The 45967-nt window shown below is 69.9% G+C and carries 38 protein-coding genes and 1 pseudogene; 28 read left to right on the top strand and 11 right to left on the bottom strand.

All coding sequences use genetic code 11. From position 1 onward, the window contains the following. Positions 1 to 156 precede the first annotated feature (156 nt). The 6 genes from ABD732_RS18085 (at position 157) to ABD732_RS18060 (ending at position 6130) form a co-directional block, all read left to right on the top strand. Entirely contained in the window at positions 157 to 780 is a 624-nt protein-coding gene (locus ABD732_RS18085) for a TetR/AcrR family transcriptional regulator (RefSeq protein WP_344786109.1), read from the top strand. A 13-nt stretch (positions 781 to 793) separates the two neighbouring features. Beyond that, positions 794 to 1729, top strand: a complete 936-nt coding sequence (locus ABD732_RS18080) for an oxygenase MpaB family protein (RefSeq protein WP_344786107.1) — start codon at positions 794 to 796, stop codon at positions 1727 to 1729. 138 nt (positions 1730 to 1867) lie between these two features. After that, positions 1868 to 3019: a calcium:cation antiporter gene (locus ABD732_RS18075; RefSeq protein WP_344786105.1), complete on the top strand. Its 1152-nt coding sequence runs from the start codon at positions 1868 to 1870 to the stop codon at positions 3017 to 3019. A 45-nt stretch (positions 3020 to 3064) separates the two neighbouring features. Next, positions 3065 to 4372 carry an ion channel protein gene (locus ABD732_RS18070; RefSeq protein WP_344786103.1) on the top strand — a complete coding sequence of 436 codons (1308 nt, stop codon included), beginning with the start codon at positions 3065 to 3067 and terminating at the stop codon, positions 4370 to 4372. Between the two features lie 128 nt (positions 4373 to 4500). Further along, positions 4501 to 4848 (top strand): YciI family protein, encoded by a 348-nt coding sequence (locus ABD732_RS18065; protein WP_344786101.1) that lies wholly within the window; start codon positions 4501 to 4503, stop codon positions 4846 to 4848. 13 nt (positions 4849 to 4861) lie between these two features. Then, the gene (locus tag ABD732_RS18060) at positions 4862 to 6130 is read left to right on the top strand and encodes an RNA polymerase sigma factor (protein WP_344786099.1); all 1269 of its coding nucleotides are present in this window, start codon (positions 4862 to 4864) and stop codon (positions 6128 to 6130) included. Here ABD732_RS18060 and ABD732_RS18055 read toward each other — a convergent pair. Together ABD732_RS18055 and ABD732_RS18050 are read right to left on the bottom strand one after the other, a co-directional pair. Then, a complete protein-coding gene (locus ABD732_RS18055; protein ID WP_344786097.1) occupies positions 6105 to 6428 on the bottom strand; it encodes a 4a-hydroxytetrahydrobiopterin dehydratase in 324 nt (107 codons plus the stop codon). The genes ABD732_RS18060 and ABD732_RS18055 overlap by 26 nt on opposite strands. Beyond that, positions 6425 to 7102, bottom strand: a complete 678-nt coding sequence (locus ABD732_RS18050; protein WP_344786095.1) for a lysoplasmalogenase family protein — start codon at positions 7100 to 7102, stop codon at positions 6425 to 6427. Before ABD732_RS18050 ends, ABD732_RS18055 begins: the two co-directional genes overlap by 4 nt. An 80-nt stretch (positions 7103 to 7182) precedes the next feature. On the opposite strand from ABD732_RS18050, the gene ABD732_RS18045 reads away from it, so the two are divergent. Continuing rightward, positions 7183 to 9297: a sigma factor-like helix-turn-helix DNA-binding protein gene (locus tag ABD732_RS18045; RefSeq protein ID WP_344786093.1), complete on the top strand. Its 2115-nt coding sequence runs from the start codon at positions 7183 to 7185 to the stop codon at positions 9295 to 9297. Positions 9298 to 9393: 96 nt separating this feature from the next. Further along, positions 9394 to 10149 (top strand): DUF6319 family protein, encoded by a 756-nt coding sequence (locus ABD732_RS18040; protein ID WP_344786091.1) that lies wholly within the window; start codon positions 9394 to 9396, stop codon positions 10147 to 10149. Here the strand turns inward: ABD732_RS18040 and ABD732_RS18035 are convergent. Then, positions 10103 to 10612, bottom strand: coding sequence for a GNAT family N-acetyltransferase (locus ABD732_RS18035; protein WP_344786089.1), 510 nt, complete (start codon positions 10610 to 10612; stop codon positions 10103 to 10105). The two genes, ABD732_RS18040 and ABD732_RS18035, sit on opposite strands and share 47 nt — an antisense overlap. A gap of 122 nt (positions 10613 to 10734) precedes the next feature. Between ABD732_RS18035 and ABD732_RS18030 the strand changes: the two genes are divergently transcribed. The 16 genes and pseudogenes from ABD732_RS18030 (at position 10735) to ABD732_RS17955 (ending at position 29594) form a co-directional block, all read left to right on the top strand. Next, entirely contained in the window at positions 10735 to 11193 is a 459-nt protein-coding gene (locus ABD732_RS18030; protein ID WP_344786087.1) for a hypothetical protein, read from the top strand. Positions 11194 to 11309: 116 nt separating this feature from the next. After that, complete coding sequence (locus tag ABD732_RS18025) at positions 11310 to 11672, top strand: NADH-quinone oxidoreductase subunit A (RefSeq protein WP_344786085.1); 363 nt, start codon at positions 11310 to 11312, stop codon at positions 11670 to 11672. A 65-nt stretch (positions 11673 to 11737) separates the two neighbouring features. Further along, a complete protein-coding gene (locus ABD732_RS18020; protein ID WP_344786083.1) occupies positions 11738 to 12292 on the top strand; it encodes a NuoB/complex I 20 kDa subunit family protein in 555 nt (184 codons plus the stop codon). After that, positions 12289 to 12987, top strand: coding sequence for an NADH-quinone oxidoreductase subunit C (locus ABD732_RS18015; RefSeq protein ID WP_344786081.1), 699 nt, complete (start codon positions 12289 to 12291; stop codon positions 12985 to 12987). The genes ABD732_RS18020 and ABD732_RS18015 overlap by 4 nt, the downstream gene beginning before the upstream one ends. After that, positions 12984 to 14279: an NADH dehydrogenase (quinone) subunit D gene (nuoD, locus tag ABD732_RS18010; protein ID WP_344786079.1), complete on the top strand. Its 1296-nt coding sequence runs from the start codon at positions 12984 to 12986 to the stop codon at positions 14277 to 14279. Before ABD732_RS18015 ends, nuoD begins: the two co-directional genes overlap by 4 nt. After that, positions 14276 to 16323, top strand: a pseudogene (gene nuoF / locus ABD732_RS18005) (NADH-quinone oxidoreductase subunit NuoF). The gene nuoD and the pseudogene nuoF overlap by 4 nt, the downstream one beginning before the upstream one ends. Next, positions 16320 to 18749 (top strand): NADH-quinone oxidoreductase subunit G, encoded by a 2430-nt coding sequence (locus tag ABD732_RS18000; RefSeq protein WP_344786077.1) that lies wholly within the window; start codon positions 16320 to 16322, stop codon positions 18747 to 18749. The pseudogene nuoF and the gene ABD732_RS18000 overlap by 4 nt, the downstream one beginning before the upstream one ends. Next, a complete protein-coding gene (gene nuoH / locus ABD732_RS17995; RefSeq protein ID WP_344786075.1) occupies positions 18746 to 20029 on the top strand; it encodes an NADH-quinone oxidoreductase subunit NuoH in 1284 nt (427 codons plus the stop codon). The genes ABD732_RS18000 and nuoH overlap by 4 nt, the downstream gene beginning before the upstream one ends. Continuing rightward, the gene (nuoI, locus tag ABD732_RS17990) at positions 20022 to 20588 is read left to right on the top strand and encodes an NADH-quinone oxidoreductase subunit NuoI (RefSeq protein WP_344786073.1); all 567 of its coding nucleotides are present in this window, start codon (positions 20022 to 20024) and stop codon (positions 20586 to 20588) included. The genes nuoH and nuoI overlap by 8 nt, the downstream gene beginning before the upstream one ends. After that, on the top strand, positions 20585 to 21361 hold the full coding sequence (locus ABD732_RS17985) for an NADH-quinone oxidoreductase subunit J (protein WP_344786071.1): 777 nt from the start codon (positions 20585 to 20587) through the stop codon (positions 21359 to 21361). The genes nuoI and ABD732_RS17985 overlap by 4 nt, the downstream gene beginning before the upstream one ends. Beyond that, on the top strand, positions 21358 to 21657 hold the full coding sequence (gene nuoK / locus ABD732_RS17980) for an NADH-quinone oxidoreductase subunit NuoK (RefSeq protein ID WP_344786069.1): 300 nt from the start codon (positions 21358 to 21360) through the stop codon (positions 21655 to 21657). The genes ABD732_RS17985 and nuoK overlap by 4 nt, the downstream gene beginning before the upstream one ends. 4 nt (positions 21658 to 21661) lie before the next feature. Next, positions 21662 to 23566, top strand: coding sequence for an NADH-quinone oxidoreductase subunit L (gene nuoL, locus ABD732_RS17975; RefSeq protein WP_344786067.1), 1905 nt, complete (start codon positions 21662 to 21664; stop codon positions 23564 to 23566). Continuing rightward, positions 23563 to 25128, top strand: coding sequence for an NADH-quinone oxidoreductase subunit M (locus tag ABD732_RS17970; RefSeq protein ID WP_344786065.1), 1566 nt, complete (start codon positions 23563 to 23565; stop codon positions 25126 to 25128). Before nuoL ends, ABD732_RS17970 begins: the two co-directional genes overlap by 4 nt. Continuing rightward, positions 25125 to 26813, top strand: a complete 1689-nt coding sequence (nuoN, locus tag ABD732_RS17965) for an NADH-quinone oxidoreductase subunit NuoN (protein WP_344786063.1) — start codon at positions 25125 to 25127, stop codon at positions 26811 to 26813. Before ABD732_RS17970 ends, nuoN begins: the two co-directional genes overlap by 4 nt. A gap of 99 nt (positions 26814 to 26912) precedes the next feature. Beyond that, entirely contained in the window at positions 26913 to 27920 is a 1008-nt protein-coding gene (locus tag ABD732_RS17960) for an isopenicillin N synthase family dioxygenase (RefSeq protein ID WP_344786061.1), read from the top strand. 165 nt (positions 27921 to 28085) lie between these two features. Next, positions 28086 to 29594, top strand: coding sequence for an alanine/glycine:cation symporter family protein (locus ABD732_RS17955; RefSeq protein WP_344786059.1), 1509 nt, complete (start codon positions 28086 to 28088; stop codon positions 29592 to 29594). 10 nt (positions 29595 to 29604) lie between these two features. Here ABD732_RS17955 and ABD732_RS17950 read toward each other — a convergent pair whose 3' ends face one another. Next, the gene (locus ABD732_RS17950) at positions 29605 to 30624 is read right to left on the bottom strand and encodes an LLM class flavin-dependent oxidoreductase (protein ID WP_344786056.1); all 1020 of its coding nucleotides are present in this window, start codon (positions 30622 to 30624) and stop codon (positions 29605 to 29607) included. Positions 30625 to 30670: 46 nt separating this feature from the next. Further along, a complete protein-coding gene (locus ABD732_RS17945) occupies positions 30671 to 31159 on the bottom strand; it encodes a nuclear transport factor 2 family protein (protein WP_344786111.1) in 489 nt (162 codons plus the stop codon). A gap of 95 nt (positions 31160 to 31254) precedes the next feature. Between ABD732_RS17945 and ABD732_RS17940 the strand changes: the two genes are divergently transcribed. The 3 genes from ABD732_RS17940 to ABD732_RS17930 are packed head-to-tail and all read left to right on the top strand — an operon-like array spanning position 31255 to position 35959. Then, on the top strand, positions 31255 to 33156 hold the full coding sequence (locus ABD732_RS17940; RefSeq protein WP_344786054.1) for a sphingolipid ceramide N-deacylase: 1902 nt from the start codon (positions 31255 to 31257) through the stop codon (positions 33154 to 33156). Further along, entirely contained in the window at positions 33153 to 34481 is a 1329-nt protein-coding gene (locus ABD732_RS17935) for an MFS transporter (protein WP_344786052.1), read from the top strand. The genes ABD732_RS17940 and ABD732_RS17935 overlap by 4 nt, the downstream gene beginning before the upstream one ends. Then, a complete protein-coding gene (locus ABD732_RS17930) occupies positions 34478 to 35959 on the top strand; it encodes a pyridoxal phosphate-dependent decarboxylase family protein (RefSeq protein ID WP_344786050.1) in 1482 nt (493 codons plus the stop codon). Before ABD732_RS17935 ends, ABD732_RS17930 begins: the two co-directional genes overlap by 4 nt. A 31-nt stretch (positions 35960 to 35990) precedes the next feature. Here the strand turns inward: ABD732_RS17930 and ABD732_RS17925 are convergent, their stop codons facing one another. The 5 genes from ABD732_RS17925 to ABD732_RS17905 form a co-directional block, all read right to left on the bottom strand. Continuing rightward, on the bottom strand, positions 35991 to 37436 hold the full coding sequence (locus tag ABD732_RS17925) for a wax ester/triacylglycerol synthase domain-containing protein (RefSeq protein WP_344786048.1): 1446 nt from the start codon (positions 37434 to 37436) through the stop codon (positions 35991 to 35993). Then, a complete protein-coding gene (locus ABD732_RS17920) occupies positions 37426 to 38934 on the bottom strand; it encodes an HAD-IB family hydrolase (RefSeq protein ID WP_344786046.1) in 1509 nt (502 codons plus the stop codon). Before ABD732_RS17920 ends, ABD732_RS17925 begins: the two co-directional genes overlap by 11 nt. Continuing rightward, positions 38931 to 41201 carry a glycerol-3-phosphate 1-O-acyltransferase gene (locus tag ABD732_RS17915; protein ID WP_344786044.1) on the bottom strand — a complete coding sequence of 757 codons (2271 nt, stop codon included), beginning with the start codon at positions 41199 to 41201 and terminating at the stop codon, positions 38931 to 38933. The genes ABD732_RS17920 and ABD732_RS17915 overlap by 4 nt, the downstream gene beginning before the upstream one ends. Positions 41202 to 41386: 185 nt before the next feature. Further along, complete coding sequence (locus tag ABD732_RS17910; protein WP_344786042.1) at positions 41387 to 42526, bottom strand: acyl-CoA dehydrogenase family protein; 1140 nt, start codon at positions 42524 to 42526, stop codon at positions 41387 to 41389. 116 nt (positions 42527 to 42642) lie between these two features. Beyond that, entirely contained in the window at positions 42643 to 43866 is a 1224-nt protein-coding gene (locus tag ABD732_RS17905) for a L,D-transpeptidase (RefSeq protein ID WP_344786040.1), read from the bottom strand. Between the two features lie 455 nt (positions 43867 to 44321). On the opposite strand from ABD732_RS17905, the gene ABD732_RS17900 reads away from it, so the two are divergent. After that, positions 44322 to 45494 carry an alcohol dehydrogenase catalytic domain-containing protein gene (locus tag ABD732_RS17900; protein WP_344786038.1) on the top strand — a complete coding sequence of 391 codons (1173 nt, stop codon included), beginning with the start codon at positions 44322 to 44324 and terminating at the stop codon, positions 45492 to 45494. A gap of 42 nt (positions 45495 to 45536) precedes the next feature. Here the strand turns inward: ABD732_RS17900 and ABD732_RS17895 are convergent. Then, a partial coding sequence (locus ABD732_RS17895) for a CinA family protein (protein WP_344786036.1) occupies positions 45537 to 45967 on the bottom strand: 431 nt, incomplete at its 5' end.

The following is a 45967-nucleotide window of genomic DNA, read 5'->3' as shown; positions in this document are numbered from 1 at the left end:
ACGGGTGCCGCGCCGTCAAGAACGGGACCTCAAAACGAAACAGCCCGGATTCTCCGGCCGTCCCTCCCCAGGAGCCGATGTTCGTCGACCAACCCTTTCCTACGCGTCTGAAGAATAATCCTTCACATCTGTAGAAACTGCGTCTATGGTCGAGTGGTGACCACCTCGACCAAACGGGAACGGGCCGCACACCTGGGACCCGAACGCCGCCGCCCGGCCGTACTGGACGCCGCCCAGGCCATCGCGGTCCGCGACGGCCTCGGCGCAGTGACCATCGCCGCCGTCGCCGGCAGCATGGCCGTCACCCGCCCGGTGATCTACTCCTGCTATCCCGATCGGGTGACCCTGCTCGACGCGCTCCTGGAGCGCGAGTCGCAGTCGCTGCTCGCCGCCACCCTCGACGCCCTGCACTCGGCCAGCGGCGACGACCCGGAGCAGACCTTCGTCGACGGCTACCGCGCCCTGCTGCACGCGGTCGCCGCGCGGCCCGAGGCGTGGCGCCTGGTCTTCGACGCCCGGCCCGACCCCGAAGTGGCACGACTGGTCGCCGACGCTCGGCGCCGCATCGTCGACGCCTCCACACGCTGGATCGCCCCGGCGCTGGAGCGCTGGTGGCAGACCGAAGACCTGGAGCGGAAGCTGCCCGCCCTCATCGAACTGTTCGTGTCCTCGTGCGAGGCCGCGATCCGCATCGTCATCAACCCCGCCACCGACTGGTCCGCCGACGACCTCGCTGCCCTCTACGGGCAGATGATGGCCGCCGCGTACCGGACGGCCTGAAGGAGAACCGCGAATGTTCAGCTACGATACCGCCACCTACCGCACCACCGACTACGGCTTCTTCGGGCCGGACTCGATCTCCTGGAAGCTGTGGACCGCACCGACAGCGCTGATCGCCTTCCAGCGATCAGTGGTGCTCGAGCACTTCGACGCTCCCCTCGCAGCCGCCGTCGCCGACATGGGCGGCATCTACAACGACCCGGCCCGGCGGCTCGACGCCACCCTCGCCTACTTCGTCACCGTGGCCACCGCCGACTCGAAGACGGCGATCGAGGCCTCCGAACATCTGATGACCGTGCACGCCAAGGCCACCGGCATCGAGCCGATCAGCGGCCGGCGTTATGCCGCGAACAATCCTGCCTCCCAACTGTGGATCCACGTCACCGGCTGGCATTCGGTGCTCAAGTGCTACGAGGAGTACGGCCCCGGACCGCTCACCGCGGACGAGGAACGCCGGTACTGGGCCGAGTCCGCGATCGCCGCACAACTGCAGACCTGCGACCCCGACCAGGTGCCCACCTCCCGCGGCGAAGTGCACGACTACTTCGACCGGGTCCGCCCCGGACTGTGCACCAGTGAGCGGGCACAGCGCGGCATGCACTACCTGCTGCGCACCGAGGGCGCCGCCGGCAACCGCCGATTCTGGCTCGGCAGCCGGCTGATCGCCCCGGCGACGGTGGCGACCCTGCCCAAGTGGATGCGCGAGATCGGCGGCTTCGACCAGCCTGCCCTGGTGGACCTGGCCGCGCGGCCGCTCACCCGCGCGGCGGTGGCAGCGGCGGCCAATCCCGCTGTGGCACAACGACTGATCCGGCCGCTCGCGCCGATGACGGCCGCGGTGCTGGCCGCCCACCGTGCGAGCGCACCCCCGGCGGACCCGGTGACCGTGACGCCCGCGCAGGCACGCGAACGCTACGGCACCCGCCAGCGCGCCACCGCCGCCCGCTGACGGCGTAGCCCACGTCATAGCCCGGCCGCACGACGATCGTCTACGATCGAGGTCGCGGGCCGGAAGTCGCTCGCCGGCCGGGACGACCCGGGCCGCACCCTTTTCCCGCGGGGACGACCCCGCCCGGAGAAGCCCACCATGAGTTCACCTGCAGGGACCTCACCTGCGCCGCGCTTCGTCGCGCGCTCAGACATCGCCCGTCTCGTTCTCGGCTGGGGTGCCGTCGTCGCCCTCCTGCTGGCCGGGGATCTACTGGCACCGCCCGTCCCCAGCCCCACGCTGGCAATCGTCCTGGCCGCCATCGTCGCGGTGGTCGTGATCGCCTCGTTCGGGGTGGTCAGACAGGCCGAGGCGCTGGCCCACCGGCTCGGCGACCCCTACGGCACGCTGGTGCTGACCCTGTCGATCGTGCTCATCGAGGTGATCCTGATCGCCGCGGTGATGCTCGGCCCGGGCGTGCACAGCACCATCGCCCGCGACTCGGTGATGGCCGTCTCGATGATCATCCTCAACCTGGTGATCGGCCTCTGCCTGCTGGCCGGCGGTCTGCGGCACGGCGGACTCCGGTACAACCGCACCGGCGCCTCGTCGTACCTGGCGGTGCTGGTGGTGCTGATCGCGCTGGCCTTCGCGCTGCCCGCGGCGATCGGCGACGACGGCTCGTACACCACCGTGCAGGCGATCGGAGTGACGGTGCTGACCGTCGCGCTGTACGCCTTCTTCCTCTACCGGCAGACCGGCGCCCAGGCCGGCGACTTCCGCGAGGTGGACGCCCCCGGCAGCGCCGCGCAGCCGGCCGAGGCCGGGGCATCGATCGGCGAGATCGTCCGCGAGCACCGCCGCGAGCTGATCACCCGGCTGATCGTGCTGGTGCTCACCGTCATCCCGATCGTGCTGATCTCGCACGACCTGGCCACCCTCCTCGACGACGGGCTCGGCCGCCTGGGCGCGCCCACCGCCCTGGCCGGGGTGTTGATCGCGGCGATCGTGTTCCTTCCGGAATCGCTGACCGCGGTCCGCGCCGCGCTGGCCGGCGAGATGCAGCGGGTGAGCAACCTGTGCCACGGCGCCCTGGTCTCCACCGTCGGGCTGACCATCCCCGCAGTGCTGCTGATCGGGCTGGCCACCGGCCAGACGGTGCTCCTGGCGGAGACCCCGGCCAACCTGCTGCTGCTCGCCGTCACACTCGTGCTGTCGGTGGCGACGTTCACCAGTCGCCGCGTGACCGCCCTTCATGGCGCAGTTCACCTCGCCACGTTCGCGGTATACGGCATCATCGTGTTCAGTTAGCGCCTGCCCCGCCGGGTCCGCGCGCCGAGACGGAGGACGCCGCCGATGACCCTTGCCGCTCCCGAACCCGGCACGGATGCCCCGTCTCCCCGCGAGATGCTGCTGCTGGCCGTCCCCAGCATCGTGCTCGGCGCCTTCGCGGCGGGCATGCTGTGGGCCCTCGAGGCCCTCGCCGACCTGCTGCAGGAGGTGCTGTGGGACGACGTCCCCGGCGCCCTCGGCGTGAACCCCGACGGCTGGTGGATCGTCCTGGTCCTCACCGTGATCGGTCTGGCCGTGGGCCTGTGTCTGCGATTCCTGCCCGGTCACGGCGGCCCGGACAGCGCCACCACCGAGCTGATCGAGTCGCCGCTGGCGCTGTCGGCGCTGCCCGCACTGGCGGTGGTGACAGTGCTCTCGCTGGCCGGCGGCGTCAGCCTGGGCCCGGAGAATCCGATCATCGCCATCAACGTCGGCCTGATCGCCTATTTCTTCGCGCGGGTGCTGCCGAAGGTGCCCGGCGACGTGGCGGTGCTGATCGCGGGGGCGGCGACCACCGGCGCCCTGTTCGGCACTCCGGTGGCCGCGGCGCTGATCTTCACCGAGATCCTGGCCGCCGTCCAGGGCCGGGGATCGCTGTGGGACAAGCTGTTCCTCCCGCTGGTGGCGGCCGGTTCCGGGGCGATCACCATGCGCCTCATCGGCGGTCAGCATTTCGGCTTCAAGCTGCCGCCGTACGGGGATCCGGTGGCGATCGACGTGCTGACCGGTGTGGCCGTGGCCTGCGGGGCCGTCGTGTGCGGCCTGGTGGCGCTGTGGCTGTTCCCGCACGCCTGGCGGGGACTGCACGCGCTGCGGACGCCGGTGCTGATTCCGGTGGTGGGCGGCTTCCTGCTGGGCATCCTCGGCCTGATCGGCGGGCCGATCACGATGTTCAAGGGGCTGCACGAGATGGGCGAGCTGCTCGCGGACCCGGGCGCCTACGACGCCGGCGACCTCGCGGTGATCGCCGCCGTCAAGACCCTCGCGCTGGTCATCGCCGCCAGCGCCCTGTTCCGCGGCGGCCGCGTCTTCCCCGCAACCTTCATCGGCGTCGCCCTCGGCATGCTCGGCCACGTCCTGATCCCGAGCCTGCCGCTGGGGCTGGCGGTGGCGTGCGGTGTGCTCGGCATCCTGCTGGTGGTGACCCGCGACGGCTGGTTGTCGTTGTTCCTGGCGGTGGCGATCCCCGGCGACATCACGCTGCTGCCGATCCTCTGCGTGATCGTGCTCCCGGCGTGGCTGATGGTCAGCCGCATGCCGGAATTCCGGATCGTGCCGCCGGCGACGGCGGCCGGCCCCACCGCCGACCCGAGTCCCACCCGGGGCGTCTGAATCGTTTCCCGGTCGGCTGTCGATATCCGGGCGTCCCGTCCGTCACCATGGTGTCGGGCCGTCCGGGTTCGACGCCATCACCGGGCTGCGCGTCCAGGCACGACAGCGCGACGACGACAGGAGAGACGATGAAATACGCACTACTGCTCATGGGCCACGTGAACGACCCGGCCTGCGGTGAGGACGGCGGCGCCGCCCCGGAGGAGTTCTTCGCCTTCGATCAGGAGATCACCGCGGCGGGGGTGGTGGTGAACTCGTTCGCGCTCGAGGACCCCGAGCACGCCGTGATCGTGCACAGCGACGACGCCGGGCAGCGCGTGGTGTCCACCGGACCGTACGCCGAAGTCCGCGAGTTCGTCGGCGGCACCTACGTGATCGAAGTCGCCGACATCGACGAGGCGATCGCCTGGGCCCGCAAGAGCCCGGCCTCGGCGCCCGGCGGCCACATCGAGATCCGCCCGCTCGCCCCCTACTGAGTGGCGAGCCGAGATGGCGATGGACCGAGATGCCCGGGCGGCGGTCGCGGCGATCGACCGCGACACCCGCACCCGTCTGCTGGCGGTGCTCGCCAGCCGGTTCGGCGATCTGGACCTGGCCGAGGACACCCTGCAGGAAGCGCTGATCCAGGCACTGAAGACCTGGCCGGAGACCGGGGTTCCCCGGTCTCCGGAGGCGTGGCTGACGACCACCGCCAAACGCAAAGCCCTCGACGCGGTTCGCCGCGAAGGGGTCCTGGCTCGCAAGCTCGCCGAACTGCAGATCGAGTCCGACCGCACCGCACCCCGGGCATTCGGCGCCGGCCCGGCCGACGGCGAACCCGCCGGTCTCGGTGACGAACGCCTGGCGATGTTCTTCGCCTGCGCGCACCCGGTGCTCAAGCCGGACGACCGACTGGCGCTCACCCTCCGCTTCGTCGCCGGTCTGACGACGGCCGAGGTGGCGCACGCCCTGCTGCTGCCGACGGCGACGGTCCAGCAGCGGATCGTCCGGGCCAAGAAGCGGATCCGGGCCCTCGGTGTGCGCTTCACCGAGCCGGCGCCCGCGGAGCTGCCCGAACGGCTCGATTGCGTGCTGCGCGTGCTCTACCTGTTGTTCTCCGAGGGCTTCGCCCGGTCGGCCGGCGCCGACCACGTCCGCGACGACCTCACCGCCGAGGCGATCGACCTCGCGCGGCTGATCCAGCGGCTGTCGTCGGGCGCGGAGACCACCGGGTTGCTGGCACTGCTCCTGCTCACCGAGGCCCGGCGCCCCGCCCGCACCGATCGCGAGGGCCTACCGGTCCCGCTCGCCGACCAGGACCGCAGCCTGTGGACGCCCGCCCTCCTCACCGAGGGCATCGCCCTGGCCGAGGAAGCCGCGGCGGGCGAGGGGGCGGCGTCGTACGCGATCCAGGCCGCGATCGCGGCCGTGCACGCCGAAGCACCGACTGCCGAGTACACCGACTGGACGCAGATCTGCGTTCTGTACCGGCTGCTCGCCACCCACGAGCCCGGACCGGTGGTGCGTCTCGGCGCGGCCGTGGCCCACGGCCGCGCGTACGGGCCGGCCGCCGGGATCGCCGGCCTCGACGCCCTGGCCGACGACCCTGCACTCGCCCGCTATCGGCCCTTCCACATCGCGCGGGCGCTCACCCTGGCCGAACTCGGTGACGACGCCGCCGCGACGCAGGCCTACCGGCGTGCACTGGACCTGCCCGGCAACGACGCCGAGGACCACTTCCTCGCCGACGCGCTCAGGAGTTCGGCTGCTCGGCCGTGAGCTCCAGGCCGTCGGCCAGCTCACCGATCGCCCGGGCCAGCCGTACGTCTGCATCGGTGAGGCCGCCGGTGGCGTGCGTGGTCAGCGTCAGCGCGACCGTGGCGTACCGGAAGTCGATGTCCGGGTGGTGCTCGTCGGCCTCGGCCGCCGCCACGATCCGGTCGACGAACGCGAGCCCGCGCACCATCGATCCGGTGCGGTAGGTCGCCACCAGCGTGTCCCCGTCCACGCGCCACCCGGGCGGCGTCTGCTCGGCGGCCTGTGCGGCGGTCAGTCTCTGATAGCGCTCGTCGGTCATGATTCGAGGCTAGACCGATTCGTGCCCGCCGTCGCGGCCCGCAGCACCCCGAACACGATCAGCCCCTGCCCCAACGTGTAGGTCGCCATCACCGCCGGGGAGAACCAGCCCGGCGCGGCGTCCGGCAGAAAGATGCGGAAGGCCAGCAGCGAATCGCTGGCCAGGAAGAACGCGGCACCGGCGGCGATCACCGTCCCGCACCGCGCCCCCGTCGCCGCGGTCCCCGCCAGCACCACGCCGTAGACCGCGACCGCCACCAGCAGCCCGCCGGCGTGCGGGCCGATCACCGCGACCATCGCGACCCACCAGCACCCGTACAGCACCGCCCAGCGCAACCAGGGCCCGGTGCCGAGGAAGCGCACGAACGCCACGATGTACGCGAGGTGGGCGAGTCCGAAGAAACCGAGCATCAGCGGCAGCTCCGGGCCGCCGGGGAACAGCGCCCCCGCACCGTCGCCGAGCCACGAGAACACCAGCGCCACCAGCACCAGCGCGGTGACCGCCGGTGGCCGCAGGCGTGGCCCCGCCACCACGACCGGCACGGCCAGCAGCGGCATCAGCGTCAGCTTGGTGGGTCCGGCCAGCGCACTGTCGGCGATCAGCGCGGCCACGTGCACCACGGCGGCGACCACGAACGGCGCCCACGCGGCGGCCGGCCACGCCCGCGATCTCATGGGAGTCATCGTAGGTGCGCGACACACAGATTCCGCACCGATCCGTCCCCTGACCGGATCGGTGCGCAACACTAGCGGGTATGAGCACGGACCCGCCCCACTCCACGGAGCACCCCGCGGCACCCGGCGCGCGGCTCGTGGAGACCTGGTGCGACGTCGCCCCCTGGCTCGAGGACCTGCGCACCGATCCCGAGTTCTTCTGGATCGACGACGATCCCGCCGACGCCGACCCGGAGGTGGTGCACGCCCACTGCGACCTGATCGCGGTGTTGATGGTGGAGACCCAGTCCACCGTGCCACTCGGTGAGCTGCTCCCCCTGCTGCCCGGCGGCGTCGACCTGATCCCCGATCCGGAACTGCCCACCCGCGCGGCCAACTGGCTTCTGCAGTCGTCCACCTTCACCACCGACCGGATCGGCGACGTCACCACCGCCGGCATCCTCGGCCACCGCGGCATGGGCATGGGATCGGTGCTGCCGCTGCTGAGCCGGCTGGCGGCGCTGTCGGTCGAGGCCGACGCGTATACCGGGGACGGGTCCGGCGGGCGCCAGCGCGCCGTCGCCGACCTGGTGCGCGACCTGGAGACCATCGCCCGCTGGCGCGCCGCCGCCGGCGACGACGACACCCCGCTGATGGACCCGGTGCCCGAGTTCGCGCCGCAGGCGGTGCGCGAGGCGCACCATCGGCTGTCGTCGATCACCGCGCAGAGTCCGGCCGTGGCCGCGGCCACCCAGATGGGGGTGGCCGAACAGCTCAGCGCCCGAATGGACGCCCTGGCCGAGCGGGACTTGGAGGTGTTCTTCGAACGGCGGCTCACCGACACCCGCACCCGACTCGAAGCGATCGGCGAACGGTTCGGCGTCTCCCGCGAACGGGTGCGCCAGTACGAGGCTCGCGCCCTGGACGAGCTGTACGAGTGGGTGCAAGGCAGCGGCGAAGCCCAGTTCGTCGTCGCCTCGGCGGTCCGGGTGATCTCCACGGTGCGGCCCCTCGCCGACGTCCTGTCCGCGCTGCCGGTGTTCGGCGACGAGGTCGAAGCGGTCCGCCGTCCCCTCTGGCGGGTACTGGTGGGGATCGGTGTGCCCTTCGAGGTCGACGGCGACTGGGCCGCGGCTCCCACTTTGGACTCCGCCCGCGAAGCCACCGAGAAACACCTCCGCGACCGCGCTGACGAGTTCGGGGTGCTGTCCCCGGAACGGGTCGCCGAGATCAACACCGCGCGCCTGCCCGGCGAGAGCCCGGACTGGGGCGCCCGCTGGGCCGCATCGCTGGGGTACGTCACCTACCGCGGGCAGATCCTGATCGCGACCACCACCATCGAGGACTACGCCGCCGCGGTGCTGTCCATCCACGGCACCCCGATGACGCCGGAAGAGCTGGTCGGCAGCTTCCACGTCGAGCGGTCCGCCCGCTCCATGGTGAATCAGATGACCGGCGACGACCGCTTCCAGCGGGTCAGCCGCACCCACTGGGGCCTGCGCGCCTGGGGCGGCCGCGAGTACGCCACCATCCGCGCCGCCATCGGCGACCTGCTCGACGAGTCCGGCGGCAGCGCACCGCTGGACCGGCTGGTGGACGAACTGTCGTCGGCCTTCGACGTGAAACCGGCCAGTGTGATCGCGTATGCCGCGGCACCGCCCTACCGCACCGACGACGGCGTCGTCACCCGCACCGGAAACGCCCCGCAGTCGCGCAAGTCACCGGCCCAGACGCGGCACCTGTACCGGATCGGCGATGCCTGGAAGCTCCGGTTCACCGTCAACGCCGAACACCTGCGCGGCAGCGGATCACCGCTGCCGGTCGCCCTCGCGACGGCGCTGGACCTGGACTACGGCGACGTCCGCCACCTCGACTCGCCCGCCGGGGAGCAGCTCGTGTCGTGGTCGGCGCTGCAGCCGAGCCTGGGCAGCACCCGCCGCTTCTTCACCGACCACGCGCTCGACGAACCGGCCGAAGCCTTCTTCGTGTTCACCGACGGCGGCGGCTTCGACGTCGAACCGGTCCGGTCCGGCTCGACGGGGCCGGCGCAGGCACTGCTGGCCGCGGTCGGGGCGCCGGAGTCCCCGGACGACGGGGTCCTGACCGTACTGGCCGCGGCGGTCGGCCTGCCCGACGACAGCTCCGCCGATCGGGTCCGCGAGGCACTGCTGGCGCGCGGCGAAGACGATCTGGCCGCCCTGGTCGGCGAACTCTGACCCGCCGGACACGTTTCGCACACCAGTTCGGGTCGATGTCGGCACGATGTGGGAAACTGGAGGCAGCGAACGCCGCCTACCCCGAAAGGGCCGCCCATGCCTCCGCGCCGCCGCTCGGCCACCGACGCCACCCTGACCCCCGACGACCTCGCGAAGCTCACGGCCGCCGTCGCCGACGGCAAGCGCGCCACCGTCTATCTGCGGGAGGGCACCTCGAGCCTGGGTCTGGCGCCGGGCAGCTCGGCACGGGTGGTGTCGGTGGACGGCACCACCGTGGTGGTGCGGCCCCGCGGCGTCGACGACGAACTTCCCTACGAGGCCGACGAGCTCCGGATGACCAAGAACCCGCAGCCCGCACCAGCCCCCGCGAAGGCAGCCGCACCGCGCAAGACGGCCGCGAAGACCGCGGTGAGAACTTCTGCGAAGGCGTCCCCGCCGCCGGCCAAGACGCCCGTCCGGACTCCCCCTGCCGCCCAGACACCCGACCCCCAGACACCGGCCGCCAAGACTCCCGCTGCCAAGACGCCCGCCAGGGCGCGGCGCGGTGCGGCCACGTCGCTGACGGTGACCCTCTACGGGTCGCCCGACAATCAGTGGTCGGTGGCGCTCACCCGGGGCGCCCGCAAACCGCAGCGGTCCCGGCCGGTGACCCCGGAGGCCGTCGACGCGGCCGTGCGGGAACTCGGCGACGAGGCCACCGTCGACGCGGTGTCCGCGGTGCTGTCGGCCGCCCGCGATGCCGCGCAGCGCCGGGTGGAGGAACTGAGCCGGGAACTGGAGGAGGCGCGCCGGGCGCTGGAGGCCCTCAAGGAGTCGACAGATAGTCCCGCTGGAAGATCGCCATCCGCGTGACGTCCTGGTAGGTGCCGTCGGCGAAGTACTCCTCGCGCAACACGCCCTCGTTGACGAAGCCCGCCTTCTGATACACGTGGATCGCGGCGGCATTGGTGTTGTCCACCAGGAGATGCACTTTGTGCAGATTCAGGACGGCGAAGGCGTACCGCAGGGCGTCGCGCGTCGCCGCCCCGGCGTAGCCGTTGCCCTGACAGTCGGGCGCGACGATGATCTGGAACTCGCAGTTGCGGTGCCTCAGATCGATGTCGACCAGTTCGACGATCCCGCAGCGTCGCCCGGCGTCGTCGATGACGAACCGCCGTTCGCTGGTGTCGTGCAGGCGGCGGCCGAACTGGTCTTCCATGGCCGCCAGCGAGTGCGTCGGCTCCACGAACCAGTACCGGGTCACCTCGGGGTCGTTGAACAGCCGGTGCACGAAGGGCAGATCCGCCCGCTCCAGAGTGCGCAGCACCGCCGTCATCGGTTTCCTCCTCACCGGGCAGCCCGGCGCCGACCGTGCCACCAGGGTAGGCCACCCGCGCCGGGCCACGGCCGTCGGAGAAAGCGCCCGGCGCCCGGTACCGGGACGTAGTGTCGATAGACATGAACCAGCCCAACGGTTCTCCCGGTGCCGGCGACGATCGCGTCGTCGCACGCATACTGGTCTACTCCGACGATTCGGGCACCCGCGCCCAGGTGCTCCAGGCGCTCGGTGCGGTCCCCGGGGAACGCACCGCCGCCCGTCTGCACCCGGACCTGCCCGACCTGGAATGCGTCGAGGTGGCCACCGCGGCCGTGGTGCTCCGCGAGTTCGACACCGGAACGGTGGACCTGGCGATACTGGACGGCGAGGCCGCTCCGGTCGGCGGAATGGGCCTGGCCAAGCAGATCCGGGACGAGTACGAGCCGTGTCCGCCGCTGCTGGTGCTGATCGCACGCAGCGCCGATCGCTGGCTGGCCGACTGGTCGCGCGCCGACGCGAGCGCACCGCTGCCGGTGGACCCCCTCGGCCTCCCCCGCGAGGTCACGGCGCTCCTGCGCCGACGCGCCCGGCGGCAATAGCGGTATTCCCCCACCCGTCCGCCGTCCGTGACTAGGGTGAGGTGTAGGTCACACACCTCGACCTGATCGCACCCACCAGCCAATTCAGTTGCGGCGCAAGGAGGACGGAGGCGAGCATGAACGCTTACGCACCGATCCTGGTCCTTGGTGCCGTCGCTCTCGCCTTCGCCGTGGTCTCGGTGGTGATCGCGTCGGCGGTCGGGCCGCGGCGGCACAACCGGGCCAAGCTCGAGGCCTACGAATGCGGGATCGAGCCGCTGCCGCCCACGGCCGGGCTGGTCCAGCGTTTTCCGGTGAAGTACTACCTCACCGCCATGCTCTTCATCATCTTCGACATCGAGATCGTCTTCCTCTACCCGTGGGCGGTCGCCTCGGACAGTCTCGGCTGGTTCGGTCTGATCGCCGTCGCCCTGTTCATCGTCAACGTCTCGGTGGCCTACGCCTACGAGTGGCGCCGCGGAGGGCTGAGCTGGGACTGAGTGCCGCGTGACTCTGACCGATCAGAACAGCCCACCGATCGAGTGAGGAGAAGGAGGTCGCCGACATGGGGATCGAAGAACAGTTGCCCGCAGGATTCCTGCTGAGCACCGTCGAGAAACTCGCCGGATACATGCGCAAGGGATCGCTGTGGCCGGCCACCTTCGGTCTGGCGTGCTGCGCCATCGAGATGATGGCGACCACTTCCGGCCGCTACGACCTCGCCCGGTTCGGGATGGAGGCCTTCCGCGCCTCGCCGCGGCAGGCCGACCTGATGATCGTCGCCGGCCGGGTGAGCCAGAAGATGGCTCCGGTACTGCGGCAGATCTACGACCAGATGGCCGAACCCAAGTGGGTGCTCGCCATGGGGGTCTGCGCCTCCTCGGGCGGCATGTTCAACAACTACGCGATCGTGCAGGGCGTCGACCACGTGGTCCCGGTGGACATCTACCTGCCCGGCTGCCCGCCCCGCCCCGAGATGCTGCTGAACGCGATCCTCGCGCTTCACGAGCAGATCGCCGCCGAGCCGCTCGGTGTTCACCGCGAAGAGGCGGTGCGCGCCGCCGAACGGGCCGCCCTGTCGGCGCCGACCACCCTCGAACTCAAGGGTCTGCTGCGATGACGGGTGAGCTGTTTCCCGCCGGCAGCGGCGACGACCGCGAGGTGATCGGCGTGGCCCGCGGACTGTTCGGCCCGTCCGGGTCCGGCGACACCTCCGGTTTCGGCGGCCTGGTGGCACCGATCACGCTTCCCGGCGCCGCCGAGCGCCCGTACGGCGGCTGGTTCGACGAGGTGGCCGACGCACTCGCCGCCGGTCTGCGGGCGCGCGGCGTCGACCCGGATGCGGCCGTGGAGAAGGTTGTGATCGATCGCGGCGAGCTGACCCTGTCGATCGCCCGGACCCACCTGGTGCCGGTGGCCGCCACCCTGCGCGACGAGCCGGCCCTGCGCTTCGAACTCTGCCTCGGCGTCAACGGCGTGCACTACCCCGACGAGCACGGCCGGGAACTGCACGCCGTGTACCCGCTGCGGTCGATCACCCACAACCGCCTGCTGCGCCTGGAGACCACCGCCCCGGACGCCGATCCGCGGATACCGAGCCTGACCGGCGTGTACCCCACCAACGACTGGCACGAGCGCGAGACCTTCGACTTCTTCGGCATCGTCTTCGAGGGCCACCCGTCGCTCACCCGGATCGAGATGCCCGACGACTGGGAGGGCCACCCGCAGCGCAAGGACTATCCCCTCGGCGGAATCCCGGTGGAGTACAAGGGCGCCACGGTGCCGCCGCCGGATCAGCGGAGGTCGTACCGATGACCGAGCAGACCTTCACCGTCAGCGGCAACGACTGGGACGAGCTGACCTCGGCACTGGCCGGGCGCGGTTCGGCCGACGAACGCATCATCGTCAACATGGGGCCTCAGCACCCGTCCACCCACGGGGTGCTGCGCTTGATCCTGGAGATCGAAGGCGAGACCGTCACCGAGACCCGTTGCGGGATCGGCTATCTGCACACCGGAATCGAGAAGAATCTGGAATTCCGCACCTGGACCCAGGCCGTCTCCTTCGTGACCCGGATGGACTATCTGTCGCCGTTCTTCAACGAGACCGCCTACTGCCTGGCGGTGGAGAAGCTGCTCGGCATCACCGACGACATCCCCCCGCGCGCCAGCGTGATCCGGGTCCTGCTGATGGAGCTCAATCGGATCAGCTCGCACCTGGTCGCGCTGGCCACCGGCGGCATGGAACTGGGCGCGGTGACACCGATGTTCCTCGGCTTCGGCGCCCGCGAGACGATCCTCGATCTGTTCGAGGACATCACCGGCCTGCGGATGAACCACGCCTTCATCCGGCCGGGCGGGATCGCCGCCGATCTGCCCGACGGCACCGTGGGCAAGATCGCGGCGGTGCTCGACGCCCTGCCCGCGCAGATCGACGAGGTGGAGGCGCTCCTCACCCACAATCCCATCTGGAAGGCCCGCACCGAAGGCATCGGCTACCTGGATCTGACCGGCTGCATGGCGCTGGGCATCACCGGTCCGGTGCTGCGGTCGACGGGGCTGCCGCAGGACCTGCGCAAGTCCGCCCCCTACTGCGGCTACGAGAACTACGACTTCGACGTGGTGACCGACAGCGCCTGCGACTCTTACGGGCGGTACCTGATCCGTGTGCGCGAGATGCACGAGTCCATCAAGATCGCGCGGCAGTGCCTGTACGCGCTGGAGCCGGGCCCGGTGACGGTGTCCGACCGCAAACTCGCGTGGCCGGCCGATCTGGTGGTGGGACCCGACGGACTCGGCAACTCCCCCGAGCACATCGCCGAGATCATGGGCGTGTCCATGGAGTCGCTGATCCACCACTTCAAGCTGGTCACCGAGGGGCTGCGGGTGCCCGCCGGACAGTGCTACGTGGCGGTGGAGTCCCCGCGCGGCGAACTCGGGGTCCACGTGGTCTCCGACGGCGGCACCCGGCCGTATCGGGTGCACTTCCGCGATCCGTCGTTCACCAATCTGCAGGCGGTGGCCGCCATGTGCGAGGGCGGTCTGGTGGCCGACGTGATCACCGCCGTCGCGAGCATCGATCCGGTCATGGGAGGTGTCGACCGATGAACGAACCGGTCTTCCTGGAACTGACGGTGGACGGCGGTGCCCCGCCGGCGCCGTTCTCCACCGGGCAGGCGCACCCGCCGGTCGAGTTCGGCGGGCCCGCCGACTATCCGTCCGACGACTACGACGCTCTGGCCGCCGACGCCGCCCCGATCATCGCGCGCTACCCGCAGGCCGGTTCGGCCCTGCTGCCGCTGCTGCATCTGGTGCAGGCCCGCGACGGCTATCTGACGCGCGCCGGCATCGGCTTCTGCGCACGGCAACTGGAGCTGACGGCGGCGCAGGTCGCCTCGGTCGCCACCTTCTACTCCATGTACCGGCGCGAACCGACCGGCGAGCACCTGGTCGGCGTCTGCACCACCACACTGTGTGCGGTGATGGGCGGCGACGCGATCCTGGCCGAGCTGACCGACCGGCTCGGGATCGCTCCAGGTCAGACCACCGACGACGGCGCGGTCACACTCACCGCCGTGGAATGCAACGCCGCCTGCGACTTCGCGCCGGTGGTGATGGTCAACTGGGAGTTCTTCGACGACCAGACCCCCGAGTCGGCGCGGCGACTGGTGGACGACCTGCGTGCGGGCACACCGGTACGGCCGAGCCGCGGCGCGGCGACGCTGTGCAGCTTCCGGCAGGTGTCGCGGCTGCTGGCCGGGGCGCCCGAATCCGAGGACGGAGACCGGCCGTGATCACCGTCGATCTGCCCGCCGGGCCACCGGAACCGGCCGAGCCGCCGGTGCTGAGCCGGTGGTGGTCCGAGCCGCAGTCGTGGACGCTGGCGAGCTACTTGAGCCATCGGGGCTATCAGGGCCTCAAGGCCGCCCTGCGCCTGCCGCCGGCCGAGGTGATCGAACTGGTGAAGACTTCGGGACTGCGCGGCCGCGGCGGCGCGGGTTTCCCGGTGGGAACCAAGTGGTCGTTCATTCCGCAGGGCCCCGGCACCACTCCCCACTACCTGGTGGTCAACGCCGACGAATCCGAGCCGGGCACGTGCAAGGACATCCCCCTGATGCTCGCGACGCCGCACCTGCTGATCGAGGGCGTGATCATCGCCGCCCATGCGATCGGCGCCGAGCACGCCTTCGTCTATGTGCGCGGCGAGGTGGCCTCGGTGGTCCGCCGCCTGCGCGACGCGGTCGCCGAGGCCTACGACGCCGGGCTGCTGGGCCGCAACATCCTGGGGTCGGGCCTGAACCTGGAACTGGTGATCCACGCCGGCGCGGGCGCCTACATCTGCGGGGAGGAGACGGCCCTGCTCGATTCGCTGGAGGGACGCCGCGGACAGCCCCGGCTGCGGCCGCCGTTCCCCGCGGTGGCCGGCCTGTACGCGCGCCCGACGGTGGTGAACAACGTCGAATCCATCGCCAGCGTGCCGTCGATCCTGCGCAACGGCACCGACTGGTTCCGGTCGATGGGCACCGAACGCTCCCCCGGTTTCACCCTGTACTCGCTGTCCGGGCACGTCGCCCGGCCCGGGCAGTACGAGGCGCCGCTGGGCATCACCCTGCGCGAGCTCCTCGACCGCGCCGGCGGCGTCCGCGCCGGGCACACCCTCAAGTTCTGGACGCCGGGCGGCTCGTCCACCCCGATCCTGACCGCCGAGCACCTGGACGTGCCGCTGGACTACGAGGGCGTGGCCGAGGCCGGTTCCATGCTGGGCACCAAGGCGCTGCAGATCTTCGACGAGACCACCTGCGTGGTGCGCGCCGTGGCCCGCTGGACCGAGTTCTACGCCCATGAGTCGTGCGGAAAGTGCACCCCGTGCCGTGAGGGCACCTACTGGCTGCGGCAGTTGATGCGGCGAATGGAGTCCGGCGACGCCACCGAAGACGATCTGCAGACGCTCACCGACATCACCGAGAGCGTCGTCGGCAAGTCGTTCTGCGCCCTCGGCGACGCGGCAGGCAGTCCCATCATGAGTTCGCTCGAGTACTTCCGCGACGAGTACCTGGCGCACTTCCCCGGTGACGGCCATCCGGGCGGCTGCCCGTTCGATCCGTCTCGCGCCACCGTCTTCGCCGAGCGAGAGCACGGAGGTGACCGATGACCGCCGCCGACCCGGAGGTGCCGGACACGGTGCTCCCCGACGATCTGGTCACCCTGACCATCGACGACGTCGAGGTCCGCGTGCCCGAGGGCACGCTGGTGATCCGCGCCGCCGAACTGATCGGCGTCGACATCCCCCGCTTCTGCGACCATCCGCTGCTGTCCCCGGCCGGCGCCTGCCGGCAGTGCCTGGTGGAGATCTCCGGGCAGCGCAAACCGATGGCCTCGTGCACGATCCCGGTCGCCGAGGGCATGGTGGTGCGCACTCAGCACACCTCGGCCGAGGCGGCTCGCGCGCAGAGCGGCGTGCTGGAATTGCTGCTGATCAACCACCCGCTGGACTGCCCCACCTGCGACAAGGGCGGCGAATGCCCGTTGCAGAATCAGGCGATGTCCGGCGGCCGGCCGCAGTCGCGGTTCTCCGGGACCAAGCGGACCTTCACCAAACCGGTGCCGCTGTCGTCGGAGGTACTGCTCGACCGCGAACGCTGCGTGCTGTGCGCGCGCTGCACCCGCTTCTCCACCGAGATCGCCGGGGACCCGCTGATCGAGCTGACCGAACGCGGTGCCCTGCAGCAGGTCAGCGCCTACGCGGACGAGCCCTTCGAGTCGTACTTCTCCGGGAACACCGTCCAGATCTGCCCGGTCGGCGCGCTCACCGGCGCCGCCTACCGCTTCCGCGCCCGGCCGTTCGACCTGATCTCGTCGCCGAGCGTCTGCGAGCACTGCTCGGCCGGCTGCGCCCAGCGCACCGACCACCGCAACGGCACCGTGTTGCGGCGGCTGGCCGGCGACGACCCCGAGGTCAACGAGGAGTGGAACTGCGACAAGGGCCGCTGGGCGTTCACCTACGCGCAGGCCGCCGACCGGCTCACCACGCCGCTGGTGCGCGCGCCCGCCGGCGAGTTGCGGCCGGCCTCGTGGCCGGAGGCGCTGGCGGTGGCCGCCCGGGGCCTGCGCGCCGCCGGATCGCGCGCCGCGGTGCTGGCGGGAGGTCGCGCGACCGTCGAGGACGCCTACGCCTACGGCAAGTTCGCCCGCGCCGTGTTGGGCACCAACGACGTCGACGCCCGGATTCGCGAAGAGACGGCCGAAGAGACGGCCTTCCTGGCCGCGCACGTCGCCGGGACCGGAATCGGGCTCACCTATGCGGCGCTCGAGCAGGCGCCGGTGGTGGTGTTGGCCGGTCTGGAACCGGAGGAGGAGTGCCCCATCCTGTTCCTGCGGCTGCGGAAAGCCGTGCGGCGCCGGGGAATGCGGGTGGCAGTGATCGCCCCGTGGCTGAGCCCGGGTTCGGCCAAGACGTCCGCGACCCTGTTGGAGTGCGTGCCGGGCGGCGAGGCCGCCGTGCTCGACGGCGCCGCCGGCGAGGAGCTGCTGCGCGAGCCGGGCGCGGTGCTGCTGACCGGCGAGCGGCTGGCCGGTGCCCCGGGTGCGCTGTCGGCGGCAGCCCGCGCGGCCGCGGCGACCGGCGCCCGCCTGGCGTGGGTGCCGCGCCGGGCCGGGGAACGCGGCGCCCTCGACGTCGGCGCGGCCCCGGGCCTGCTGCCGGCCGGGCGCCCGGTGGACTCGGCGCGGGCCCGCCGCGAGATCGCCGCCGTGTGGGGAGTACTGCCTCCCGAGACACCCGGCCGCGACACCGCCGCCATCCTCGCGGCCCTCGGCGACGGCACCCTGGAGGCGGCCGTCACCGGCGCCGTCGACGTGGATGATCTGCCCGATCCGGCCGCCGCGGCCCGCGCCCTGGAGAGCGCCTTCGTGGTGAGTCTGGAACAGCGGCCCGGCGCGGTCGCCGGATTCGCCGACGTGGTGTTACCGGTGGCCGCCGTCGCCGAGAAGGCCGGCACCTTCGTGGATTGGGAGGGTCGGCCCCGGCAGTTCGGCGCCGCGCTCGGCGACCCGACCCGGCGCACGCTCCCGCTGACCGACCACCGCGTCCTGCATGCTCTGGCCGCCGAACTGGACGTCGACCTGAACTGCGACAGCGGCGCGGCCATCCACCGCGAGTTCACCGCGATCGGCCCCTGGGACGGTCCGCGCACCGCCTTCGACGCCGAGGCCGTGCCTCCGTCCCCACCGCCCGACCCGATCCCCCTCGAGGCCGGGGACACCGGGACCCCGCTGGTGCTCTCCTCGTGGCGGATGCTGCTGGATGCGGGACGCCTGCAGGACGGCGAACCGTATCTGGCCGGAACGGCGCGCGCGCCCGTCGCCCGGCTCTCCCGGGCCACCGCCGATGCCCTGGGTGCCGCCGACGGCGACCCCGTCACCGTCGCGTCGCCGCGCGGTGAGCTGACGCTGCCGCTGGCCATCACCCCGATGCCCGCGGGCGTGGTGTGGGTGCCGATGAACGCTCCGGGCGCCGGGCTGCACCGCAGGCTCGCCGCTCGTCCCGGCGACGTCGTGACCGTGCGGAGCGGCCGATGACCACCGCCCAGGGACAGTTCCCCACCCTCGCCGACTTCGGCCGCGATCCGTGGTGGCTGATGCTGGCCAAGGCGATCGCGATCTTCGCCTTCCTGGTGGTGACGGTGCTGGTGGCGATTCTGGCCGAACGCAAGATCATGGCGCGTATGCAGCGCCGCATCGGCCCCAACCGGGTCGGCTGGCACGGTGCCCTGCAGAGCCTGGCCGACGGGGTGAAGCTGGCGCTGAAGGAGGGTTTGACCCCGATCGGCGTGGACAAGGTGCTCTACGTGCTCGCCCCCATCATCGCGGTGGTGCCGGCGATCATGGCGTTCGCGGTGATCCCGATGGGGCCGGAGGTCTCGGTCTTCGGCCATCACACGCCGCTGCAGCTGACCGACCTGCCGGTCGCGGTGCTCTACATCCTGGCCGTCACCTCGATCGGCGTCTACGGCATCGTCATCGCCGGCTGGTCCTCGGGCTCCACCTATCCCCTTCTCGGCGGTCTGCGGTCGACGGCCCAGGTGATCTCGTACGAGATCGCGATGGGGCTGACCTTCGCCGCCGTCTTCCTGCTCTCGGCCACCATGTCCACCTCGGGCATCGTCGCCGGGCAGCAGGGGCACTGGTACCTGCTGGTGCTGCTGCCGTCGTTCGTGATCTACGCGATCTCGATGGTCGGCGAGACCAACCGCGCCCCCTTCGATCTGCCCGAGGCCGAGGGCGAACTGGTCGGCGGATTCCACACCGAGTACTCGTCGCTCAAGTTCGCCATGTTCATGCTGGCCGAGTACATCAACATGGCGACCGTCGCCGCGCTGGCCACCACCCTGTTCCTCGGTGGCTGGCAGGCTCCGTGGCCGATCAGCCAGATCAGCGGAGCCAACTCCGGCTGGTGGCCACTGCTGTGGTTCGTCATCAAGATGTGGTGCTTCCTGTTCGTCTTCATCTGGCTGCGGACCACGCTTCCGCGGCTGCGCTACGACCAGTTCATGAAGCTCGGCTGGAAGGTGCTGATCCCGTTCGCCCTGGCCTGGGTGATGGTGGTGGCCGTGATCGTCGAAGCCACCCGCGGCCTGACGTCGTGGGCCGCGGCCCTGATCCTGGCCGCCGCCGGACTGGTGGTCACCGCGGTGCTGCTCTGGGCGATCGGCCGAGTGGTCGGCGCCCGCCCGGCGCCGACGCCGCTGCCACCCGACCCGGCCGCCCCGTTCGATCCGATGGCCGGCGGCTTCCCGGTGCCCCCGCTGCCCGGACAGGTGCTGCCCGACCGATCCCTCAAGGAGAGCGCCGATGCCTGATCTGCCCGACCCCACCGCCGGTTTCGCGCTGACCTTCTCGTCGATGTTCCGCCGGCCGGTCACCGAGGAGTATCCCGAACAGAAGGAGCCCACCGCCGCGCGCTATCACGGCCGGCACCAGCTCAACCGGTACGACGACGGGCTGGAGAAGTGCATCGGCTGTGAACTGTGCGCCTGGGCCTGCCCCGCCGACGCGATCCTGGTGGAGGGCGCCGACAACACCGAGGAGGAGCGGTTCTCGCCGGGAGAGCGGTACGGCCGCGTCTACCAGATCAACTATCTGCGCTGCATCGGCTGCGGCCTGTGCATCGAGGCCTGCCCCACCCGTGCGCTGACCATGACCGACGACTACGAGATGACCGGCCCCACCCGCGCCGGACTGATCTACGAGAAGGACCAGCTCCTGGCCCCGCTCGACGACGAGATGACCGCGCCGCCGCACCCGATGGCCCCCGGATCGCGGCCGGAGAACTATTACCGCGGCGACATCGGCCCCGACGGGATGCGTCCAGAGAAGCCGCGCACCGACGCCACGCGGCCCGATGAGGACGCCGAATGACCACGCTGCTGGCCGAGGAGTTCACCCGCACCGGCACCGGTGAAGCCGTCACCTTCTGGGTGCTCGCGGTGATCGTGGTGATCGGTGCGCTCGGCGTGGTGCTGAGCCCGAAAGCCGTCTATTCGGCGGTCTTCCTGGCGATGACGATGATCATCCTGGCCGTCTTCTACATCCTGCAGGGAGCGCTGTTCCTGGGGGTGGTGCAGGTGGTGGTCTACACCGGCGCGGTGATGATGCTGTTCCTGTTCGTGCTGATGCTGATCGGCGTGGACTCGTCGGAGTCGCTGGTGGAGACCATCCGCGGGCAGCGCTATCTGGGTGCCGGGCTGGGACTCGGCTTCGCAGTGCTGCTGGTGGCCGCGATCGGCACCGCCACCCTCGCTCCCTTCCGGGGCGCACCGGACTTCTCCGGCGGCACCGCCCCCGGCGGCGGCAACGCGAACATCCGGGCACTGGCCGAACTGATCTTCGTCGACTACCTGTGGGCCTTCGAGCTGACCGGCGCCCTGCTCATCACCGCGACCCTCGGGGCGATGGTGCTGGCACACCGCCAGCGGTTCGGTCCCAAACGGGGGCAGCGCGAGCTGTCGGTGGAACGTTTCGCCCGTGGCGGGCACGTCACCCCACTGCCGCCCCCGGGCGTGTTCGCCCGGCACAACGCCGCCGACGTACCGGCCCTCGAACCCGACGGGCGGCCGTCGCGGGCGTCGGTCAACGCGATGCTCAACCCGCGGGAGCTGCCCGGCACCGACGAGCTGGAAGGCGGTCGATGAACCCGGCGAACTACCTCTACCTGTCGGCGGTCCTGTTCGCCATCGGCGCCTCCGGGGTGCTGTTGCGGCGCAACGCGCTGGTGGTGTTCATGTGTGTGGAACTGATGCTCAACGCCGCGAACCTGGCCTTCGTCACCTTCGCGCGCATGCATTCTTCCCTGGACGGGCAGGTGATCGCCTTCTTCACCATGGTGGTGGCCGCCGCCGAGGTGGTGGTGGGGCTGGCGATCATCATGACCATCTTCCGTGTCCGCCGGTCGGCCTCGGTCGACGACGCCGATCTGCTGAGGCGGTGAGCCGATGACGACCGGACCGTGGGCCGGGCTGCTGTGGTGCCTGCCGGGTCTGCCTGCGCTGGGCGCAGTGATCCTGCTGCTCGGCGGCCGCCGCACCGACCGGTGGGGTCACCTCCTGGCGACCGGGCTGGCGGGGGCGGCCGCAGTGGTGGCCGTGGCGAGCTGGATCGCGATGATCGGCCGCCCCGACGAGCAGCGCGCGGTGACGTCGGTCGGCTGGCGGGCGATCACCGCCGGCGACTTCCACGTCGACGCCGCCCTGCACCTGGACCAGCTGTCGATGTGCTTCGTCCTGCTGATCACCGTCGTGGGCACGGCGATCGCGATCTATTCGATCGGCTACATGGCGCACGACCCGCACCGCCGCCGCTTCTTCGCCTATCTCGACCTGTTCCTGGCGGCGATGCTGGTGCTGGTCCTGGCCGACGGCTACCTCGTCATGTACCTCGGCTGGGAAGGCGTGGGCCTGGCGTCGTACCTGCTGATCGGCTTCTGGCAGCACAAGCCGTCGGCGGCCACCGCGGCCAAGAAGGCCTTCGTGATCAACCGGGTCGGCGACTTCGGCTTCGTCATCGCCCTGATGCTGATGTTCTCGGCCTTCGGCTCGGTGGGCTTCGACGCCGTCTTCGCCGGGGCCGGGGCCGCCGGTGAGCAGACCGTCACCTGGATCTGCCTGCTGTTGCTGTTGGCCGCCTGCGCCAAGTCCGCGCAGGTGCCGCTGCAGGCCTGGCTGCTGGACGCCATGGAAGGCCCGACACCGGTGTCGGCGCTGATCCACGCGGCCACCATGGTGACCGCGGGCGTCTACCTGATCACCCGGTCCGCGCCGCTGTACGACCTGGCCCCGCACGCGCAGACGGCGGTCCTGGTGGTGGGCGCGGTGACCCTGCTGTTCGGTGCCATCATCGGCTGCGCCAAGGACGACATCAAGAAGGCGCTCGCCGCCTCCACGATGAGCCAGATCGGCTACATGGTGCTGGCCGCCGGACTCGGCCCGGCCGGGTACGCGCTGGCCATCCTGCACCTGGTCGCTCACGGCTTCTTCAAGGCCGGCCTGTTCCTGGGCGCCGGCTCGGTGATGCACGCCATGAACGACGAGACCGACATGCGTCGGTACGGCGGCCTGGCCCGGCTGATGCCGATCACCTTCGTCACCTTCGGCGTCGGGTATCTCGCCCTGATCGGGATCCCCCCGTTCTCCGGGTTCTTCTCCAAGGACGGGATCATCGAGGCCGCGCTCGGCGCCGGCGGGGTCCGCGGTCCCGTGTTGTTCTCGGTCACGGTGCTCGGCGCCGGGCTCACCGCCTACTACATGACCCGCGTGATGGCGATGACCTTCTTCGGTGAGCGCCGGTGGGTCGATCCCGAGTCGCGCCCGCACGAGTCGCCGCGGTCGATGACCTGGCCGATGATCGGCCTGGCCGTGGGGTCGCTGGGAGTGGGCGGTGCCCTGGCTCTCGGCGGCACCCTGCAGGACTGGCTCGCTCCCGTCGTCGGTGATCCCGGGCATCATGAGGGTCCGCTGCCGGTCGCCCTGGTCACCGCCATCGTGCTGGTGGTGGTCCTGGCCGGAGTGGCGATCGCCTGGCGCCAGTACGGCCGGGCGCCCGTTCCGGTCTCCGCGCCCACCCGGGTCGGTGCGCTGACCGCGGCTGCCCGCCGGGACCTCTACGGCGACGGTTTCAACGAAACCGTCTTCGAGCGACCCGGACGGCTGCTCACGCGCACCGTGGTCGCGGTGGAAGACGACGGCATGGCGCGGCTGCCCGACGAGATCGGCGCGGGCATGAGCGCGCTGTCGCGCCTCACCCGCGGACTGCAGACCGGCTACGTGCGGTCGTATGCGGCGTCGATCGTGGTCGGCACGCTGGTGATCGCCGTGGTGACCTGGGTGGTGAGCGCCCTATGACGCTCCCATGGCTCACCGTGCTCTGGCTGCTCCCGGCCGTGGCCTCGGTGGTGGTTCTCCTGCTGCCCGCGCAGCGGTCGGTGCTGGCCAAACAGTTGGGATTGGGCGCCGCCGCCGTCACCGCGGTGTGGGCGATCATCGTCGCCGTGCGCTTCACCCCGGGCGGCGGCCGCTTCCAGATGACCGAGGACGTCAGCTGGATCCCCGCGATCGGCGCGCGGTACTCGCTGGCTCTCGACGGGATCGGTCTGGCGCTGATCCTGCTGACGGCGTGCCTGACGCCGCTGCTGCTGCTCGCCGGCTGGCGCGACGCCGACGCTTCGGCCGCCCGGCGCGGCCCGGGGGCCTACGTGGCCCTGCTTCTGGCGATCGAATCGATGGTGCTGATCAGCTTCGTCGCCACCGACGTGCTGCTGTTCTACCTGGTGTTCGAGGCCATGCTGATCCCGATGTACTTCCTGATCGGCGGATTCGGGAACACCCCGAACGGCGGCATCTCCGATGCCTTCCGGTCGCGCGCGGCGGTGCGCTTCCTGCTGTACAACCTGTTCGGCGGCCTGATCATGCTGGCCGCGGTGATCGGCCTGTACGTGGTGACCGCGCGCAGCGGCGACGGCACGTTCTCGTTCACCGCGATCAGCGCCCTGGCCGCCGGCGACGGTCTGGACGCGTCCTCGACCACGGTGAACCTGTTGTTCCTGGGGTTCCTGTTCGCGTTCGCGGTGAAGGCGCCGCTGTGGCCGCTGCACAGCTGGCTGCCCGATGCCGCGGTCTCGGCGACCCCGGCCGGCGCGGTGATGATGATGGCGGTGATGGACAAGGTCGGCACCTTCGCCATGCTGCGGTTCTGCGTCGGTCTGTTCCCGGAGTCCTCGGCCACCTTCGCCCCGCTGATCTCGGCGCTGGCGGTGGTCTCGATCCTGTACGGTGCGATCCTGGCGATCGGCCAGACCGACGTGATGCGGCTGATCGCGTACACGTCTATCTCGCACTTCGGATTCATCGTGCTCGGCATCTTCGCGCTGACCAGCCAGGGCCAGAGCGGTTCGACGCTGTACATGGTGAACCACGGCATCTCCACCGCGGCACTGTTCCTGATCGCCGGTTTCCTGGTGACCCAGCGCGGCAGCCGCCTGATCGCCGACTACGGCGGCGTGCAGAAGGTGGCGCCGGTACTCGCCGGCACCTTCCTGGTGGCCGGGCTGGCAACGCTGTCGCTGCCCGGGCTGGCCCCGTTCATCAGCGAGTTCCTAGTGCTGATCGGCACCTATGTGCGCTATCCGGCCGCCGCGATCCTGGCCGCCTGCGCCCTCGTACTGTCCGCGCTCTACATCCTGTGGACCTACCAGCGCATGTTCGGCGGCCCGGTCCGCGAACCCGGGCCGATCCGCGATCTGACCGTGCGGCAGAAGGTGGTCGTCGCCCCACTGCTGGTGGCGCTGGTGGTGCTGGGCTTCTTCCCCGGCCTGATCCTGGACTTCATCGACCCGGCGGTGCAGTTCACGATGACCACCATCGGCCAGGTGGATCCGCCCGCGGCCGTCACCGGAGGTGAACGATGAGCACCGCCGTCCTGGCCGTACAGGCCCCGTCGATCGACTATTTCGCGCTGTCGCCGATGCTGATCGTCTTCGGGGCGGCGGTGCTCAGTGTGCTCGCCGAAGCGGTGCTGGCGATCGTCCCGGGCACGGCCGGTCCCGGTGCCGCGGCGGCCAACGCCCGCCGGCGACATCGCCTGCAGCTGACGCTGGCCCTGGGCTCGCTGGCCGCCGCCACCGCGATGCTGATCGCGGTGGCGTGTGCCGACGGCGCCACCGGAGGCGAGACCATGTCCGGTGCGGTGATCGTGGACGGTCCCGGGCTGTTCCTGCAGGGCACGGTGCTGCTGGTCTCGCTGGCCGCGGTGGCCTTCATGGGTGAGCGCCGGCTCGACCGGGTCTGGGCGCCGGTGCAGGTGCAGACCGCCGCAGGCACCCAGATCGCCGCGGGCGGCGGTGGCGGCGACGCGGACCGCGATCTGCCCGCCGATGCCTTCGCGCCGTCGGCGGCCACCGTGCCCGGCTCCCCCGACGAGCTGATCGCCGCGCGCGCCCACGCGATCACCACCGAGGTGTTCCCGCTGACCCTGTTCGCGGTGGGCGGCATGATGCTCTTCGGCGCCAGCGGCGACCTGCTCACCATGTTCATCGCCCTGGAGGTGCTGTCGCTGCCGCTGTACCTGCTGTGCGGGCTGGCGCGGCGCCGCCGGTTGCTGTCGCAGGAGGCGTCCCTCAAGTACTTCCTGCTCGGGGCGTTCGCGTCCGCGATCTTCCTGTTCGGTGCGGCCTTCGCCTACGGCGCCACCGGATCGCTGTCGCTGCAGGTGATCGGGCGGTCGATCGCCGACGGCTCCGCCGACCGCACCCTGGCCCTGATCGCCGTGGTGCTGGTGGTGGTGGGACTGCTGTTCAAGGTGGGGGCGGTGCCCTTCGGTTCGTGGGTGCCCGACGTCTACCAGGGCGCCCCGACCCCGGTCACCGCGCTGATGGCGTCGGCCACCAAAGTCGCCGCCTTCGGGGCGCTGCTGCGGGTGCTGCACGTGGCCTTCCCCGGACTGGAGCCCGACTGGCGCCCCGCGCTATGGGTGGTGACCATCGCCACCATGGTGATCGCCACCCTGATGGCGGTGACCCAGCGCGACATCAAACGCATGCTGGCGTACTCGTCGGTGAGCCACGTCGGCTTCGCGCTGACCGGCGCGATCACCCTCACCGCCGCCGGCACCGCGAGCACTCTGTTCTACGTCGCCGCGTACGCCTTCGCCGCCTTCGGCGGTTTCGCGCTGCTGTCGGTGGTGCGTGACGACCGCGGCCGCGAGGAGTCGGCGCTGAGCGCCTGGGCCGGGCTGGGCCGGCGGCGGCCGCTCGTCGGTCTGCTGATGTCGATGTTCCTGCTGTCCTTCGCCGGGATCCCACTCACCAGCGGCTTCATCGGCAAGTTCGTCGTCTTCGCCGCCGCCGGCGAGCAGGGTGCGTGGGCGCTGGTGATCGTGGGCGTGCTCTGCAGCGCGGTGGCCGCCTACTTCTACGTGCGGGTGATCGTGTCGATGTTCTTCGCCCCGGCACCGGAGACCGCGCCGGCCGTGCTCACCCCCAGTGCGCTCACCACCGTGCCGATCGCGGTCTGCGCCGCAGTCACCGTGTTCCTCGGCTTCTTTCCGCAGCCCCTGCTCGACCTCGCCGAGGCGGCTTCGGTCTTCCTGCGGTGAGCCGCATAGGGTGACCCTCACAAGGTGAGCCAGAAAGCGAGCCGCGGCGGGTGAGATGCCCCGGTAGGCCGTGGCCGCCGAGACGGAAGGAACGACGCCATGCCTCAGCCGCCCACCGGGCTGCCGATCGTGGACATGTCACTGCTCAGCGGTGACGACGACGCCCGCACCGAGTTCCGCACGGCCCTGCGCCGCGCCACCCACGAGTTCGGCTTCTTCTTCCTGACCGGACACGGCATCGATCGCTCGATCCGCGACCGGCTCTTCGACACCGCGCGCGACTTCTTCGCGCTGCCCGACACTCACAAGTTCAGCGTCGAAATGCTGGCCAGTCCGCAGTTCCGCGGCTACACGCGGTTCGGCGGCGAGTACACGCAGGGCGCCGTCGATTGGCGCGAGCAGATCGACCTGGCCGCCGAGTATCCTTCGCTCGGCGACGAGCCGCCCTATCTGCGGCTCGACGGACCCAACCTGTGGCCGCTGTCCCTGCCCGACTTCCGCGGGGTGATTCAGGACTGGCAGGGTCGCTGCAGCGCCTTGGGGCTGGAACTGATGCGGGAGTGGGCTCTCAGCCTCGGCGCGCCCGCGGACCTCTTCGACGCCGCCTTCGCCGACCGGCCGTCGACCCTGCTGAAACTGGTGCGGTACCCCGGCCAGGACGACGACGCGGCCGCCCGGCAGGGCGTGGGTGCGCATAAGGATCCGGGCGTGCTGACGCTCCTGCTGGTGGAGCCCGGCAAGGGCGGTCTGCAGGTGGCCCACGGCGACGACTGGATCGACGTGCCCCCGGTCGAGGATGCCTTCGTGGTGAACATCGGCGAGCTGATGGAGTACGCCACCGACGGCTATCTGAAGGCGACTCTGCACCGCGTGCAGTCACCCCCGGAGGGGACCGAGCGGCTGTCGGTGCCGTTCTTCTTCAATCCCGCGCTGTCGTCGACGATGCCGCGCATCGAGCTTCCGGCGGATCTGGCCGCCCAGGCCCCCGGTGTCACCGACGATCCGGACAACGTGATCTCGGGGACGTTCGGCGAGAACATGCTCAAGGCCCGGCTGCGCGCGCACCCCGATGTCGCCGCGCGTCACCATCCCGACCTCGTGGACTGAGTGAGGATCCCCTCCGGTGTGAAGTAGTCGTGTTACAGCTGGGTTATCCGGCCCGCGTTCTGTTTCCCTCCGGGGTGACGACCATTACGATTCCGGGAGCACGCATTCGGCAGCGGCCGAATCCACCAGCGTTGGGTGTCCTGGACACCGGAGAAGGGTCAGGCAGTGGATCGATTCAACGAGATTCTCGATTCGATAGCAGGGGTCGTCTGGGGCCCGTACGTCCTCATTCCGCTACTGCTCGGCACCGGCGTGTACATGACGGTGCGGCTGGGGGGCCTCCAGTTCACGCGTACCGCTGCTGCTCTCAATCTCGGTTTGATCCGGCGGCAGGACGAGGGCGCCAGCGGCGACGTCAGCCAGTACCGTGCTCTCGCCACCGCGATGGCCGCGACCATCGGCACCGGCAACATCGCCGGCGTCGCGACCGCGATCTCGCTGGGCGGTCCGGGTGCCATCTTCTGGATGTGGATGAGTGGCATCTTCGGCATGGCACTCAAGTACAGCGAGTCGATGCTCGCGGTGCGGTTCCGTGAGGTCGACGGCAACGGCAACCGGAACGGCGGTCCGCAGTACTACCTCACCAAGGGCCTCAGGGGGCGGTTCCTCAGCCCGCTCGGCGTGGTCCTCGCCTGGGCGTTCACCATCTTCACCATCATCGCGAGCTTCGGCATCGGCAACATGGTGCAGGCCAATTCGATGTCGGAGGCGATGAACGACACCTTCTCCATCCCGGACTGGTTCACCGGCGCCCTCGTCGCGATCATCACGCTGGTGGTGCTGGTCGGCGGTATCAAGAGCATCAGCAGCGCCGCCGCGCGGGTGGTGCCGATCATGATCATCATCTTCATCGTCGCCCAGGTATGGGTGCTCGCCGCCTTCGTCGACCAGATTCCGGATGCCATCGGGGCCATTTTCACCGACGCCTTCACCGGCAGTGCGGCCGCCGGCGGCTTCACCGGCGCAGCGGTGATCGCGGCGATCCAGTTCGGCCTCGCACGCGGCCTGTTCTCCAACGAGTCCGGCATGGGCTCGGCGGCCATCGCCGCCGGCGCCGCACAGACCAGCCACCCGGTTCGCCAGGGCCTGGTGTCGATGACCCAGACCTTCATCGACACCATCATCCTGGTGACACTCACCGCGCTGGTGATCGTGGTGTCCGGTGCGTACACCCAGACCGATGCCGCGGGCGAAGCTCTCACCGGCGTCCGTCTGACGTCCGCAGCGTTCAACGAGGGCCTGCCGGGCAACATCGGCGGCTACGTCGTCGCGCTCTGCCTGCTGCTCTTCGCGCTCACCACGCTGTGGGGCTGGTCGTACTACGGCGAACGCGCGATCGAGCGGGCGGTCGGCACCAGGGCAATCCTGCCCTTCCGCCTGGTCTGGGTGGTGATGGCCTTCGTCGGCGCGACGATTCCGCTGGCGACGGTGTGGACCTTTGCCGACATCATGAACGGCTTCATGGTGATCCCGAACCTCATCGGAATCCTGATCCTGTCGGGCCTGGTGGCACGCGAGACCCGGGCGTATCTGAAGTTCGACCCGAAGCTCCGTGCGACCCAGGCGGAGATCGACGAGCACTTCGCGGACGACCCCGACTATCAGCAATGGCGGACCCACGAGAAGCAGATGGATGTGGAGGCCGCGGCCGATCGGCGCCGTCAGTCGTCGTGACTCGCCGCTCTCACCGCCAGCCGAGCGCGGGCGCCACGTGAGTCAGCAGCGACTCGAGCACGTGGACGTTGTAGTCGACACCGAGTTGGTTGGGCACCGTCAGGAGGAGGGTGTCGGCAGCGGCGATCGCCTCGTCCTCCCGTAACTGCTCGACGAGCTGGTCCGGCTCGGCGGCGTACGACTTCCCGAACCGGGCGATGCCCCCGTCGATGTATCCGACCTGGTCCCGGTCGTCGCCGCGGAAACCGAAATAGGCACGGTCACGATCGTCGACCAGCGCAAAGATGCTGCGGCTCACCGACACCCGCGGCTCGAAGCCCCAGTCATGCTTGGCCCACTCCTCGCGGAACTGATGGATCTGCTCGGCCTGCAGCTGATGGAAGGGCACGCCGGTGTCCTCGGTCAGCAGCGTCGAGCTCATCAGGTTCATCCCCTGCTGCGCGGTCCACTCCGCCGTCGCGCGGGTGCCCGATCCCCACCAGATCCGCTCGCGCAGCCCCGGCGAATGGGGCTCCACCCGCAGCAGGCCCGGCGGATTCGGGAACATCGGCTGCGGGTTGGGCGCGGCGAATCCGTCACCGCCGAGCACAGTGAGGAAGTCGGCCGTGTGCGCACGGGCCAGGTCCGCGTCGGTCTGTCCCGCGGCGGGCTCGTACCCGAAATAGCGGTACCCGTCGACCACCTGCTCGGGCGATCCCCGCGATATGCCCAGCTGCAGCCGTCCGCCGGAGATCAGATCGGCGGCGCCGGCGTCCTCGGCCATGTACAGCGGGTTCTCGTAGCGCATGTCGATCACGCCGGTGCCGATCTCGATGCGCGAGGTCTTCGCGCCGATGGCCGCCAGCAGCGGGAACGGTGAGGCGAGTTGTCGTGCGAAGTGGTGCACGCGGAAGTAGGCGCCGTCGACGCCGATCTCCTCGGCGGCGACCGCGAGGTCGATCGACTGATGCAGGGTGTCGGCGGCGGTGCGGGTGTGCGAGCCTCGCCCCTCCGACCAGTGTCCGAATGACAGGAATCCGATGTTCTTCATACTGCCTGTAACCGTACCGCGGTCCGTTTTGTTCCAGGCGTCGGCCTCAGCCGTCCAGCACGCCCTCGGTGATCACTTCGTCGTCGGCGAGGGGGCGGGTGTGCGACCACGATTCGGTGAACCGGCACACCGACATCCGCCAGCGACCGTCGTCGCCGCGGACGTATTCGTCGTCGTACTCCCCGACCGCCAGCGTCTCGGTGCGCGTCACAGTGTTGAGTTGCCGGAACTGCAGCGACCAGCGGCCGCGCGCAGTTCCCGGGCCGGTGATCTCGATGTCCGGATGAGTGCCGTGGTGCATGTCCAGAACCGCGTACCTGCCGTCGATTCGGGCGCAGCCGTAGCGACGGAAGATCTCCACCATGGGCGCAGCGTCGTCGAAGCGGCCCAGTCGGCCGTAGTCGATCGCTGCTCCGTGCGGGATGAAGCAGTCGGCGAAGGTCTCCGGATCCTTGCCGTCGCAGGCGCGCCAGTAGCGGTGTTTGAGCGCCTTGATCTGTTCGACGGCCTCCAGTGCCGCCAGCCGGTCCTCCATGTTCGCGGTCACGCCCGCAGGCTACCGAGGATTCCTGCTCAGCGTGCGCCAAATACCCTCCACACCTGTAACAGGTTCTACTAGGCTCCTGCAGCATGGACCGATTTCGGGGGTCATCCCTCGTGCTGCGCGCTGCCGCCGTAGCCATCACCGCCATCTTGGCGGGCTTCCTCGCCGTAGCGATGCCGCCGGCGACCGCCGAACCCGCCGGCACCCCGGCCTACGAGTTGGCCGGCAACTGCTATCGCCTGGAGGGCGCCAAGATTCCCACCGGGCGCTACTACGCCAAGGCCGCGGCCCTCGGACAGTTCCTGTTCTCCGACACGTCCGGCCGGGTGCTCACCGCCGACGGCGGCAGCGCCGTCGCCCGCAAGGGCGTCTCCAACGACGCGATCTGGTCGGTCCGCCACGACGGCGACCGATACCGGCTCACCTCCGTCACGCATCGCGGGACCGTGCGCACCGTCGCCCTGACTCCCGCGCAGGGGTGCCGCGCCTTCCCCGAAGCCCAGCTGAACGTCGACGGCCCGGCGACCTCGGGCGTCGGCGCCGACGGAAAGCTGCAAGGCTTCGTCGACGGGCACGCCCATCTGATGGCAGAGCAATTCCTCGGCGGAGGCCTGCATTGCGGAAAACCGTTCAGCCCCTTGGGCATCACCGTCGCACTGAAGGACTGCCCCGACCACGGGCGTGACGGCTGGCCCGCGCTGAGCGAACACATCCTGTCCGAGCCGGGACCGCACAGCGCCGACGGGTGGCCCACGTTCGAGGGCTGGCCGCAGTGGTACTCGCTGACCCACGAACAGAACTACTACCGCTGGATCGAGCGCGCCTGGCGCGGCGGCGTCCGGTTGATCAACAACTACTACGTGCAGAACCGGATCCTCTGCGAGCTCTACCCGCTGGGCGACGAACCCTGCGACGAGATGGAGTCGGTCCGGATCCAGCACCGCCGCATGATCAAGTTCCAGGAGTACATCGACGCCCAGGCAGGCGGCCCCGGTAAGGGCTTCCTGAAGATCGTCACCAGCGCCGCCGAGGCGCGGTCGGTGATCGCCTCGGGCAAGCTCGCCGTCTCGCTCGGCATCGAGATCTCCGAGCCCTTCGGCTGCGGGATGATCAACGACGTCCCGCAGTGCAACCGCGCCGACATCGATCGCGGAATGGACGAACTCCAGCGGATGGGCGTGCGGCAGATGATCCTGACGCACAAGTTCGACAACGCCCTCGGCGGCGCTCACATCGACAGCGACTTCACCGGGCTCGCGGTACAGACCGGGCAACTGATCGCCACCGGTCAACCCTGGAAGACCGAGCCCTGCCGCAGCAAGCAGCGCGACCACCAGGCACCGTTCGACGCGCCCGGCCGCTGCAATGCGCGCGGTCTGACCTCGCTGGGCGCGTACGCGGTGGACGCGGCGATCAAGCGCCGCATGGTCATCGACATCGACCACCTGTCGGTGAAGTCGGCGTCCCGGGTGCTGGACATCGCCACCGCCCGTGAGTACCCGGGAGTGACGTCTTCGCATTCGTGGACCGATCCCACCAACTACCGGCGCATCCTCGGACTCGGCGGCGCGGTCGGCCTGTACGCGAGCGGGGCCGAGCCGGTACCCGGCGACAAGCACAGCGAGTCCTTCGTCGACGAATGGCGCAAGGTCCGCGGGGCCGCCGACGGCGCCGCGGTCGGCCTCGCCTACGGCGCGGACATGAACGGCCTCGGCAAGCAGGCGCCCCCGCGCCCGGGCGCCAAGCAGAATCCGGTGCGCTACCCGTTCCGCGCCGAGGACGGCACCCTGATGCACCGTCAGGTCTCGGGCACTCGCACCTTTGACGTCAATACAGACGGCACCGCCCACTACGGGATGATCCCCGACTGGATCCAGAGTCTGCGGCTGGCGGCCGGCAGTGACGGCGACGCGCTGGTGGCCGACATGTACCGGGCCGCCGCAGCCAAGACCCGCATGTGGGAGCGCACCGAAGCCTACGGCCGGTGACACCTGTGGTGTCGCGGAAGATCTCCCTCGGGTACGCCGCTGGCAGCGTCGGCACCGGCGCCTTCGCCGTGCTGCCCGGCCTGGTGCTCGCCTACTATCTGACCGATTCGCTCGGCGTGGGGGCGCTGCTCGCCGCGGTGGTCGTGGTGATCCCGAAGGCCATCGACGTCTTGATCAATCCGCTGATCGGTATCCGCAGCGACCGCGACGCCGGCCTCACCGGGCGACGAACACAGCTGATGAGCCTGGGCGCAGTGGCCATCGTTCCCCTGTTCGTCCTGACTTTCTGTGCACCCCCGGGCATCACGCCCGGATTCGCCGCGCTGTGGGTGCTGGTCTTCTACTCGCTCGCCGCAGTCGCCTACGGCTGCTTCCAGGTGCCCTACATCGCGCTGCCCGCCGAGTTGACCCCCGACTATCACGCTCGGACCGAACTGATCTCCACGCGAGTCGCCGTGCTCGCCATGACGATTCTGGTGGTCGGCGCTGGCGCACCGGCGATCCGTGATGCGCTCGGCGGCGGCGCGGTCGGCTACGCGACGATGGCCACCGCCACCGCCGTGCCGATCGGAGTGGGCATGGCGATCGCGATCCTGGTGCCCGGCCGCGCCGCCGCCCGCGTTCCCGACCCGGCCCTTCCAGTGGTGACCCACCACCCGCGGGACGGCTACCAGGCACTGAAGAACAACTGGCACTTCCGGATTCTGCTGTCGGTCTACGTGATTCAGGCATTGGCCACCGCCGTGATGCTGGCCGGAGCCCAGTACCTGGCGACCTACGTGCTCGACGACGATGCCGCGCTCACCCCGTTGTTCGTCTCACTCGTCGGGCCGGCGCTGCTGACGATGCCGCTGTGGCGGCGGGTGGGACGACGTTTCGGCAAGCAGCGTTCGCTGGTGATCGCAAGCGTGCTGTTCCTCACCGCCTCCCTGTCTCTGGCACTGGCGATCGCGACCCCCGGAACCTGGGTCTTCGTTCCGGTCGCCGCGTGCGGCATCGGGTATGCGGGCATGCAGATCTTCCCGCTCGCCATGCTCCCGGACGTGATCGACGAGCAGTCGGCGCACGTGGGCCGCGACCAGGGCGGGGCCCTGTCGGGACTGTGGACCGCCGGCGAAACCCTCGGGCTGGCAGCCGGTCCCGGGGTGTACCTGCTGGTGCTCGCCGGGAGCGGCTTCGTCTCCTCCACTTCAGGCGAGGTGGCCGACCAGCCACAGAGCGCGCTGGTCGGGATCTCGGCCGGCTTCTCGCTGTTGCCTGCCGGCCTGATCGCCGTCAGCCTCGCGGTGCTGTCCCTCTACCGCCGACAGGAGCAAGCGAAATGAGCCCTCACCGATCGACCGGCGACGTGCTGGCCGAACTCTCCCGACGACGTGCCACCGATGCGCCGACGCACGGCGGGCACGTGTTGTCGTACGTGTACGACTCCGGTCTGGCCGAACTCGACGAGCTCGCCGGCCACGCGGCCGCCCTGGTGCAGCCCGTCAACGGCCTGGACCCGACCGTCTTCGGTTCGGTCGCCACCATGGAACGCGACCTGATCACCTTCTCCCGCAACGCCTTCCACGACCCAGAAGCGGTCGGATCGGTCACCTCCGGTGGCACCGAGAGCTGCATTCTAGCAGTGAAGGCAGCCCGGGACCGCGCAGCTCTGCCGCCCGGCCGCGGAGCCATCGTGCTCCCCTCGACCGCCCACGCCGCCTTCGACAAGGCCGCACGACTGCTCGGCGTCCGCGCAATCCGGGTGCCCGTCGATCCCGTGACCACCCAGGTCTCGGCGTCCTCGATGGCGGCCGCGATCGACGATGAGGTCTTCCTCCTGATCGCCTCGGCGCCCAACTACCCCACCGGCGCCATCGACCCGATCGCCGCCCTGGGCGCCCTCGCTCTGGAACGGGGTCTTCCGCTCCACGTCGACGCCTGCCTGGGCGGCTTCGCCCTGGCCTGGTGGCCGGAACCGCTGCCCGCCTGGGACTTCCGCGTCCCCGGCGTCACCAGCATCTCCGCCGACCTGCACAAGTACGGGTACGCCCCCAAGGGGGCCTCGGTGATTCTGCACGCCGACCGCGACCGGCATCGCGCCGGCTTCTTCGCCACCACCGACTGGCCGGGCTACCCGATCGTGAATCCGACCCTGCTGGGCTCCCGGTCGGCCGCCGGCCTCGCCGCGGCATGGGCGATCACCGAGTATCTCGGTCCCGACGGCTACGCCGACCTGGTCGGCAAGGTCGCCGACAGCGAGGCCCGGCTGCGCGCGGCGGTGTCCCGGATCGACGGCCTGCGAGTGATCGGCGCACCGGCCGGACCGGTCTTCGCCGTCGTGGCCGATCAATCCGCCGCCGCCCCGATCGATCCGCACCGCTGGGCCGAGGCCGTCGCCGCGCAGGGCTTCACCCTGCAGGCGCAGCCCCGCTACACCCAGTCCGACGGCACCGTCCTCCCGGCGAGCACGCACTTCACCGTCACCCCGGTGACCGCGGCGGTGATCGACCAGCTGATCGAGGCGCTGCGCACCGGCGCCGAGGCGGCTCGCGGACTGCCTCCGGCGGCGGCTCCCGAAGCCCTGGCCGCTCTCGCCGGTGCCTTCGCCGACGGCTCGGTGACGGTGGACGATGTGCTCGGGTTGCCCTCCGAGGCCGTCGAGCAGGCGCTGTCGGGGGCGGGCATCGATCCGCACACCGACCCCTCGGGTGCCGCGGCTGCCCTGGACCTGCCGTCGATCATCGCGGCCATCGAGACGCTGCCGCGCCCGGTCACCGCCCGGATGCTCACCGAGTTCCTCGCCGCCTACGCGAACCCCTGATCGGATCCGGCCTGCCGTGCCGGGGGCGGGGTCAGATCACGCGCGTCATCCGCGGCAGCTCGGCGGCCTCCTCGTCGTCGTGATCGGCGGCGAGGTCGATCACCTCGTTGAACCCTTCCACCAGGCATTCGGCGAACAGTTCGGGGTCGGCGATCGCGGCGGCGTCGGAGTTCAGGCCCAGGCACGCGACACCGTTGTGGGTGATCATCGTCGCCATCACCCCGCAGCCGGGCAACGGACCGAACGGGTACATGCGCTCCACCCTGGCGCCGGCGACAAAGGTCTCCCACGGAATGCCGGGCACGTTGCTGGCCTGCAGGTCGTTCCCGGAGGTGGTGCCGCTGAACTGCGCCAGCAGCTGCCCGGGCATCCAGGCCAGCACCGGCCCGGCGGTGTTGAAGACGTCGACGGCGGGTTCGTTGCGTGCGGCCCGCACCTGCTCGCGGACGGTCAGCACCCGCTCGAAAGGGTCGTCGATACCGACCGGTCCGGCCAGCCGGCCCACCGCGATCCGATTGCCGCCGGCCGGATCGTCCGGTTTGCGCACCGAGATCGGGATCGCCACCGGGATGGCGTCGACCATGGTGTCCAGCCGCTCGTGGTACTTGCGGAAGCCGCCGATCAACCCGCCGAGGTAGACGTCGTTGACCGATGCCTTGGTGGCGGTCGCGGCCGCCTTCAGACTCACGAACGGCACCTCGAACGCGGTGAACCGCCACGAGCCGCTGCGGCCGGCCAGGAGTGGCGAGCCCGGCGGGCTGACCAGGCCGGCCACCCGCGGCACCGAGCGTCCGTAACGCAGCACCTTGCTCAGCGCGCGTTTCGGGTTACGCAGGGCCAGCACCCCTTCGAGCGCCTTCGACGCCAGCAGCGGGACCCGTTCCACCTCTTCGGCGAGCTGACGCCCGAGGACGTCCAGCGCGGACGGCTCGTCGACCTCCGGCGCGGGCGGCTGCGGTTTGTCCGGGATGGGGTCCCGGCTGGTCGAGTGCAGCTGGGCCAGGGCGATGATCGCCCCCAGTCCGTCGGTCAAGGCGTGGTGAGCCTTGAGGAAGTACGCCGCGGTGCCGTCGGGCAGCCCCTCGATCAGATAGCCCTCCCACGGCGGGCGCCGCGGATCGAGCGGTGTCATCGCCAGTTGCTCGCAGGTCTCCAGCAACTCGCGCATCGAGCCGTCACCACCGATACGGATGCGCCGCAGGTGATAGTGCAGATCGAAGTCGGGATCGACCGCCCAGCTCGGCGCACCGGCCGCCAGTGGCGCCTCGACCACCCGCTGCCGGAACCGCGGCGCCATCCGGCTGCCCCACTCGTGCGCGGCGACCAGCCGGTCCCAATCGGGAGTGCAGTCGTAGACCTCCAGCATGCTGATGGTGGAGCGCAGGTTCCGGTCGGTGTCCCCGCGCCACATCACGGTGTCCACCGGGCTCAGCCGCGACTCGGTGCCCCAATCGATGGGGCGGTCTTCACTGGTCATCGGCGGACTCCTGCCACTCGAAGGCCCGCATGGTGCGGGTCATCCGGCCGTCGTCGAAAGCGGTCACCGGCCAGTCCGCCAGCGCATCGAGGAACATCTGACGGACCTGTTCGGCGTGCTCGCCGACGGTCTCCGGCCGCCACTGCGAGGTGTCGACCGGCGGCAGCACCCGGACTTCCACGGTGCCGGGCTTGATCAGCTGGGAGCCGCGCCACATCACCTCGCCGGCGTTGCGCAGTACCACCGGCACCACGGGGACGCCGGCCTGCATCGCGATGTGGAACGCGCCCTTCTTGAACGCCCCGATCCTCGGTGTGGCCGACCGGGTGCCCTCCGGCGCCACCACCAGGGAGAAGTCCTCGTCCTGGATCTTGCGGACCACCGGATCCAGCTGTTCGATGGCCTTTCCGGCGTCGGCGCGGTCGATGAACACCACTCCGCCGGAGTCGAGGATCTGCCCGAACAGCGGCAGCTGGCCCACCTCCTTCTTCGCCACTCCGGTCGCGTCGTGACGGATCAGATGGATCATCACCGGCAGGTCCAGCTTGGACTGGTGATTGAAGACGAACACGCAGGGGCGTGCCGAGGTCAGGTACTCCTGACCGGAGAGGACGTCGACGTCGACGCCGGCCAGGGTGAGCCCCACGTCCAGGCCGGACGTGATCGACGACTGCATCACCGCCGTGCTGTCGTCGGACAGCAGCGACTTGCCGAACCCGACGGCCGCCCCACCCAGGAAGGTGCCGTAGAAGGCGCCGGTCCGCAGCAGCATGCCCAGCTTGTTGTACGTCGGATTGCGCAGGTCCAGGATCGGCCAACCCTTGGCCTCGGCGACGCCGCGCAGCCCCTGCTGCGGGGACACTGCGGCGGGGTGCCCGACGGACTCCAGATAGGGCACGTCCTCGTTGCCGTCGCTGTAGGCGAAGGACGCATCCAGATCCAGATCCCACTCCCGGGCCAGTCTGCGCACCGCCGCGGCCTTCCCAGGCCCCCACAGCGGCCGGCCCAGCACCCGGCCGGTCACGATCCCGTCCACCACCTCGACATCGGTCGCCAACGCGCGGTCGGCGCCGATCTCCTTGGCGATCGGCTCGATCTGGAACCGGGTGGCCGACGACGCGATGACGATGCGGTGTCCGCGCGCCCGGTGCGCCCGGATGATCTGCCACATCTGTGGGCGCAGCTTCTCCGCCGTCACGTTCTTGAACAGCTGCTCACCCATGTAGAGGAGCTCGTCGTAGGTCTTGCCGGCGAACGCCGGGCGCGTGGCCTTGAGGACTTCGGCGTAATCCTGCTCGGAATAGCAGCCGCGCAGCCCGATCATCAGGCCGTCGACCAGCTCCCCCGCCGTGAAGTCCAGGCTGCGGACCCGGGCCCGCAGGATGTCGGCGGCCGAGAACCCGTCGATCAGCGTGCCGTCGTAGTCGAAGAAGGCACACACCTTGTCGCCGGCGGGTGCCGAGCGGATCTCGCGGAGCCGGTCCGCCAGCGCGCTCACAGCTCGGCCTCCACGCGTTCGGCCGAGGCCTGTTCGGCTTCGATGGCCGCGATCACCGACAGGCGACGGCGCATGTCCTCGACCTCGGCGAGCCACTCCCGGCGCGCACGGTCCTGTTCGTCGGCCGGGCCGTCGCCGATGGCGCCGCGGTTCTCCGCGAGTCGGTAGGCGCCGTCGTACAGATCCTTGGACACCGAGTCCTTGCTCGCGATGATCCCCTGCAAGGTCAGTTGCCGGCCCAGTCCGAGACAGTCCATCAGTACCGTTTCCTTGTCCAGCGGCTCGCCGCCGAGCGTGGTCAGCTGCTGGGCCACCACCAGTTGCGCGTCGAAGAAGGTCTGCAGGGTGCGGCGGGCGAAGAGCTGGCCGGCACTGGCCAGCAGTGCCGCGTGCACCCACTCCTGCGTCGGTTCGACGGTCCGCCATTCCCGCGTGATCAGATCGAGCTCTGCGCCCAGGCGGTGCAGGAACTCTTCCTTCGCCGGGAAGAAGAACTCGAACTTCAGCAGATCGCGGATGCGCAGGGCCTCCTGCTGGGACACCGCGAGCAGCGCCCCGGGCTCCGGGCCGTCCCCGTTGTCGGCCGCCTGCACCGCGCCTTCGGCCACGGCCACCATGCCCAGTTCGACGATCGCGCGGTCCACGAAGTGGTGCAGGGCCCCGTTGCGGTAGTAGGCGGCCACCGCGTGGTTTTCCGGCGCGATCGACCACACGTCCTCGGGTCCGCCGGCGAAGATCTCCAGCACACCGGCGTCGGTCAGCTCCGACAGCGTGTTGAGCAGTCCGAGGCCGCGACACAGAGCCGGGTCCGGGCCGGGCAGGCCGCGCTCGGTGATGTAGGTCAGCAGCGGCGCCAGGATCGCCTCGATCTCAGCCGCGGTGTAGGCGCGGTCGGCGGCGCCCAGCAGCGCGAAACCTGCCAGGGAGGTCGCCGAAATCGGTGTGGCGGCGTTGATCTCGTCCATCACCTTGAAAGCGACCTTCTCCAGACGGACCCGGCCCTCCCCTGATTCGGCCAGCGCCTCGCGCAGCGAGAAGGGCTCGCCGAAGCGCACGCGGGCCTCACCCCGGTGAACCCGCTGACCGCGCGCATACTTCAGCAGCCATTTGAGGTCCTCGGGCCGTTTGGTGCCGCCGGCCGATTCCTGTGCCATGGCGGCGATCTCGGGCAGTTGGTCGTAGACGATCGACGTCGGTACCACGGTCACGTCGGCGTCGTCGAGCCGTTCCACCGCATCGGCCACATAGGCCAGCAGGCCCAACATAGGCGGCCGCAGCTTTCCGGTCCGGCTGCGTCCGCCCTCGATGTACCACTCCAGATTGAACCGCTTCTCTACGATGAACGTCAGGTACGAGCGCATCGCCAGCTTGTAGACCGGATCCGAGCCGAACTGGCGGCGGATGAAGATGGTGCCCGCCCGCTGGGCGATCGGCCCCATCGGCCAGAACGCGAGATTGTTGCCGCCGAGCACCAGGTTGGGCGGGAAGTCGTGCTGGTGGAGCACGCCGGAGAGCACCAGCGAATCGACGTACGAGCGGTGCGAGGGCAGAAAGATCAGCGAGCTGGACTTGTTCAGGGTGCGCAGCCGGCCCAGGGTGTCCAGATCCACCGACACCGTCCACGCCCGCTCGTACAGGCCGCTGAAGGTGGAGGTGAAGACGTCGCGCATCAGCCGGCTCTGGGTGGCCACGAACGAGCTCATCTTGTCGGTGGCCTCCTGGGCCACCGAGGCGGCCGGGCGGCCCAGTTCCTCGGCCAGCGCGGCGACCGCGTCCTGGAACCGGGCCGAAGAGCTGATCTGCTCGGCCACCAGTCGCGGCACCTTGTAGCGGTCGCCGACGAGTTGCAGTTCGGCGCGCTCGGCCGCCAGCGCCGCCTGCATGCCGACGAAGGCTTCGAACGATTCGCCCTTGGCCTGCTTCACCTCGTACCGCTCGGAGAGCTCGGCGATGGTGGCCGAGGCGCCGGCGACCACCCGCACGCGATCGGGGTGACGTTTGCGGATCTGCGGCTGCCGGAACGCCGGGGGGCGCCGCGGATTGGACAGCACCACCGCGTCGGCCAACGACACCCGCCGCTCCCCGCGGCGGATCGGCGGAAGCCAGACCACGCGGGCCGGGATCAGCTCGGTGTCGGGGAGCAGACGCTCGAAATCGACCTGCGACAGCCTCAGCACCCGGGCGGCGGGGTGATTGGTGCCCGCCCACTCGTTGATGACCTGCCATTCGCAGTCGGTCCGCACATCCGCCAGCACGATCGCACCCACGATGCCTCCGATTCTCGTCCGCTCACCCGGCTCGCACCCGAGGGGCGCCGCCCCTCAAGTGTGGCTCATCACACCGCGGACCGTCCCCCACTCGCGCGCATCGTGCTCCGCTGCCAGCGAACGAAAACCGGGGCCGGCCATCTCGCGATGGCCGGCCCCGGTCGATCAATCGAACTCGACGCGACTCACAGGGAGCGCGAGATGATCTCCTTCATGATCTCGTTGGTGCCGCCGTAGATCAGCTGCACCCGGTTGTCGGCCCACAGGCGGGCGATCGGGTACTCGTTCATGTAGCCGTAGCCGCCGAAGAGCTGCAGGCACGTGTCGGCGGCCTTCATCGCGGTGTCGGTGGTCCAGTACTTGGCCATCGCGACGGTCGGGATGTCCAGCTCGCCGCGCAGGTGCTTCTCGATGCAGTCGTCGACGAACACCCGGCCGATGTGCGCGTCGGTGGCGACCTCGGCGAGCTTGAACTTGGTGTTCTGGAAAGCGAAGATCGGCTTGCCGAAGGCGGTGCGGTCCTTGGTGTACTCGATCGTCTTCTCCAGCGCGATCTCCATGCCGGCCACCGCGGCCACGGCGATGATCAGCCGCTCCTGCGGCAACTGGGTCATCAGCTGGATGAAGCCCAGCCCTTCTTCCTCACCCAGCAGATTCGACTGCGGCACGCGCACACCGGAGTAGTTCAGCTCGGCGGTGTCCTGCCCCTTCATTCCGACCTTGTCCAGGATCCGGCCGCGGCTGAAGCCCTCGCGGTCGGTCTCGACCAGCACCAGCGAGATGCCCTTGGCACCGGCGCTGGTGTCGGTCTTGACCACGGTGATCACCAGGTCGGCCTGACCGCCGTTGGTGATGAAGGTCTTGTTGCCGTCGATCACGTAGTCGTCGCCGTCTTTGACGGCCTTGGTCTTGACGCTCTGCAGGTCCGAGCCGGTGCCCGGCTCGGTCATCGCGATGGCGCCGACCACTTCGCCCGAGGCGAGCTTGGGCAGCCAGTGCTTCTTCTGCTCCTCCGAGCCGTAAGCCAGGATGTAGTGGGCGATGATGCCGTTGTGCAGGCTCTGGCCCCACGACGAGTCGACGACGCGCGCCTGCTCCTCGATCAGCACGGCCTCGTGGGCGAAGGTTCCGCCGCCGCCACCGTATTCCTCCGGAATGGACATGCAGAGCAGGCCCAGTTCGCCGGCCTTGTTCCACAGGTCACGATCGACGTGATGCTGCTCGAGGTAACGCTCGCTGTTCGGCGCGATCTCCTTCTCGCAGAAGGCTCGAGCCATGTCGCGCAGTGCCGTCAGTTCTTCGGTCTCCCAGGACGGTTTGGCCATGGAGTGGTGCCACCTATCTAACTTGTTCGAGGGGTTCTCGCCGATCCTAACCATTGACCGATGTAAAGGAATCGACCGGCCCCGTGCGGGGCCGGTCGATTCTCGTACGGTATGGGTCAGCTGTTGCTGGTCGCGTTGCCCTTGGACCAGGTGGACCACGGAATGTTCCAGTCCCCGAGGCCGTCGGTGCCCGACAACGTCTCGCCGCCGGTGTTCTTCACCGTCACCGGGTCACCCCGCAACGTGTTGCGGACCAGCCACTGCGCGTCTGCAGGACTCAGATTCAAACAGCCGTGGCTGGTGTTGGTGTTGCCCTGTGCCCACATCGACCAGGGGGCTCCGTGCAGATAGATGCCGCTGTAGGACATCTGCACCGCCCAGTCCACCGGGGTCCGGTAGCCCTCGGCCGCGCTCGTCGGGACGCCGTAGGTGGACGAGTCCATGATGATGTGATCGACACGGTCGCCGATGGTGTAGATCCCGTTGGGGGTGTCGTGGCCGGGCTTGCCGAACGACGTCGGCATGGTCCGGATGACCTCGCCGTCCTTCTTGATCACCACGGTCTTGGTGTTGTCGTCGGCGCTCAGTTCCATGGCGCGGCCGACGGTGAAGTTGGAGGAGACGTTCTGCTCGCCGAACAGCCCGTTGCCCAGGTTGATGCCGTAGGTGTTCACCTCGATCTTCACCTTGGTGCCCGGCTTCCAGAAGTGCTCCGGCCGCCAGCGGACCTCACTGGGGCTGATCCAGTAGAAGGCGCCCTGCACCTCGGGGGTGCTGGTGATCGTGATGGCGTCCTGCGCGGCCTTGCGGTTCGGGATGGCCTCATCGAAGCGCACGCCGACGGCCTGCGCGATGCCGACGGTCTCGCCCTTGCCCGGGGAGATGTACGCCTGCGTCAGGTTGTTCGGGGCCTGAGTGGTGAACGACTGGGTGGTGGTGGTCTTACCGCCGACGCCCACGGCCTCGGCCTGCACCGTGTACCGGCGGTCGTAGCCGAACGGCTCGTCGCTGGTCCAGGTGGCACCGTCGTCGCTGAGGACGCCCTTGACCGGGGTGCCGTCAGCCTTGTCGATGTTGACGCCGGTCAGTGCCCCTTCAGAGGCGTTGACCACGATCGGAAGGCCAGGCTGGACGCCGACGGCATCCTTGTCGAGCGGCTTGCCTCCGTTGTCGGTGACCGAAATAGCCGGCTTGACCATGTCGGCGAACTCACCGGAAGCGCGGACCTGATCGCTGTACCCGCTGCTGCAAGAACTGAGCGCGACAGTCGCGACGACCAGAGCACCGACCGCCACTGCCTTGCTGAAGGCGCGACGATCCCGCAAACGACTGAACCCCATGATGCTCCAAACTGAACCCGGGCCTCGGCGTGAGGCCCCGCCTAAGCGGACCGGTCTCCCGATTCACACGTCATTGTAGGGAACGGCGCCGGTTGACGCATTTCCACCGCACCCGTCCCGACCCGCGTACGAACGACTGCTCCCAGAATACACAAGCGCGTCCCTGCGCTGCCAAACCTCGAGTCCGGAATCACATCCATGTGATTCTTCGTATTCGCAGGTCACACAGAACTCGGATCCGTGGATGCTTCGCTACGGCGAGCTATGGGGCACTTCGTCCCCGGCAGACGTCGCCGCCGGATAGTGGCTGAGCCGGGACGACCTCTACTCGGGCGACTGATCATCCTGAAGTCGAGGGTTGAGTGCAGTAAACACTCCACCCCGCGCAGGACGTTTGAACTTCTTCGAACGCGGGCATCCAGGACGGAATCGCCCGCAACTCGAAGGAGACATCGATGCGAGCCGTCACATGGCAGGGCAAACGTGACGTTCAGGTGGAGAACGTCCCCGATCCCAGGATCGAAGAGCCCACCGATGCCGTCATCGCCGTGAGTTCGACGAACATCTGCGGCTCCGATCTGCACCTCTACGAAGTCCTCACGCCGTTCATGCAGCCCGGCGACATCCTCGGGCACGAGGCCATGGGGACCGTGGAGGAGGTCGGATCGGACACTGGCGATCTATACGTCGGCGACCGGGTGGTGGTGCCCTTCCAGATCTCCTGCGGCAAGTGCTACATGTGCGATCTCTCCCTGTACACGCAGTGCGAGACGACACAGGTGCGGACGCAGGGGACGGGCGCGGCGCTGTTCGGGTACTCGAGCCTGTACGGATCGGTGCCCGGCGGTCAAGCGGAGTATCTCCGCATCCCGCAAGCGCAGTTCACGCACATCAAAGTGCCCGACGGCCCGCCTGACAGCCGATTCGGGTACCTGTCCGACGTGCTGCCGACCGCGTGGCAGGCCGTCGAATACGCCGACATCCCTGACGGAGGCTCCGTCACCGTCCTGGGGCTCGGCCCGATCGGTGACATGGCGGCCCGTATCGCCGCGCATCGCGGGGCCCGCGTATTCGGTGTCGACCGCGTGCCCGAGCGGCTCGCGCGCGCCGAGGCTCGCGGAATCGAGATCGTCTCCTCCGAGGCCGACGTCGCCGGCATCATCGCCGACAAGACCGACGGCCGCGGGTCGGATTCGGTGATCGACGCGGTCGGCATGGAGGCGCACGGCTCGCCGGCCACCAAGCTCCTGCAACAGACGGTGAGCATGCTCCCCGGCCCGGTAGGACGATGGATCAACAACACCGCGGGGCTGGACCGCCTGGCCGCGCTGCACACGGCATTCGACGTGGTGCGCCGCGGCGGCACCGTATCGATCTCCGGCGTCTACGGCGGAGCCGCCGACCCGATGCCCATGTTCAGGCTGTTCGACAAGCAGATTCAGATCCGCATGGGCCAAGCCAACGTGAAGCGGTGGACGGATGCGATCATGCCGCTCCTCACCGACGACGATCCCCTGGGGGTCGACTCGTTCGCCTCGCACGAACTGCCGCTGGCCGATGCCCCGGACGCCTACGCCCGATTCCAGGACAAGTCCGACGGCTACGTCAAAGTGGTCCTCAAACCCTGACCGGAATCCTTGCCGAGCCGAATGCGCGACCTCGCCGGGTGGTCACCGGCCGGCACCACAGATGTGTTCGACGAAGATCCGGAGCGCGCGGATCAACGTATCCGCAAGGATCAGTTCCGGTTCACCGTCGAACTCATGGCGCGCCGCCGTGACCTCGCCGCAGTCGTAGACGCCGAACCACACGGTTCCCGGTGACTGCTCCTGCCCCTCAGGTCCGGCCTCGCCGGTCACCGCGACCACCATGTCCGCTCCCAGCAACTCTGCGGTGCTGCTCGCCATCGCGCGCGCCGAGGCCTCCGACACCACCGGGCCCGGCGGTACTCGCAAGAGGCGGTGCTTCACCTGCTCGTGGTAGGCGACGATCCCGCCGCGGAACCACTCGCCGGAGTTCGGAGCACGGCTCAGCTGAGCGGCTATGTCGGGCTGTTTCGATTTCGTTCTGACGGGGCGCGCTGATGGGGCCGCTGTGGCGG

Source organism: Gordonia caeni, from assembly GCF_039537105.1.
GTDB lineage: Bacteria > Actinomycetota > Actinomycetes > Mycobacteriales > Mycobacteriaceae > Gordonia > Gordonia caeni.
This window is presented reverse-complemented; position numbering and strand designations above follow the sequence as displayed.

What these genes read in the sequence shown, in the direction of transcription:
- ABD732_RS18080 (WP_344786107.1), top strand. Translation starts at nt 794, where the DNA reads ATGTTCAGCTACGATACCGCCACCTACCGCACCACCGACTACGGCTTC.
- ABD732_RS18075 (WP_344786105.1), top strand. Translation starts at nt 1,868, where the DNA reads ATGAGTTCACCTGCAGGGACCTCACCTGCGCCGCGCTTCGTCGCGCGC.
- ABD732_RS18070 (WP_344786103.1), top strand. Translation starts at nt 3,065, where the DNA reads ATGACCCTTGCCGCTCCCGAACCCGGCACGGATGCCCCGTCTCCCCGC.
- ABD732_RS18065 (WP_344786101.1), top strand. Translation starts at nt 4,501, where the DNA reads ATGAAATACGCACTACTGCTCATGGGCCACGTGAACGACCCGGCCTGC.
- ABD732_RS18060 (WP_344786099.1), top strand. Translation starts at nt 4,862, where the DNA reads ATGGCGATGGACCGAGATGCCCGGGCGGCGGTCGCGGCGATCGACCGC.
- ABD732_RS18055 (WP_344786097.1), bottom strand. Translation starts at nt 6,428, where the DNA reads ATGACCGACGAGCGCTATCAGAGACTGACCGCCGCACAGGCCGCCGAG.
- ABD732_RS18050 (WP_344786095.1), bottom strand. Translation starts at nt 7,102, where the DNA reads ATGAGATCGCGGGCGTGGCCGGCCGCCGCGTGGGCGCCGTTCGTGGTC.
- ABD732_RS18045 (WP_344786093.1), top strand. Translation starts at nt 7,183, where the DNA reads ATGAGCACGGACCCGCCCCACTCCACGGAGCACCCCGCGGCACCCGGC.
- ABD732_RS18040 (WP_344786091.1), top strand. Translation starts at nt 9,394, where the DNA reads ATGCCTCCGCGCCGCCGCTCGGCCACCGACGCCACCCTGACCCCCGAC.
- ABD732_RS18035 (WP_344786089.1), bottom strand. Translation starts at nt 10,612, where the DNA reads ATGACGGCGGTGCTGCGCACTCTGGAGCGGGCGGATCTGCCCTTCGTG.
- ABD732_RS18030 (WP_344786087.1), top strand. Translation starts at nt 10,735, where the DNA reads ATGAACCAGCCCAACGGTTCTCCCGGTGCCGGCGACGATCGCGTCGTC.
- ABD732_RS18025 (WP_344786085.1), top strand. Translation starts at nt 11,310, where the DNA reads ATGAACGCTTACGCACCGATCCTGGTCCTTGGTGCCGTCGCTCTCGCC.
- ABD732_RS18020 (WP_344786083.1), top strand. Translation starts at nt 11,738, where the DNA reads ATGGGGATCGAAGAACAGTTGCCCGCAGGATTCCTGCTGAGCACCGTC.
- ABD732_RS18015 (WP_344786081.1), top strand. Translation starts at nt 12,289, where the DNA reads ATGACGGGTGAGCTGTTTCCCGCCGGCAGCGGCGACGACCGCGAGGTG.
- nuoD (WP_344786079.1), top strand. Translation starts at nt 12,984, where the DNA reads ATGACCGAGCAGACCTTCACCGTCAGCGGCAACGACTGGGACGAGCTG.
- ABD732_RS18000 (WP_344786077.1), top strand. Translation starts at nt 16,320, where the DNA reads ATGACCGCCGCCGACCCGGAGGTGCCGGACACGGTGCTCCCCGACGAT.
- nuoH (WP_344786075.1), top strand. Translation starts at nt 18,746, where the DNA reads ATGACCACCGCCCAGGGACAGTTCCCCACCCTCGCCGACTTCGGCCGC.
- nuoI (WP_344786073.1), top strand. Translation starts at nt 20,022, where the DNA reads ATGCCTGATCTGCCCGACCCCACCGCCGGTTTCGCGCTGACCTTCTCG.
- ABD732_RS17985 (WP_344786071.1), top strand. Translation starts at nt 20,585, where the DNA reads ATGACCACGCTGCTGGCCGAGGAGTTCACCCGCACCGGCACCGGTGAA.
- nuoK (WP_344786069.1), top strand. Translation starts at nt 21,358, where the DNA reads ATGAACCCGGCGAACTACCTCTACCTGTCGGCGGTCCTGTTCGCCATC.
- nuoL (WP_344786067.1), top strand. Translation starts at nt 21,662, where the DNA reads ATGACGACCGGACCGTGGGCCGGGCTGCTGTGGTGCCTGCCGGGTCTG.
- ABD732_RS17970 (WP_344786065.1), top strand. Translation starts at nt 23,563, where the DNA reads ATGACGCTCCCATGGCTCACCGTGCTCTGGCTGCTCCCGGCCGTGGCC.
- nuoN (WP_344786063.1), top strand. Translation starts at nt 25,125, where the DNA reads ATGAGCACCGCCGTCCTGGCCGTACAGGCCCCGTCGATCGACTATTTC.
- ABD732_RS17960 (WP_344786061.1), top strand. Translation starts at nt 26,913, where the DNA reads ATGCCTCAGCCGCCCACCGGGCTGCCGATCGTGGACATGTCACTGCTC.
- ABD732_RS17950 (WP_344786056.1), bottom strand. Translation starts at nt 30,624, where the DNA reads ATGAAGAACATCGGATTCCTGTCATTCGGACACTGGTCGGAGGGGCGA.
- ABD732_RS17945 (WP_344786111.1), bottom strand. Translation starts at nt 31,159, where the DNA reads ATGGAGGACCGGCTGGCGGCACTGGAGGCCGTCGAACAGATCAAGGCG.
- ABD732_RS17940 (WP_344786054.1), top strand. Translation starts at nt 31,255, where the DNA reads ATGGACCGATTTCGGGGGTCATCCCTCGTGCTGCGCGCTGCCGCCGTA.
- ABD732_RS17930 (WP_344786050.1), top strand. Translation starts at nt 34,478, where the DNA reads ATGAGCCCTCACCGATCGACCGGCGACGTGCTGGCCGAACTCTCCCGA.
- ABD732_RS17925 (WP_344786048.1), bottom strand. Translation starts at nt 37,436, where the DNA reads ATGACCAGTGAAGACCGCCCCATCGATTGGGGCACCGAGTCGCGGCTG.
- ABD732_RS17910 (WP_344786042.1), bottom strand. Translation starts at nt 42,526, where the DNA reads ATGGCCAAACCGTCCTGGGAGACCGAAGAACTGACGGCACTGCGCGAC.
- ABD732_RS17905 (WP_344786040.1), bottom strand. Translation starts at nt 43,866, where the DNA reads ATGGGGTTCAGTCGTTTGCGGGATCGTCGCGCCTTCAGCAAGGCAGTG.
- ABD732_RS17900 (WP_344786038.1), top strand. Translation starts at nt 44,322, where the DNA reads ATGCGAGCCGTCACATGGCAGGGCAAACGTGACGTTCAGGTGGAGAAC.